This window comes from Pedobacter sp. SAFR-022 (genome assembly GCF_051965375.1).
Lineage (GTDB): Bacteria > Bacteroidota > Bacteroidia > Sphingobacteriales > Sphingobacteriaceae > Pedobacter.
In genome coordinates, this window is record NZ_JBQCME010000004.1 from 172166 (window position 1) to 229836 (window position 57671).

At 43.9% G+C, this 57671-nt stretch carries 51 protein-coding genes and 2 pseudogenes (2 of these 53 running past the window's edge); 27 read left to right on the forward strand and 26 right to left on the reverse strand.

All coding sequences use genetic code 11. The annotated features are described in order from the left end of the window. On the forward strand, positions 1-4 hold the end of the coding sequence (locus tag ACTHQF_RS11355) for a glycosyltransferase (RefSeq protein ID WP_440430336.1). 1118 nt of this gene lie to the left of the window's left edge; the window shows 4 of its 1122 coding nt (coding positions 1119-1122); its start codon lies off the left edge, out of view; its stop codon occupies positions 2-4. Beyond that, positions 1-627 carry the 3' portion of a 16S rRNA (guanine(527)-N(7))-methyltransferase RsmG gene (gene rsmG / locus ACTHQF_RS11360; protein WP_440430337.1) on the forward strand. It extends 6 nt beyond the left edge of the window, so only the last 627 of its 633 coding nucleotides appear in the window; the start codon falls outside the window, past its left edge; its stop codon occupies positions 625-627. The genes ACTHQF_RS11355 and rsmG overlap by 10 nt, the downstream gene beginning before the upstream one ends. Before the next feature lie 83 nt (positions 628-710). Continuing rightward, on the forward strand, positions 711-1802 hold the full coding sequence (gene dprA / locus ACTHQF_RS11365) for a DNA-processing protein DprA (RefSeq protein WP_440430338.1): 1092 nt from the start codon (positions 711-713) through the stop codon (positions 1800-1802). A 19-nt stretch (positions 1803-1821) separates the two neighbouring features. Further along, positions 1822-2808, forward strand: a pseudogene (locus ACTHQF_RS11370) (PLP-dependent cysteine synthase family protein); the annotation flags it as partial. 106 nt (positions 2809-2914) lie between these two features. Here ACTHQF_RS11370 and murA read toward each other — a convergent pair. From murA to ACTHQF_RS11410, 8 genes are all read right to left on the reverse strand, one after another. Further along, on the reverse strand, positions 2915-4240 hold the full coding sequence (gene murA / locus ACTHQF_RS11375; protein WP_440430339.1) for a UDP-N-acetylglucosamine 1-carboxyvinyltransferase: 1326 nt from the start codon (positions 4238-4240) through the stop codon (positions 2915-2917). A gap of 29 nt (positions 4241-4269) precedes the next feature. Continuing rightward, positions 4270-4953: a DUF4290 domain-containing protein gene (locus ACTHQF_RS11380; RefSeq protein ID WP_440430340.1), complete on the reverse strand. Its 684-nt coding sequence runs from the start codon at positions 4951-4953 to the stop codon at positions 4270-4272. 68 nt (positions 4954-5021) lie between these two features. Then, a complete protein-coding gene (locus tag ACTHQF_RS11385) occupies positions 5022-7331 on the reverse strand; it encodes an ATP-dependent helicase (protein ID WP_440430341.1) in 2310 nt (769 codons plus the stop codon). Positions 7332-7547: 216 nt separating this feature from the next. Further along, complete coding sequence (locus ACTHQF_RS11390) at positions 7548-8996, reverse strand: TlpA family protein disulfide reductase (protein ID WP_440430342.1); 1449 nt, start codon at positions 8994-8996, stop codon at positions 7548-7550. A gap of 119 nt (positions 8997-9115) precedes the next feature. Beyond that, positions 9116-9835, reverse strand: a complete 720-nt coding sequence (locus ACTHQF_RS11395) for a hypothetical protein (protein ID WP_440430343.1) — start codon at positions 9833-9835, stop codon at positions 9116-9118. Positions 9836-9997: 162 nt separating this feature from the next. Next, positions 9998-10507, reverse strand: coding sequence for a MepB family protein (locus tag ACTHQF_RS11400; protein ID WP_440430344.1), 510 nt, complete (start codon positions 10505-10507; stop codon positions 9998-10000). Between the two features lie 127 nt (positions 10508-10634). After that, the gene (locus tag ACTHQF_RS11405) at positions 10635-11660 is read right to left on the reverse strand and encodes a glycosyl hydrolase (RefSeq protein WP_440430345.1); all 1026 of its coding nucleotides are present in this window, start codon (positions 11658-11660) and stop codon (positions 10635-10637) included. Positions 11661-11719: 59 nt separating this feature from the next. Beyond that, positions 11720-12454, reverse strand: coding sequence for an SIMPL domain-containing protein (locus ACTHQF_RS11410; protein ID WP_440430346.1), 735 nt, complete (start codon positions 12452-12454; stop codon positions 11720-11722). Positions 12455-12656: 202 nt separating this feature from the next. Here ACTHQF_RS11410 and ACTHQF_RS11415 point away from each other — a divergent pair, with 202 nt between their 5' ends. Beyond that, positions 12657-14093, forward strand: coding sequence for a S41 family peptidase (locus ACTHQF_RS11415; protein WP_440430347.1), 1437 nt, complete (start codon positions 12657-12659; stop codon positions 14091-14093). Here the strand turns inward: ACTHQF_RS11415 and ACTHQF_RS11420 are convergent. Next, the gene (locus ACTHQF_RS11420; protein WP_440430348.1) at positions 14077-15207 is read right to left on the reverse strand and encodes an MBL fold metallo-hydrolase; all 1131 of its coding nucleotides are present in this window, start codon (positions 15205-15207) and stop codon (positions 14077-14079) included. The two genes, ACTHQF_RS11415 and ACTHQF_RS11420, sit on opposite strands and share 17 nt — an antisense overlap. 182 nt (positions 15208-15389) lie before the next feature. Here ACTHQF_RS11420 and ACTHQF_RS11425 point away from each other — a divergent pair, with 182 nt between their 5' ends. Next, entirely contained in the window at positions 15390-15752 is a 363-nt protein-coding gene (locus ACTHQF_RS11425; protein WP_440430349.1) for a MerR family transcriptional regulator, read from the forward strand. On the opposite strand, the gene ACTHQF_RS11430 is transcribed toward ACTHQF_RS11425, so the two are convergent. From ACTHQF_RS11430 to ACTHQF_RS11445, 4 genes are all read right to left on the reverse strand, one after another. Then, a complete protein-coding gene (locus ACTHQF_RS11430; RefSeq protein ID WP_440430350.1) occupies positions 15749-16051 on the reverse strand; it encodes an SDR family NAD(P)-dependent oxidoreductase in 303 nt (100 codons plus the stop codon). The genes ACTHQF_RS11425 and ACTHQF_RS11430 overlap by 4 nt on opposite strands. 134 nt (positions 16052-16185) lie before the next feature. Beyond that, a complete protein-coding gene (locus tag ACTHQF_RS11435) occupies positions 16186-16986 on the reverse strand; it encodes a hypothetical protein (RefSeq protein WP_440430351.1) in 801 nt (266 codons plus the stop codon). Between the two features lie 21 nt (positions 16987-17007). Next, positions 17008-17796, reverse strand: coding sequence for a hypothetical protein (locus tag ACTHQF_RS11440; RefSeq protein ID WP_440430352.1), 789 nt, complete (start codon positions 17794-17796; stop codon positions 17008-17010). A gap of 205 nt (positions 17797-18001) precedes the next feature. Further along, a complete protein-coding gene (locus ACTHQF_RS11445; protein WP_440430353.1) occupies positions 18002-19606 on the reverse strand; it encodes a hypothetical protein in 1605 nt (534 codons plus the stop codon). Positions 19607-19919: 313 nt separating this feature from the next. Here ACTHQF_RS11445 and ACTHQF_RS11450 point away from each other — a divergent pair, with 313 nt between their 5' ends. From ACTHQF_RS11450 to ACTHQF_RS11480, 7 genes are all read left to right on the forward strand, one after another. Further along, positions 19920-21290 (forward strand): dipeptidase, encoded by a 1371-nt coding sequence (locus ACTHQF_RS11450; RefSeq protein WP_440430354.1) that lies wholly within the window; start codon positions 19920-19922, stop codon positions 21288-21290. Between the two features lie 281 nt (positions 21291-21571). After that, a complete protein-coding gene (gene ligD / locus ACTHQF_RS11455) occupies positions 21572-24346 on the forward strand; it encodes a DNA ligase D (protein ID WP_440430355.1) in 2775 nt (924 codons plus the stop codon). Positions 24347-24474: 128 nt separating this feature from the next. Further along, positions 24475-25062, forward strand: a complete 588-nt coding sequence (locus ACTHQF_RS11460) for a hypothetical protein (protein WP_440430356.1) — start codon at positions 24475-24477, stop codon at positions 25060-25062. Positions 25063-25106: 44 nt separating this feature from the next. Continuing rightward, the gene (locus tag ACTHQF_RS11465; RefSeq protein WP_440430357.1) at positions 25107-25682 is read left to right on the forward strand and encodes a biliverdin-producing heme oxygenase; all 576 of its coding nucleotides are present in this window, start codon (positions 25107-25109) and stop codon (positions 25680-25682) included. 16 nt (positions 25683-25698) lie between these two features. Then, complete coding sequence (locus ACTHQF_RS11470; protein WP_440430358.1) at positions 25699-27924, forward strand: ATP-binding protein; 2226 nt, start codon at positions 25699-25701, stop codon at positions 27922-27924. Between the two features lie 24 nt (positions 27925-27948). Beyond that, on the forward strand, positions 27949-28605 hold the full coding sequence (locus ACTHQF_RS11475) for an HAD family hydrolase (protein ID WP_440430359.1): 657 nt from the start codon (positions 27949-27951) through the stop codon (positions 28603-28605). Between the two features lie 48 nt (positions 28606-28653). Further along, entirely contained in the window at positions 28654-28965 is a 312-nt protein-coding gene (locus ACTHQF_RS11480; protein WP_440430360.1) for a hypothetical protein, read from the forward strand. 6 nt (positions 28966-28971) lie between these two features. Here ACTHQF_RS11480 and ACTHQF_RS11485 read toward each other — a convergent pair whose 3' ends face one another. After that, positions 28972-30219 carry a cation:proton antiporter gene (locus ACTHQF_RS11485; RefSeq protein WP_440430361.1) on the reverse strand — a complete coding sequence of 416 codons (1248 nt, stop codon included), beginning with the start codon at positions 30217-30219 and terminating at the stop codon, positions 28972-28974. Positions 30220-30288: 69 nt separating this feature from the next. Between ACTHQF_RS11485 and ACTHQF_RS11490 the strand changes: the two genes are divergently transcribed. Further along, on the forward strand, positions 30289-31221 hold the full coding sequence (locus ACTHQF_RS11490; protein ID WP_440430362.1) for a glycoside hydrolase family 25 protein: 933 nt from the start codon (positions 30289-30291) through the stop codon (positions 31219-31221). Here the strand turns inward: ACTHQF_RS11490 and ACTHQF_RS11495 are convergent. Next, on the reverse strand, positions 31214-32323 hold the full coding sequence (locus tag ACTHQF_RS11495; protein ID WP_440430363.1) for a mandelate racemase/muconate lactonizing enzyme family protein: 1110 nt from the start codon (positions 32321-32323) through the stop codon (positions 31214-31216). The genes ACTHQF_RS11490 and ACTHQF_RS11495 overlap by 8 nt on opposite strands. 49 nt (positions 32324-32372) lie before the next feature. On the opposite strand from ACTHQF_RS11495, the gene ACTHQF_RS11500 reads away from it, so the two are divergent. Continuing rightward, positions 32373-34385 carry a thioredoxin domain-containing protein gene (locus tag ACTHQF_RS11500; RefSeq protein ID WP_440430364.1) on the forward strand — a complete coding sequence of 671 codons (2013 nt, stop codon included), beginning with the start codon at positions 32373-32375 and terminating at the stop codon, positions 34383-34385. 11 nt (positions 34386-34396) lie between these two features. After that, the gene (locus ACTHQF_RS11505; RefSeq protein WP_440430365.1) at positions 34397-34897 is read left to right on the forward strand and encodes an FKBP-type peptidyl-prolyl cis-trans isomerase; all 501 of its coding nucleotides are present in this window, start codon (positions 34397-34399) and stop codon (positions 34895-34897) included. Positions 34898-35022: 125 nt separating this feature from the next. On the opposite strand, the gene ACTHQF_RS11510 is transcribed toward ACTHQF_RS11505, so the two are convergent. Then, complete coding sequence (locus ACTHQF_RS11510) at positions 35023-36645, reverse strand: ABC-F family ATP-binding cassette domain-containing protein (protein ID WP_440430366.1); 1623 nt, start codon at positions 36643-36645, stop codon at positions 35023-35025. 127 nt (positions 36646-36772) lie between these two features. Between ACTHQF_RS11510 and ACTHQF_RS11515 the strand changes: the two genes are divergently transcribed. After that, positions 36773-37351, forward strand: a complete 579-nt coding sequence (locus ACTHQF_RS11515; RefSeq protein WP_440430367.1) for a nitroreductase family protein — start codon at positions 36773-36775, stop codon at positions 37349-37351. A 1-nt stretch (position 37352) separates the two neighbouring features. Next, the gene (locus ACTHQF_RS11520; protein WP_440430368.1) at positions 37353-37805 is read left to right on the forward strand and encodes a 3-oxoacyl-ACP synthase; all 453 of its coding nucleotides are present in this window, start codon (positions 37353-37355) and stop codon (positions 37803-37805) included. A 189-nt stretch (positions 37806-37994) separates the two neighbouring features. Here the strand turns inward: ACTHQF_RS11520 and ACTHQF_RS11525 are convergent, their stop codons facing one another. Then, complete coding sequence (locus ACTHQF_RS11525) at positions 37995-38882, reverse strand: polysaccharide deacetylase family protein (RefSeq protein ID WP_440430369.1); 888 nt, start codon at positions 38880-38882, stop codon at positions 37995-37997. Positions 38883-39187: 305 nt separating this feature from the next. On the opposite strand from ACTHQF_RS11525, the gene ACTHQF_RS11530 reads away from it, so the two are divergent. Next, positions 39188-41698, forward strand: coding sequence for a DPP IV N-terminal domain-containing protein (locus ACTHQF_RS11530; RefSeq protein ID WP_440430370.1), 2511 nt, complete (start codon positions 39188-39190; stop codon positions 41696-41698). A gap of 101 nt (positions 41699-41799) precedes the next feature. Here ACTHQF_RS11530 and ACTHQF_RS11535 read toward each other — a convergent pair whose 3' ends face one another. The 3 genes from ACTHQF_RS11535 to clpB form a co-directional block, all read right to left on the reverse strand. Continuing rightward, entirely contained in the window at positions 41800-42408 is a 609-nt protein-coding gene (locus tag ACTHQF_RS11535) for an outer membrane beta-barrel protein (protein ID WP_440430371.1), read from the reverse strand. A 307-nt stretch (positions 42409-42715) separates the two neighbouring features. Continuing rightward, positions 42716-43096: a DoxX family membrane protein gene (locus tag ACTHQF_RS11540; RefSeq protein ID WP_440430372.1), complete on the reverse strand. Its 381-nt coding sequence runs from the start codon at positions 43094-43096 to the stop codon at positions 42716-42718. A 221-nt stretch (positions 43097-43317) separates the two neighbouring features. Further along, the gene (gene clpB / locus ACTHQF_RS11545; protein ID WP_440430373.1) at positions 43318-45927 is read right to left on the reverse strand and encodes an ATP-dependent chaperone ClpB; all 2610 of its coding nucleotides are present in this window, start codon (positions 45925-45927) and stop codon (positions 43318-43320) included. A gap of 259 nt (positions 45928-46186) precedes the next feature. Between clpB and ACTHQF_RS11550 the strand changes: the two genes are divergently transcribed. Next, positions 46187-46798 carry a hypothetical protein gene (locus tag ACTHQF_RS11550; protein WP_440430374.1) on the forward strand — a complete coding sequence of 204 codons (612 nt, stop codon included), beginning with the start codon at positions 46187-46189 and terminating at the stop codon, positions 46796-46798. A 99-nt stretch (positions 46799-46897) separates the two neighbouring features. Here ACTHQF_RS11550 and ACTHQF_RS11555 read toward each other — a convergent pair whose 3' ends face one another. Further along, positions 46898-47296, reverse strand: coding sequence for an SRPBCC family protein (locus ACTHQF_RS11555; protein ID WP_440430375.1), 399 nt, complete (start codon positions 47294-47296; stop codon positions 46898-46900). A gap of 24 nt (positions 47297-47320) precedes the next feature. Further along, positions 47321-47962 (reverse strand): orotate phosphoribosyltransferase, encoded by a 642-nt coding sequence (pyrE, locus tag ACTHQF_RS11560; RefSeq protein WP_440430376.1) that lies wholly within the window; start codon positions 47960-47962, stop codon positions 47321-47323. A gap of 55 nt (positions 47963-48017) precedes the next feature. On the opposite strand from pyrE, the gene ACTHQF_RS11565 reads away from it, so the two are divergent. Further along, positions 48018-48572 (forward strand): NUDIX hydrolase, encoded by a 555-nt coding sequence (locus ACTHQF_RS11565; RefSeq protein ID WP_440430377.1) that lies wholly within the window; start codon positions 48018-48020, stop codon positions 48570-48572. A gap of 19 nt (positions 48573-48591) precedes the next feature. Here the strand turns inward: ACTHQF_RS11565 and coaD are convergent, their stop codons facing one another. Genes coaD through ACTHQF_RS11580 form a run of 3 tightly spaced genes read right to left on the reverse strand, consistent with a single transcriptional unit; the run spans position 48592 to position 50427 of the window. Then, positions 48592-49053 carry a pantetheine-phosphate adenylyltransferase gene (coaD, locus tag ACTHQF_RS11570; protein WP_440430597.1) on the reverse strand — a complete coding sequence of 154 codons (462 nt, stop codon included), beginning with the start codon at positions 49051-49053 and terminating at the stop codon, positions 48592-48594. A gap of 1 nt (position 49054) precedes the next feature. Then, a complete protein-coding gene (locus ACTHQF_RS11575) occupies positions 49055-49600 on the reverse strand; it encodes an RsmD family RNA methyltransferase (protein ID WP_440430378.1) in 546 nt (181 codons plus the stop codon). Beyond that, positions 49591-50427, reverse strand: a complete 837-nt coding sequence (locus ACTHQF_RS11580) for a DUF3822 family protein (RefSeq protein WP_440430379.1) — start codon at positions 50425-50427, stop codon at positions 49591-49593. The genes ACTHQF_RS11575 and ACTHQF_RS11580 overlap by 10 nt, the downstream gene beginning before the upstream one ends. Positions 50428-50479: 52 nt before the next feature. Between ACTHQF_RS11580 and ACTHQF_RS11585 the strand changes: the two genes are divergently transcribed. After that, positions 50480-51937 carry an ATP-dependent DNA helicase gene (locus ACTHQF_RS11585; RefSeq protein WP_440430380.1) on the forward strand — a complete coding sequence of 486 codons (1458 nt, stop codon included), beginning with the start codon at positions 50480-50482 and terminating at the stop codon, positions 51935-51937. 20 nt (positions 51938-51957) lie between these two features. Here ACTHQF_RS11585 and ACTHQF_RS11590 read toward each other — a convergent pair whose 3' ends face one another. Continuing rightward, on the reverse strand, positions 51958-52578 hold the full coding sequence (locus ACTHQF_RS11590; protein ID WP_440430381.1) for a DUF6266 family protein: 621 nt from the start codon (positions 52576-52578) through the stop codon (positions 51958-51960). A 215-nt stretch (positions 52579-52793) separates the two neighbouring features. Here ACTHQF_RS11590 and ACTHQF_RS11595 point away from each other — a divergent pair, with 215 nt between their 5' ends. The 5 genes and pseudogenes from ACTHQF_RS11595 to ACTHQF_RS11615 all read left to right on the forward strand — a co-directional run bounded on the left by ACTHQF_RS11595 (position 52794) and on the right by ACTHQF_RS11615 (position 57620). Beyond that, the gene (locus ACTHQF_RS11595) at positions 52794-54581 is read left to right on the forward strand and encodes an Ig-like domain-containing protein (protein WP_440430382.1); all 1788 of its coding nucleotides are present in this window, start codon (positions 52794-52796) and stop codon (positions 54579-54581) included. A 182-nt stretch (positions 54582-54763) separates the two neighbouring features. Beyond that, positions 54764-55039 carry a type I restriction-modification system subunit M N-terminal domain-containing protein gene (locus ACTHQF_RS11600; protein WP_440430383.1) on the forward strand — a complete coding sequence of 92 codons (276 nt, stop codon included), beginning with the start codon at positions 54764-54766 and terminating at the stop codon, positions 55037-55039. Positions 55040-55046: 7 nt separating this feature from the next. Then, entirely contained in the window at positions 55047-56069 is a 1023-nt protein-coding gene (locus ACTHQF_RS11605) for a virulence RhuM family protein (RefSeq protein WP_440430384.1), read from the forward strand. Positions 56070-56197: 128 nt separating this feature from the next. Next, positions 56198-56809: a type I restriction enzyme subunit R domain-containing protein gene (locus tag ACTHQF_RS11610; protein ID WP_440430385.1), complete on the forward strand. Its 612-nt coding sequence runs from the start codon at positions 56198-56200 to the stop codon at positions 56807-56809. Further along, a pseudogene (locus ACTHQF_RS11615) lies at positions 56694-57620 on the forward strand (DUF3387 domain-containing protein). Before ACTHQF_RS11610 ends, ACTHQF_RS11615 begins: the two are co-directional and overlap by 116 nt. Positions 57621-57671 lie beyond the last annotated feature (51 nt).

Consider the following 57671-nt stretch of genomic DNA (forward strand, 5'->3'; position numbering starts at 1 on the left):
ATAAAATCAGAGCTCATACAGCAACACTTTAAGAACCTTACCGAAAAGCAGATTCAGCAGTTCGATCAATTGTTTGAACTTTACAGCTTTTGGAACGCACAGATAAATGTGATTTCAAGAAAGGACATTGAGGCGCTTTATGAACGACATATCCTGCACTCGCTGGGTATAGCGAAGTTTATTTCTTTTAAACCGGGCGAGAAAGTACTTGATGTTGGCACTGGCGGGGGCTTCCCAGGCATTCCATTGGCGATCATGTTCCCGGAAACACAGTTTCATCTGGTCGATTCTATTGGTAAAAAAATCAAAGTTGTAACTGAGGTCGCTGCAGCGCTGGGCTTAACAAACGTTAAAGCCTCACATTCCCGTGCAGAACAGATTGAAGGGAAGTTTGATTTTGTAGTTTCCCGGGCGGTAACGAGGCTTGTTGACTTCTATCCATGGATTAAAGGTAAATTCAACAAAGAGTCTAAGAACGCGGTTCCAAATGGCATTTTGTACCTGAAAGGTGGTGATCTAAAGGAGGAAATTGAAGAATCCAGGCTTAAAGCAGAACTCTATCCCCTTTCGACGTATTTCGATTCGCCGTTTTTCGAAACGAAGTATGTTGTCTATATACCTCAGTAAACTTTAATCTTCTAAATAGGCTTATTTCTTTCGAGATAATTAAACGCACAACAGTGAATTGACTTAGGTCGTTAATTTACGTTATGAGTTTAATTTCAAAAATTGCGCTAACGCTCATCAAGGGTGTTGGGCATGTGACTGCCAAGAACCTGTTGGCCAACTTTGGTAATGCAGCTGCTGTTTTCAAGGCTTCAAAATCTGCATTGATGCAGGTTCCCGGTGTGGGTGAGGCTATAGCCTCCCAAATCCTGGATACCGATGCGCTGAAAGAAGCTGCGCGGCAGTTGCAGTTTTTAGAGAAGCATAAAATTGAGGTCCTCTTTTTCAAAGATGAAAATTATCCACGGCGCCTTAGGGATTGTCCTGATGCACCAATTCTCCTCTACTATAAGGGTAATGCAGACCTCAATCATCCAAGGATTGTAAGCGTGGTGGGTACCAGGAGAGCCACCGCTTACGGCAAAATGTTATGCCGGCAACTTGCTGAAACCCTGAAGCCCTACGATGTGCTGGTGGTGAGTGGACTAGCTTACGGGATTGACGTTGAGGCGCATAAAGAAAGCCTGGCTAACGATATTCCGACTATTGGGGTCCTAGGCCATGGCTTAGACCGCATATATCCACACCTGCATAAAACCATAGCACAGAACATGCTTCGAAACGGGGGACTGCTCACCGAGTTTCCACTAAACACCGTGCCCGACCGGGAGAATTTTCCTAAGCGTAATCGCATCATTGCCGGAATTGCTGACGTTACTGTGGTTGTAGAGGCTACAGCTAAGGGCGGTGCGCTGATCACTGCAGACATCGCAGGATCCTATAACAGAGATGTTTTTGCTTTTCCCGGGCGCAGTACCGATGAATATTCACAGGGTTGTAATTTTCTGATCAAGACGAACAGGGCCGGTTTACTGAACCATGCCCGCGATCTGGTGTACTATTTAGGTTGGGATGACAAACACGGAAAGTCTTCCGAAAAGCAGCTTAAACTACCAGTAGGCCTCTCTCTGGAGGAGTTGAGTATCGTTCAGGTATTGAGGGATGCGCCGGCAATGGTTGACGAAATTGCTATAAAAACCTCCCTGCAGCAAAGCAAACTGGCTATACATTTGTTAAGTTTAGAGATGCAGGGGGTGTTGACTTCCTTACCTGGAAATGTTTATAGATTGAATTAATTACCGTATTTTTGTTGCTATGTGGTACAACAACATCCTAGAAACCATTGGAAACACGCCTCTGGTAAAATTAAATAATGTCACGAAGGGCATTGAAGCGACTGTTTTAGCCAAAATTGAGAGCAATAATCCCGGCAACTCCATCAAAGACCGTATGGCCTTAAAGATGATTGAGGATGCGGAGAAAAGTGGCGCTTTAAAGCCAGGTGGAACGATCATCGAAGGTACTTCTGGCAATACAGGAATGGGGCTTGCCATGGCAGCCATCATCAAAGGATACAAATGTATCTTCACCTCAACAGATAAACAATCCAAGGAGAAGTTCGATGCTTTACGTGCTTTTGGCGCTGAGGTGATTGTGTGTCCTACGGATGTTGATCCTGAAGATCCACGTTCATATTATTCCGTGTCTTCCAGACTGGAGCGTGAAGTTCCGAACTCCTGGAAACCGAACCAGTATGATAACCTTTCCAATACCCAGGCCCATTACGAGCAAACCGGTCCTGAGATCTGGGAGCAAACAGAAGGGAAAATCACACACCTGGTTGTAGGTGTTGGAACAGGTGGTACCATCTCTGGTGCCGGTAAATTTCTTAAAGAGAAGAACCCCGACATCAAAATCTGGGGTATTGATACTTACGGTTCCGTATTCAAAAAATACAAAGAGACCGGTGAATTTGACAAGAACGAGATCTATCCGTACATCACAGAAGGTATCGGCGAGGATTTCTTACCTCAGAACGTTAACTTCGACGTGATTGACGGATTTGAAAAAGTAACCGATAAAGATGCTGCGGTAATGACCAGAGAGATCGCCTTGAAAGAAGGTATTTTCGCTGGGAACTCCGCAGGTGCCGCAGTAGCAGGACTTTTACAGCTTAAAGATCACTTTAAACCAGAGGATGTGGTTGTTGTTATCTTTGTTGACCATGGCAGCAGATACATGGGTAAAATGTTTAATAAAGAATGGATGATGGAGCGTGGCTTCATTGAAAACGAAACCATTAACGAAATTGTCAAGTAGACTTTCAGCGAAATAAGATAAGTTCAAGATATAAAAGAAAAGCCCCGATCTAAATGATCGGGGCTTTTCTTTTATAGGTGGTTATCAACTAGTGACCAGGGCCATTTGCGTCAACACGTTTGATTTGTGCACCTAAGGCGCGTAAACGGATGTCAATATCCTGGTAGCCACGTTCTATTTGTTCAATGTTATAGATCGTTGAGGTGCCCTCTGCAGACAAAGCTGCAATTAACAGGGAAACACCTGCTCGGATATCCGGAGAAGTCATGCTGATACCTCTTAAGCGGTATGCTTTGTCGATACCAATTACACTTGCGCGGTGTGGATCACAAAGGATGATCTGTGCACCCATTTCAATCAGCTTATCCACAAAGAACAGGCGACTTTCAAACATTTTCTGATGAATCAGTACAGAACCTTTGGCCTGTGTAGCCACAACCAATACAATACTCAGCAAGTCTGGGGTAAATCCAGGCCATGGAGAATCGGCGATGGTTAACATCGAGCCATCAATAAACGACTCAATGACATAGTGATCCTGCGAAGGAATGTAGATATCATCACCTTTAACTTCGAACTTAATACCCAGCTTTCTGAAAACATCAGGGATGATTCCCAGTTCTGAATAGCAAACATCTTTAATGGTGATCTCAGAACCAGTCATTGCAGCAAGACCGATGAAAGAACCGATCTCAATCATATCCGGAAGCATACGGTGTTCTGTACCGCCAAGTTTTTCAACGCCTTCAATGGTTAGCAAGTTTGAGCCGATCCCGGAGATCTTTGCACCCATACGGTTCAGCATCTTACATAGTTGCTGTAAGTAAGGCTCACAGGCAGCATTGTAAATAGTGGTTGTACCTTTAGCAAGTACAGCTGTCATCACGATATTTGCAGTACCAGTTACCGAGGCCTCGTCCAACAAGATATAGGTTCCCTGTAAGTTGGTTGCATCAACATTAAAGAATTCGTTTTTGCTGTCGTACACGAATTTAGCGCCCAGCTTTTCAAAACCAAGGAAGTGGGTATCTAAGCGGCGTCTGCCGATCTTGTCGCCACCTGGTTTTGGAATTGCAGCACGACCAAAGCGCCCTAAAAGGGGACCTACAATCATGATGGAACCTCTTAAACTGCCACCTTTTCTTTTAAAGGTATCAGAGGTAAAGAATTCCAGGTTAATGTTTGCTGCCTGGAAAGTGTAGGTGTCTTTAGAAAGACGTTCTACTTCAACACCAAGATCGCCAAGCAGTTCAATCAGCTTGTTTACGTCCTGTATGTCGGGAATATTACTAATGGTAATTTTCTGATCGGTAAGCAGCACAGCAGAAAGGATCTGCAGCGCCTCGTTTTTAGCGCCCTGCGGCTGGATCTCACCCTTCAGTTTCTTACCACCGATAATTTCAAATGCATTCATGTGTTGTGTGTTATTTTTTACGGTAAGTTTTAGAATCTAGCCTTAGGATTGTTGTTGTTACGCTGCTGCGGGCGATTATTGTTATTCTGTTTACCTTTATTATTATTGTTGTTATTACTTCTGCCGCGATTATTGTTTGCCGGTCTGTTATTCACAACCGGCTTAAATTCTACCTTGTTCAGGTTGAAGTTCTCGTCCAGTTTGAGCTCGCCACCGGACAGTTCACGTAGGTTTTTTAAGATGGTTTCATCCGCTACGCTGTCTTTATTCCATTGTACGTAGGCCATTTTCATGAAGTTGGCAATACCCTGAACCATGCTCAGTCTGCGCTCCGGATCCTCAACTGCTTTGGTCTTCTCTATCAGATCCTCAACAGTTTTACCGTAGTGTTTGTAGGTGATCTTCTTTTGTGGATAACCGATGTGTTTAGGTCTTACCTGTGCCTGCTCTATGGTTGGCTTAGGGTAGGGGCTATCCACATCAATTTTATAACCGGAAATGATGTGCAGGTGATCCCATAGTTTATGTTTAAAATCCGCAACATCACGAAGATGTGGATTTAGGAACCCCATCAGGTCAATCACGGCCTGTGCATATTTATTGCGCTCCTCCCTGTCTGGCAGCTCGCAAATGTACTTTACCATGTTCTGTACATTCCGCCCGTACTCTGCAAGGATTAATTCGCTTCTGGTGGTGTTATAATCGAAATTCATTGTATGTGTTTATGAGCCTTAGAGGAGCATTATCGTGGCTCTTTTTATAATTCAGTAAAGATATATTGTTATTTGACAATCCGCAATTTAGCAAACTTAAGTAACAGTTGTTTATTGCCCAGTCCCTGGAAAAATACCGTTGCTTTAACGTCGGGAAGATTACCTTCCAGGTTAACGATTTTTCCGAATCCAAACTTTTCATGCTCAACTTCCATTCCATTTTGGAAAGCACTTGCTGGATCTGGCGCAAAACCAGGTGTCGGCACGTGTGCTTTCGGTAGGAGTGAAGTCGTTTTTGGACGCTGTGCAGGCGTCGCGCTGTTTGCGGTGTTTGCACTTGCAGGCTTCGGCTTGCTGAAAGAGTCCCTTTGTTGCGACCAGCTTCTGCGTTCGCTGGAGAAGCTGTCGTCACCGAGTACGCTTTGAGATGCTTTTGCAACTTCCAGCTCCAAATATTTCGCATTGATCTCATTGATGAAACGACTCGGCTCACAAGTGGTCAAATTACCCCAACGGTAACGCGAAGTTGCGTAGGTTAGTGTAAGTTTTTTCTCAGCACGGGTGATGGCTACATAAAACAAACGACGCTCTTCTTCCAGATCACTCCTCGAATTCAGGGACATTTGTGAGGGGAACAGGTTTTCTTCCAAACCTACCACAAACACATTTTTGAACTCCAGACCTTTTGCAGAGTGTATCGTCATCAACGACACTGTATCTTTTGCTTTATCATCTTGACGGTCGTCGTTGGTCAGCAAAGCCACATCCTGCATGAATGTAGCCAGGCTTCGGTCTTCAATGTCTTCGCGTTCTGCGAATTCCTTGATACCATTCAAAAGTTCCGAGATGTTCTCGTAACGGCTGCGGCCTTCGATACTATCATCGGTATGAAGCTCTTTCAGAATCCCGGAGTGCTGCGCGATGTACAACGCGGTTTCATAAGCATCTAGCTTTTTCGCTTCTGCCATAAAACTTTTGATCAGCATGGCAAAGTCGTTCAGCTGACTGGCGATCCGGCCGGGAATATATTTTTGCGGATCACAAACCACATCCCACATGGTGATATCATGCTGGTCTGCAGCAACAATGATCTTGTCTACTGTGGTGTCACCAAGTCCTCTTTTCGGATAGTTGATTACACGTTTGATCGCCTCTTCATCACCTGGGTTAAAGGTCAGGCGGAAATAGGCGATCAAATCCTTGATCTCTTTACGCTGGTAGAAACTTAGTCCACCGTAAATTTTATAGGGTACATTTAGCTTTCTAAGCGCCTCCTCCATAGCTCTTGATTGAGCGTTGGTACGGTAAAGGATTGCGAAATCTTTATAGTCGTAGCCCTTAGAAGTGCGTTCCTGCACAATAGCTTCAGCTACAAGCTTACCTTCCTCATTGTCGGTGAAGGCACGCTGCACCTTTATACGGTCGCCACTCTCATTGTCAGAGAAAACGTTTTTCTTAAGCTGGTTCTTATTGTTTGCGATGATGCTGTTCGCGACTTCTACGATATTCTGTGTAGAGCGATAGTTCTGTTCCAGTTTGTAAACGTTCAAATCCGGATAATCCTTTTCAAAATTCAGGATGTTCTGAATGTTAGCACCCCGGAAACCATAGATACTTTGCGCATCATCACCAACCACGCATATGTTAAGGTATGCTGCGGCAAGTTTTTTTACAATGGTATATTGTGAAAAGTTAGTATCCTGATACTCGTCTACCATCAGGTATTTAAACTTCTGCTGATATTTATTCAGCACATCAATGTGATTTTTCAATAGCACATTGGTTTTAAAAAGCAGGTCGTCAAAGTCCATTGCACCAGCTTTAAAACAGCGTTTGGTGTAAGTTTCATAGATGGTACCGATCAGTGGACGTTTATTCGAGCTATCTTCAGCCTGTATCTCTGCACTTTGCTGATACTCCACATGGGAGATCAGGTTGTTTTTCGCTGCAGAAATACGGTTATAAACGAAATTTGCATTGTATAACTTATCATCCAGCTGCATCTCCCGCAGAATGGATCGGATCAAACTTTTGCTGTCGTCCGTATCATAGATAGTAAAGTTTGAAGGGTAGCCAATCTTCTCCGCTTCGACCCTTAAGATCTTGGCAAAGACGGAGTGGAAGGTACCCATCCAGATGTTTTTGGCTTCTGAACCGATCACCTTGGTAATACGTTCCCGCATTTCTTTGGCGGCCTTGTTGGTAAAGGTTAACACCAATATATTGAAAGGGTCCACACCTTTTTCGATAAGATGTGCTACCCGGTAAGTAATCACCCTGGTTTTACCCGATCCTGCTCCAGCAACAATCATTGCCGGGCCCTCGGTATTCTCTACTGCTGCACGCTGCTGTGGGTTTAATCCTGCTAAGTAATCCAAATGAAAAAAATTAATGCGCGAAGTTATAAATTGAGGAGGTAATTTATAGACGCTGTTTAAAACAAATCTGTTAATGACAGCCTGCTGATCCAGCTAAGGGTAAGCGGGAAGGAAAGCGATTCTGAATGGCTGAGCACAAATATACCAAAAAGTTTAGCTTTGCTTAAATACAATTGTCATTACTAACCTCAGCAGAGATTATCCTGAAAGACAGAATTAAGGTTTGTCGATTTCATCTTTTATCAGTTGTTCAATCGACTGATCTCCAGGACCGGGTGCATTTAAGTCAAGTACTTTACCGTTCTTATCAATCAGAATGTATTTGGGAATAGCTGATGCAACATAAGATTTAGCCAGTGATCCGGTCGTATCATGGAGTTGCAACCAATCAGGTTTGTCTTCAGAAAGCGCTGTTCTCCAATCCTTTTCGGCGTCAAACACTGCTATACCCATAAATGCAACTTGATCGTTGCCTTTAAATTTTCCTCTTAGCTTTTTAAAATTTGGCATTTCAGCGCGACATGGTGCGCACCAACTCGCCCAAAGATCGATATAGATGACTTTCCCTTTAAGATTGGCCAAATGATAAATCTTACCCTGTTCATCCGGAAGGCTAAAAAGGGGAGCAGCTTGACCGACCTGTAACTGCATCAGCTGCGATTCTCTTTCGGAATAGCTTGCGGCAATATCTTGTTTTACAGTATTGCTGGTAATTGCATCAAATAAGGGCTCTGCGTCTTTCTTCGCAGTATTGAGCGCTTCAATAGTGTTAGATCCGCTGATGGGCCGGGTGACGGCGTAACGCAGCACAGCTTGTCGTACTTTACCTGTGAAAACCTGGTTTACAAGTTGTAAAGCGTGATCCTTTTTTTGTACCGTAACAAAATCCTCAAGTTCCATTAGTTTCTTATGGTATTGATAATAAAGCGGAAGTACCGCATTGACATAATCTTCAGCAATCAGATAATCATCGTTAGATATTCCTTTTGCAAATAATGGCGGAATGTTGTTGTGGACCAGATCCTTCATTTGCTCTCTGCTGAAACCACTATTCATTGAAAACTCGAGCATCATGATTAGGAACATGCTTTGGTTATCAATCTGACTCATTTTTTTGAAGACGCTAAAATAGGGGTCTCTTGTTTGTGGCAGATCGAACACCTTGTGATATATGGAATCATTTAACCTTTTCTCTTCCTTGATATAGGGAACTACTTCTTCAGGCTTCCGTTCATACCAGGATCTTTTGTCAACCTGTGCCACAAAAGCTGCATCCCTTAGCACTCGATATTGGTTGCTTTCTTCTCCAATACCAGTAATTTTCTTACTTGCAAGCAAAGTCATATGGTTTGTAGCGTCGGCTGTAATTTGCAGGTTATATCCTGGAGCTACATAGATTCTGCTAATTTGCGTCCTGTTTTGTCGAATGTCGGTACGCTGAGGTCTTGTAATTTTATAAGTCTTGAGGTAAAACGCTCCATGCTCATCTAAATGGAGTGTATCATGCACCTTTTTATCATTTTCATCGTAAAAGTAGATCTGCAGGAACTTCTCGGGTGAATGACTGAGTTTACCCTGCAAAATTAAAGGTTGCCTGTTTTTCTGCTGAGCAGAAGCCGCACTCATGCAACAAACAATAAGCAGGGATATATAAAATCGTTGCATATCAGTTGGTTAGGTGTATAAATATAATTAATATCCTGACCGAATGATAGTGTTTAAAATAAAACCTGCTGGAGTATCGTGCGCCGGTGGCTGAAAGTGATTGAGAATAGGCTTCAGGCTTATTTCACCCGGCTCCATACTTCGTAAATTGGATCGCCCTTTGAACTTCGGCCACTATGATGCCATTCCCCGTTTTCCAGCTTCCCTTCAAAGCTGAGCGATGCACCTACACGTAAGCTGTCACGTGAGAAAAACTCAATAGTTTCCGTGTATTTTCCATTGCTGAAGGTGTAGGTACCACCTCCGGTTCCTGAGAATTCTTTTTTTTCAGGATCTATCGCCGCCCACTGAAAACGGGTACCGCTAAGAATTTTATAGGTCTGCCGTGAGCCAGTTTGATGAATGGGCATAAGTTTACCATCCTGCATACGCGAAGTAATTCGCCACACGCCGGCCAGGGGTGCAGAACTATCATCTAATCGCTGCCAGATTTGTTTTTCCCCGTTGATGGGCAGGCTCAGGGTATTGTTTGCAATGGCGTACTTTGCACTGAACTGCTTTCCAACTTCATCATTATTCAAGGAGTTAAAAGAAATCTTACATTCCAATACATCTGCTTTGTGCGTGTATGTACCACCGCGACTGTAAATAAATCGCTTTTCGTCCTTGTTGTAAGCAGTATGGAAGAAAAATCCGTCCTGAAAAATCAATACTTCTTCTTTGCCTGCTTCTTTGATTTGCCATGCACCGGTTATTGCAGCGCTATTTGTTTGCGCAATTGCACTATTCATCACTGTGAGTGCCAAAAGAAACACCACCAGTATACATTTGCCTTTCATACGCGATTTCGTTAGATACTTAAAGATAGTAATTCCATTTACTTTTATTCCAAATCGTTTTGAATCAGCAACTACATTCTGGAGTAGGTCCATCACAGCCCAAGCAATCAATATTGTTCAGATTTAAGACTTGTGGCTACGCTGGATCTTCGTCTTGCGAGATCATTCCTGGGAATATAGCGCCAGAAATATCTTCTGCAACTTATCTTCTGTTTTTTTCTCCTTGTTTATTTCAATGAAATATTCCGTTTGCCATTTTTTCGTCTTGATGCCCTGGCTGCTAGTAGGGACATCCCATTCGGGATAAACTCTGAATCCTCGTTTACCTGCTCTGACACATGATGTAAGTATTCCCATGCGGGCTAATATTTCTTTTGGAAAAACAAAAAAACCGGAATGATGAGCATACTCCGTAAGAATGATATAAAACTCGAAATCATCATCCAAATCATATGGCACAGTTTTGCCTTTGGCATCCCTCTTCCACAAAGTCACAAATTGTCCTGATTTCTTAGGAGTTAGCTTGGCTTTTCTAAATTTTATGTGTTTACTTCCTAATAGAAAATTGCACCCAAAATACTCATTGCATTCTTGATCCTTTGTTGCCTTAGTAATTCCAAATCCATAGGCTCTAAGTATCAAGGACTCAATTTTAACGATTTCTTCGACCATGTGTATTTATCAGTTTACATTTGCAGCGAGACATGCTGTTCTTAGTTCAAGATATAAGAAACTTCGTTTATATAGAAAGAACATGGTAATGATAACCTCAGCAGTCATCCATTCGTAAGTTGCATGCTTAGTTCTTTAAATCGGGTAGCCAAAAATCAAAGGGCTGATCACGGTCGCAGATTAAGGTACCATCTTTATAGACCAATTCTGCCACCTGAATAGAGGATCTTCGTAGTCCGTAAGGGATATTGCCCCTGCTATCTTCTGGCGCCTCACCATGTGATTTTCGTTCTGGATGGGTAAAATAGAAGATATAGGCTTTATCTCCTACGGTGATTACGTCTCCATGGGCGCCCGTTGGTCCATCCTCTCTTCTCTTAGAGGCTTTATCAAGTATCATCCCTTGCCTCGACCAGCTTTTTGCATCCTCAGAGCGGTGGACACGCATTCCATGCCATTCGTCGGTTAAGATCCAGTAGTGCCCAGCAAAGTTGAATGCTTTAGGGCCTTCATGTTCCGGCTTACCAATAGCAGGTTTGGTTTCGAAAGTCCAGTTAAACAAATCCTCGCTTTCACCGGTCATGGTCACGCTACTTGCTCCTTTATACCAGATCCGCCACTTTTTGTCTGGCATCTGCAGCAGTGTCGCATCGATGATATTACTTGTCGGCGTTTTCAGGTAATTCAGGAATTTCCAATCCCAAAGGTTCTTACTGGTATAATGAGCCAGCTGAGCGCCTCCGGCCCAATTGGTATAGGTGCCTTGAATATACACCACAAACATGTGGTATGTTCCGTTATCGTAAACGATGTCTGGTGCCCAGAAGGTGTTTCTGCCTTTTTCGAAATTAAGATCCAGCGCTCCCCTGTAAGCCCAGGTCTGCCCATTATCCTTTGACGATGCGATACCAATGTCATTACCATAGCAGTAAGAAACACCGGGTGTCTCTACGTTTGCCCGTCGCTGCGTATACAACATCCACCAGCTTTTCTCTTCTCTATTCCACACCATAACGGGATCTGCAGCACCATCGTAGATCGGATCTCTAAATAATGGGGCTTTAGCTTCGTGGACCTTCGTACTGTTTTGCGCATTTAACAACGTGCACTGAAGCAGAAAAAGAGCAAATAGAAGAACATGTTTTACTTTCATGGTAACAGATAGCCATTGTACTACAATGATACAGCTTATAGATGCAGCCAGGCTGATTTTTAGTTTGCCTTAAACTCCATCTTTATGGTGATTGATCCTGTTTTATATTTATTGGAGGTATTGAATGCTCCTCCGTAACTATAGGCTTCATTGCTGTTTTTTCCCGTGATTTGGAAAACACCCATGGTGGCTTTTTTCAATTCACCTAATGAGCTGCCTGCATTCTGTGCAATCGTTTCAGCGCGTGCACGTGCATCGGCACTCGCCTTACCCAGCAGTTCCATCTTTAGCTGGTTCAGTTTAGTGTTATAAAACATCGGTGCAGAAGAATTGAATTCGATGCCGCTTTGTATGAGCTCCGCAACTTCACGGGAAATTTTATCCACTTTCTCAACCTCACCGGATTCAATGGTAACCGACTGAGTTAAATTGTATCCTGTAAACTCCTGAGACATATATTGTCCGTTTGCGTTGGTTTGTTGACTAAACTCTTTATTGATCATTACTGACGAAAAGACCATGTTGGCTGGAGTAATTCCTTTCTTCAGCAGGTAACTGCGGATGTCGTTTTCATCTGCTTTCAATGTACTGTAGGCTTCTTTCAAATCAAAGGATTTCCTGGAATAGGAGCCGTTCCATACAATCAGATCACTATCAAAATCCTTTTCCGCCAAGCCCGTGACTACAATCGTTTCCATTGTTTTAGACCGGTATTTGTAAGCATTGCCGATCAGGGCAGAAGCAATGATTGCACAAAGGCCAATGATGGCAGCGGTAATGATTGTTGATCTCATAGGAGTAGTTTACGGTCTTAAGATACAAATTTCTAATAATCAGCTGTAGTTTATTCGGCATGAAACGTCTGCTAATGCTGTTAAATATATGTAGCATGATAACGGTGTCTCGTCGTCGCTGCGTTTCAATTTCTTGCACATAACCTATTGACTTTGAATGATATTTGTCTATATTGAATCTACCGGCGACAATATAATTCCAATGAGAAAACTAGCTATTTTAAGGTTTTACTTGATTGTTTGTCTATTGATGTTCTCTCAACAAGTAGAAGCCCGCGAGCAGTGCAACTGCCTTGCAAATCTGGATACCACAATTAAAAAGACAGAACTAAACTACGTTGGATATCCGGACATGATTGCCAGAAAGCTACTTCCGGATTATAAGAAGATGGTTAAAAAGTTAAGGACGAATGCAGCAGCGTTATCTGATCCTCAAAAGTGTTTTCAGATTCTTAAAGAGTATGTGATCTTCTTTAATGATAAACACTTTGACATTGAATACGCCGTCTCCGATAGTACTACCTTCAAATACAACCGAGTAAATGAAAAGGCATTTATTTCCGCTTATTCGGAAAAGAAAAGAGATGCCATTGAAGGCATCTGGATCAATCCCGACTCCTCGATGAAACTAGCAGTCTACAAAGTAGATCCGGAAACATACCAGGCCGTGATTCTCGAAAGCAGGGATGCTAAGCTTAAGCCTGGTCTCGTTTATTACACCTTTAAGAAGGCCAAAGATGGATTCACTTTCGACCGGTACGATTGGATGACGCCTGATTTCCCGGTCAGACTGCGTGCTGCGCTTCTCTACGTATGGAATTTTGAGGTATGGGGAAAGGTATATCCGGCAAAGATGACCACTGACGAACGCAACACATTATCAACCTGGGGGAATTACAATTTCGGACTTGATTGCCGGAAGCTAGATGAAGACCATATTCTTTTGACCATCGGATCATTCAATCGTGATGATAAGATCAAAGAAATTATCCAGAAGAATGATTCGCTGATCAGGGCTACAAAAAACCTCATTGTAGATTTAAGAGGTAACGGCGGAGGTAATTCAGGATGGAGTTATCTTCTTCCATATTTTTATACGCAGCCCATAAAACAGGGCAAATCTTATCTACGTCTATCCCCGGAGAATATTAAGTCAAACCTCCCGGGTATCAAGGCTATGTACGAAAACACGCCTCAGGATCCACGTTGGAAACGCTCTTATACTCCTGAAATCCTGGCTGAATATCGAAAAGCATATCAACAAATTCCACAGTCAGGCGCCCAATTCTATGCGCTTCCCACATTGACCTTATATGCAGATTCCATTCTAAAAACTCCGGAAAAGGTCGCATTAGTGTTTGATGACCTGGGCGGAAGCTCCACGGAATATTTCTTTTATATCTCGAAGCAAAGCAGTAAGGTAAAACGCTATGGTGAACGCACCTTGGGTATGATGGATTATATGGGGGTATCAGAACAAACAATGTTGCCCTTCAAAGATTACTATTTGCAGATTCCAGACCGAAAAGCAACGTGGACTGACACCATGCCTACGAATAAAACAGGTTTCGTACCTGAATATGACCTTAAGCATTTACCGCGAGAGCGGTGGATAGAACATATCAAAAGAGATCTTTGACATCCTGCCACCATGCTTTGAAGACTTGGTTGGGTTCATCAAGGTAAACGATTTCTCCAATCATAGGTGTTACTAATGGGACACGATATTTATCCCGATTAATTTTGCTTAATTGGATGAGGGGTTCGTCCCATGGGTGAAAAGCCAAGGCGAATTTTGCCGAATGTACAGGGAATAGCCGTTTAGCTTTTAGGTCCTGCGTGGCAATCAACACTTCTTCGGGTAATAGATGTATCTCATGCCAGGCTTTATTGTATTGCCCGTTTTCAAGTATGGCCAAATCGAAGCCGCCGAATTTTTCTCCTAGTTCTTTGAAGTGGCTGTCGTAACCACTATCACCGCCCAGGTAGATCTTAAACGAAGCTGTCTGTAAGATAAATGATAACCACAGCGTATTGTTACTTGTTATCCCACGTCCAGAAAAGTGCCGGGCAGTAGCTGTATGCAAGGTAATATCATCGTCAATCAACACCTTTTCGTCCCAGTCTTTTTCAATGATCTTGGAATTTTCATATTTCCAATGGCGAAAGTGAGCGCCGACGCCCAGACCACAAACGACATTTTTGACTTTTGGCTTTAACTGCACAATAGTTTTATAATCCAGATGGTCATAATGATCGTGACTGATCAGTAAATAGTCAATTTCTGGCAGATCAGCTGCTGAATAAATATCTGTTCCGGTAAAAGATTTTGTTGAATTCGGAATAGGAGAGGCATTGCCGCTAAAAACAGGATCAATTAGAAACCGTTTGCCGTTTAGCTGGATAAAATAGGATGAATGTCCAAACCAAACCAAGACATTTTCGGTAATCGCTAATTTTTTCAGATCGTTTTTTATTGAAGGAATAGAATCTGTTGGCCGTGTTCTCGGAAACTTCTTGAAAATAAAATCGTAGGTAACGCTCAAGATAGAATATCCTTTTGTTACCAATGGCGTAAAATGTCTGTTCTGAAATTTCCCATCTCTGTAATTCGGAGATTTTTTGATCAAATCCAGTTGCTTTTGATCTGGTTCTTTCCCAAATTTCGGATGTTGCATATATATTAAAGTTGCCCCAAGTACCAGCAGTACCAGACAAATCAGGCTCAGTATCATTCTTTTTATGAATTTCATTGTTTTAGGAAGATAGTCAGCTTACTTCAGTGGCAAAGATTCATAGCTGCATCTTTACCAATCATGTTTATCATTTTCGGCGGATTTATCTTGAGTTGTAAACATACATTGTACATTTGCGACCTACAACTGTAGAGTATACTTTATACTTCAATTATATTTTTCCACAATGCATCAGAAATATGTTAATTAATGAATTATCCAAGCGAACCGGTGTCTCCATTCACACCTTACGCTATTACGAAAATTACGGATTGATAAGCGGAAGCTCAGATGAAACTGTTGTATCCAACAATTACAAACAATATGATGAGATTCTCGTCGAAAAAGTAGAATGGATTGTGCAGGCCAAGAAGGCCGGTTTCACCCTAGCGGAGATCAAGAAATCATTGAATGAATGGTTTAGCGGAAAGCTGGAGGCAGATCGAAAGATTGAAATTGTGCAAGACAAGATCAAAGAGGTGGATTCCAGGATCAGGGAATTGAAACAAGTCAAGAAGTTTTTAGTTGATTGTTTGAAAGATGTGGAGAATGGAGATTGTTAGGTTGAAAGGGTTGAAAACTCACCACCCGAACCGATGCCGGCATTATTGACCAGTATAGTTACATTCAGCCTGCGGTTCTGCGTTTCTGCAAAGATTTTTTGAGCCATATCAACTTTCGATAGGTCTGCAGCGATGAAGTCTGCATTGATCCCAAAATCTTTTTCAAGTTTTATGCACTGTTCTCTAAGTTTTTGCGCGTTGGGGGCAACCAGTAACAAGTTATGCTTTCTTTCTGCCAGCTGGTTTACAATGGCTTCTCCAATTCCCCCAGAGGCACCGGTAATTAAAATTACGTCCATAGTGTTCGTTTTAACTTATGGCACAAAGCTGGCTATTACAATTCCCTTTGTAGTATGCTGAAGTCGGGAAATTGTATTCAGAAGTCAGTTTGATTATGGTGATGCTGGTGGCTTTTCCATATCCTAAATCAAAATCACGGCGCTAATCTGTAGCGGATGTTAGCCATTGCAATGCCTTTGTGCGTAATATTCAGGTCTTCAATGGGGCTATGGTCATACAGAATTGTAATAACGCTAAAAGGCATCTCAGCCTGTATATTAAATAATTGGGCACCAGATGGTGTTTTAACAGGGAACGTGATGTCGCCTCTTGAGGCATCCCGCAAGAAGTTTCCAGCTGCAATTCTAAATGTAAATTCCTTATCCTGCCGGTTAGGTGCAAGTTCAAATCCGAATTCCAGGCATGGTTTAGACAATACGATCATGAAGGTTTCTCTGAACTCAGACATAAACAAGACTTCTGGATGTTCATTCTCAACATTAGGCAAGGTGTTCCAATGGGCGGTCCAACCACTTGGTGATGGCGTTGTTGGTTTCAATCTCCTGATATGAATTTTCTTTCCGTTTCCATCCCCGCTGAAAAAGGCAATGTTCAGCTCGTTCGTATTTATCTGGTGGTAAGTTTTCCCTTCCTCCAGGTGTGCAAAACTTAGGAGCGATGTTCTTTCGATATAGAATTGATTTGGGCTACCATCCGAACCGGAGGAAGTTCCAGCAAGGGGCGGGTATGGAGGAAGCGGAATCTGTATCGGCTGTGCCGGTTCAATCCCTGGTTCTGGCGCCTCGCCGGGTACCTCAGGTACGGTAAGCGAAAATTGCGTAGAGACGGCGTTTATCTCGGCACGCTCTCCAATGTTGTTTTCAACTTTTGAACAACCCGAAGCAGCAAATAGGCAGGCTGCAGCAAGGAACCATCTACCAACGAAATTTTTCATAACCTCTTAAATAATGAACTTTTATTCAGCTAATTTATACCTGATGTTAGCCAGTGCCACGCCATCGTGCGTGATGCTTAGATCATCTCCTGCTTCACTGTAGCGCGAAATGGTGATCACAGAAAAAGGGGCAGTGGCTTGTACACTGTACAAGCGGGCTCCATTTGGAGTTCTAGTAAGCATTGCTGTACTACCTCTTGTTCTATCGTAATAATAATTTCCAACATAAAATCGAAAGCCGAAATTTTTATTCTGCCTGTTCGGTGCAAGTTCAAGCCCAAATTCCAGGCATGGTTTAGATAATATAATCATAAAGGCTTCTCTGAATTCAGCAACAAACAATACCTCCGGATACTTGCTTTGTGTCTGATTCATATCATTCCAAGGACAGGACCAACCATAAGGGGCTGGAGTTTTTGGCTTCAATCTCCTTACCTTTATCGCTTTTCCATCGCCATCTCCGCTGAAAAAGGCAATGTTTAAAGCCGGGGTATTCAACTGGTGATAAGTTTTTCCTTTCTCTAAAAAGCTAAAATTAAAAGGATTCGTCCGGTTCAAGTATTCAGCGTTTGGTACGTCAGCGTTATGCCACTCCGTGTCTCTGAATGGGGGGTCTGGCGGTATAGGGATGGAGAGTGGGTTGTTGGGTTCTACACCTGGTTCGGGCGTGTAGCCAGGTACATTCGGAACGGTAAGTGGATTGTCTGTGTCCAAACTGCTAGTCGCCACAGTTGCTACAGCACTCCAGCAAAGTGCAGCTATACTAAAACAAGCTGCAGCAAAGCAGCATTTACCGATAAAATTTTTCATGACTACATTTAGCTAAATCAAATTGACGGCGTAATAGAGATGAGCTTCTGAATGTTGTATTAACATTTACAATTCTGCTCAAAGCTTAAATTTCTACATAGAAAATGTGCGTATCAATGACTAGTTGTAGGTATTTTTTAGTGTCAGGCTGATTCTGAAAAATGGATTTTCAATGTGGTTTTTGTCCGACTGGTTTGCTAAACCTTTACTTGCAACGGGATAAAATCCCGGTTCTGTTTGGATTAAAAGCATTCCCCCCCGTTAGAAAATTGCCTGGCTTACTATTTTTTACTACTGGAACTAAAGCGCAAAAATCTGTCAACTTATAATTGTTAAATACCTGTACACTACCGGCGGCGAACGATAGTTTGTTTAAGCCGTTCAGCGAGGTTAAGTTCGCATTTAAAGCTATCGAAATGGAGAATCCATCACCATTAATCTGTTGGAGGTTATCAAGACCGCGCAGGTCTGTTAAATTGTCGTTGGCTATCAAATCAATCATTTCCGCGTTTTCCAGATGATTTAGACCATTTAAGCTTTGAAGTGCATTGAAATTTAATGTCAGCTTCTGTTGAATGATGTTCAAGCGCTCTAGTCCAGATAGATCGTGAAGAGATTCGTTATATTCAATCGAAAGATAATCCAGGCTCTCGATATTGCGGAAGGCCGATAAGTTTCGTAGTGCTGAATTTTTTACAATTTTTAAACCGGATAGGGTGGTTAATGAACTTAGGCCATCAAAATCTTCTAACTTTTCGTTGTTTTCCGATACAAGTGCTTCCAGTTTCTGGATCTTTCCTAAGCCTTTTAGACTTTTTAGAGCGGGATTGTCAGAAAGAATAACCTGTCTGGTAATTTCTGATAAATTTTCCAGACCCGAAAGGTCGGTCATTCTTGCATTACCCTTTATAATCAGGGATCCATCAAGCAGGAAAAATTTTTCAAGCCCTGAAAGATTTGTTAAGCTCGCACAATTCTGAATACTTAAGCTCCCAAAATGGTTGTATGTCAAACCCCTCAATCCTTTAAGATCTTTAAGCTTGGGGTTGTCCGCAATCGTTAATCCTCCTTCAGTTTTATATAGATGATGAATTCCCTCGAAGCTGGTCAGCGCCGCGTTGTTTATAAAACTAACTCCATGGAAAAAGCCGGCAGCATCTGTTATTTCCAGGCTATCCAGGCCGCTAAAGTTTTCAAGTGCCGTTGTGCCATTTACATTAAGCCCATAGGCAATTGACGTTAGCTTTGATAGTGGTTCCAAACTTTTTACGGTACCCGAAATGTTAAGGCCGCCATCTATATCCGTAAATCCCTGTTCCCCGAAGTTGACTACTTCCTGCTGCGTTGTAAGTGAAACATTTCCTTTATGTACCTTCCGATCCCTTGATCTGAAGTTCAATGTTTTTCCATATCCAGGCCCGGATTCATTAATCGCGTAAGCTCTGTAATAAAAAACCTTATTGCCTGGAACATCAGTGACAATCAAAGAGTATAGACCAGATTTTTGAACTGGAACTACCAACTTGTTTAGGTTTCTTTCCAGTGTTGGGTCAGGAAGCGTGTCTACTACAAAGCCGAACTCTGATAGTGCCGAGCCCGCAGTGTCCAAAATGTTTGCACTAAACCGCACAGAATAATAGGTAATGTTCGTGGCTTCTAATGTAGAAACCTTAGGCCGATTGCGTTGCTCAGTTGTTTCTTCTGCCCTAGGCTTCTCCGGTTGAATTTGATCCTTTTTACAGCCAATGAATACGAGTAATATTGCGATTAAACGAAATAGTGAGGATTGAACAATGGAGCGAGTTTTCATAATTTGCCGTAAATGTAACTTTTTACTGCAAGTTATAAACGAGTTGAGCTCAATCTGCTAAGAGTCTGATGTAGCGGTTTGTGTATTGTACATACGTCACATCTGTATCAGGCAAGCCGCTCGCTCAGCAATCAAGTAATGCCATTGATGTGCTAAAGTATTTTTATACTTTAGCACCCTCGGATACGAGTACATTTGCAGATCCTGTTATCGCCTAATTTCCAATTGTAAATTGCTATTAGCGAGGTAATAATATCTGTGGAAATGTAAACACGTATGCTTAGAGCATTATAAAAAATCAATATTCATTGTTATGCAAGAGATCAAAAAATATGTAGAAGAAAATAAAGAGCGCTTCCTGGAAGAGCTTTTTAAGTTACTTCGTTTCCCATCGGTGAGTGCGGATCCTAAATACAAAGCTGATGTATTAAAAACGGCAGACTATGTTGCACAGAAGCTTAAAGAAGCGGGTGCCGATCAGGTAGAAGTTTGCCAGACCGCAGGGTATCCCATCGTTTACGGCGAAAAGATCGTTGATGCTTCGCTGCCAACGGTTTTGATCTACGGCCATTATGATGTGCAGCCTGCAGATCCGTTGGAATTGTGGCATACGCCACCATTCGAGCCTACCGTTCGTGACGGCAAGATCTATGCACGTGGTGCCTGCGATGATAAAGGCCAATTCTACATGCACGTAAAGGCTTTTGAGCTGATGATGCAAACCAACACCTTAGCCTGTAACGTAAAGTTCATGATTGAAGGTGAGGAGGAAGTAGGTTCAAACAACCTGTCCATCTTCGTAAAGGAAAATGCGGAGCGCTTAAAAGCAGATGTAGTCCTGATCTCGGATACTTCTATGATCAGCATGGAGAACCCATCCATTGAAACCGGTCTTCGAGGATTGGCATATATGGAGGTGGAAGTTGTTGGGCCGAACCGCGATTTGCACTCTGGGGTTTACGGTGGTGCAGTAGCAAATCCGGCAACCATCCTATGTAAGATGATCGCTTCGTTGCACGATGAGAACAATCACATTACCATTCCTGAATTCTACAACAGCGTCTTAGAACTATCTGATGAGGAGAAAAAAGCATTGAACAGCGCACCTTTTGATCTTGAAGAATACAAGCAAGACCTGAACATCAAAGCAGAATGGGGCGAAAAAGGTTACTCTACACTAGAGCGTACAGGAACAAGACCAACGCTTGAAGTGAACGGTATCTGGAGTGGTTACACCGGCGAGGGTGCTAAAACCGTATTGCCATCAAAAGCAAATGCTAAGATCTCCATGCGTCTGGTGCCAAACCAGAGTTCCAAAGAGATTGCTGCAATCTTTACTAAACATTTCGAAAGTATTGCCCCGGACTACGTAACCGTTAAAGTTACGGAACACCACGGCGGAGAGCCAGTGGTTACCCCAACCGACAGTGTAGCATACCGCGCAGCAGAACAGGCGATTGTCGATTCATTCGGTAAAAAACCGATCCCAACAAGGGGTGGGGGTAGTATCCCTATCGTTGCTTTGTTTGAAGAAGAATTAGGTATTAAATCCGTGCTATTCGGTTTTGGCCTGGACAGCGATGCGCTACACTCGCCAAATGAGAAATACGACGTGTACAACTATTATAAAGGCATTGAAACCTTGCCTTTGTTCCACAAATACTTCGCAGAACTAAGCAAGTAAGTTCCAAATCCCAGGCATGAGCCTGGTCAACAGTTAAAAAAGGAGCCCGATCATATTGCTATGATACGGGCTCCTTTTTTATTTAGGCCAGCCCTTAACCTGATGGTACAATTAAGCACACTTCAACCAGACCTTACGCACACCTCGCCCACACCTCACCCACGCAAGCCGTGTGTAAGCTCTGTTTCAGGTATGCCTTAGGTCAGCTGAAGCCTCCTCGGCGAGATAGCTACAAACCTTTCCAGCACCCGCTTTGTTATAATCGTACCAAATACACGATTATGAGCCTGGAAAAATATGTAGAGAAACGCGACTTCAGCAAAACCGCTGAACCGAAATCAGGAAAAAGCAAGGACAAGGATAAACTTACCTTCGTTATTCAAAAACATGACGCTTCCAGGCTACATTATGACTTCCGTCTGGAGATGGAGGGCGTATTAAAAAGCTGGGCTGTACCCAAAGGTCCTTCTACAGATCCAAAAAATAAACGTCTCGCGATGATGGTTGAGGATCATCCTTTCGATTATAAAAACTTCGAAGGCATTATTCCGAAAGGGGAGTATGGCGGCGGAACCGTGATCGTTTGGGATGAAGGTACCTACGAACCAATCGAGGAGATCAAAGGCAAAAAAGCGCAGGAAAAACATCTGTTAAAACAGCTTCATGAAGGATCTCTAAAGATCAAACTCCATGGCAAGAAGCTTCAGGGTGAATTTGCACTCGTGAAAACCAATGGCATGGGGGAAAATGGCTGGCTCCTGATCAAACATAAAGATGAATTTGCTTCGGCAAAGGATATTACCAAGGAAGACAAGTCTGTGCTTTCGGGCAAGACCATTGAAATCATGGAAAAAACCAGTGAAAAGGTCTGGAAGGCCGGAAAGAAGCAGGATGTGGAGAAACCTGCAAAAGCTACAAAAACCACTAAAGCAAAAGCGGCTGCATCCGGGAAGCCTGCAAAAAAGAAGACGGCAATTCCTGAGCCTGCAGCAGCAATCGGAAATGAACCGGAGGAAAAAGCCCAGAATAGCATAAACATTGCCGACCTGCTGAAATCAGCACCTAAAGCGAAGATGCCGACGAACATGAAACCTATGCTTGCCACGCTTGTGGATGAACCTTTTGATGATCCGGATTGGCAGTATGAGGTGAAATGGGATGGCTATCGTGCCTTGGCCTACATCAACAAAGGAAACGTCGACCTGATGTCCAGAAACAAAAAGTCCTTTAATGATAAGTTCTACCCGATACATGATATCCTGAGCAATGCTACGATAAATGCCGTGCTTGATGGCGAGATCCTGGTGCTCGATGAAAAAGGCCGTTCAAACTTTGGTCAGCTACAGAATTGGCGCAGCGAGGCCGATGGGGATCTGGTGTACTATGTATTTGATTTGCTCTGGTACGAGGGAAAAAACCTCATGGATATGCCTCTATACCAGCGGCAGGCGATCTTAAAGGATATTCTTCCAACAGATGATGACCGCCTTCGGATGGGCCCGGTCTTCAACGCGGATGGTATTGAGTTTTTTCATGCTGCGGAGAAGATGGAGCTTGAAGGCATCATCGCCAAAAAGAAAGACAGTACCTATGCTGTGGATTCGCGATCTAAGCAATGGCTCAAAGTTAAGGTGCATAAGCGTCAGGAAGTTGTAATTGCCGGTTATACGAAGAATGAGGATACCTCCAAGCTATTCAGCTCGCTGTTGCTTGGGGTTTATGAACAAGGGCGGTTGCAGTATGTGGGTAAGGTTGGTACCGGTTTTTCTGATAAGCTGCAGAAGGAAATGATGGCTGCCTTTAAGCCCTTGATTACTGATGAAAGTCCATTTGAAGCCATTCCTGATGTGAATAAAGGATCCAGGTTCCGTCCAAATCCGCCGAAGGCGAAAGCCACCTGGCTAAAACCTGAGCTCGTATGTGAAGTGGCTTTTAGTGAGGTAACCACAGATGGCGTTTTCCGTCATCCTTCCTTCCAGGGCATGCGGATCGATAAGAAAGCGAAAGATGTTACCCGGGAAACTGCGGTTGCTACAGAAGAGGTTGTGGAGGAAGCGCAGAAAACAATAGCTAAGAAGGATAAACATGTGGAAGCCATAAAACCGCCTGCAACGAAGGAGCGCAAGACGCTATTGAACCCTAAGGATGAAACACAGGTGCGCAAGGTGTGTGGACATGACCTAAAATTCAGCAATTTGAGTAAAGTTTACTGGCCCGAGGACAAGGTAACCAAACGGGATATGTTTAATTTCTACTACCAGATCGCCGAATATATCCTCCCTTATCTGAAAGACCGGCCCTTGTCACTGAACCGCTTTCCCGGCGGCATTCATGGCCCCAGCTTTTACCAGAAAGATGTGAAGAACAAAGCACCAGAGTGGGCAAAAACTTTCCCTTACCGGACCAGCGATGGCGAAGACAAAGAATACCTGGTCGGGGATGATGAAGCTACACTACTTTGGATGGCCTCTCTGGGCTGTATAGAAATGAATCCATGGTTCAGCAGGGTACAGTCGCCTGACAACCCTGACTATTGTGTCATCGATCTGGACCCTGACAAAAACACCTTCGATCAGGTCATTGAGGCTGCACTGATTGTAAAAAAGTTGTTGGATGCCATCGATGTTCCATCATTTTGCAAGACCTCCGGCTCCACCGGAATCCACATTTACATCCCGATGGGGGCGAAATACACCTATGAGCAGACACAGCTTTTTGCAAGGATACTGGTAAACCGGGTTCATGAAGAGATACCGGAGTACACCAGTCTAGAGCGAATGATCTCAAACCGCAAAGGAAAGATGTATCTGGATTTCTTACAGAACCGTCCGGGAGCAACCATTGCGGGCCCGTATTCTTTAAGGCCAAAAGTTGGTGCAACGGTCTCAATGCCATTGCATTGGGAGGAGTTGAAGCCTGGCTTGAAGATGAGCGATTTTACGATCTTTAATGCTTTGGACAGGCTGAAGGTTGAAGGTGATCTGTTTAAAGGTGCTTTAGGCGAAGGGATTGATCTGGAGAAAGCGATTATGAAGGCGAAGTCCGTTTTTGGTTAGGCAGATCTGGATGATTTGCTTACCGCCTGCCACGCATATCTGAATGGAGCGGCAAAGGGATTGGAACGATTTATGTATGGTAACTCTGCCAGGTAGCCAAAAGTTTAAGCGCCTGCATCTTTGTATTGGTGAAACCAGAATCTGCACTTTTAACTCTTATAGATCTTGATCCCCGTGCCTGCTTTATCTTAAATCTGGATAGCCGGGAGATGGCGTATGCTAATCCTGCATTTTACAGTTACTTTCAGCTGAAACCGGAAGGTCTGCAAACCGAACGTTTGCAGAAAATGATTAATAAAGAAGACCGTTCGCGGGTAGAGAAAACGATCTGTGCTCTTGAAACGGGAAAACTGCAGCAGCTGGAATTTGGATTTAAACTACCAGACAAAACCATGCATGTGGTACAATTGACGCTTACGATGGATCAGCAAGCTTCTTCACGCCTGGTAATTGGTTATCTGAAAGACATCACCCTGGAGCGTAACCGGGAGGCTGCGGAAAAAGAAACAAAGGAAGCCAGGGAGCTACGGCGCCGTACCTTGCGCCATGATCTGGCCGGAACGCTGGGTTTTATACCTACATTTACACACCTGCTGCTGAAGAAATCGGAAAGCCTTGAGGATCCGCAAATCCCAGTGTTGCTTTCATCCATCGAAAGTATCAGCAAGGAAACACTCGCAAAAGTTAAAGAATACATGAGTGAAGAAACCAGTTAAAAGGATTTCTTACATTTGTATTTTACATTCAATACAGTACCACGTTGATTACAATTAATCTTTTAGAGCAGCTGAAGTCTGAGACGCTGTCGAACCACCAGCAATTGGAGAAGCATCTGATTGTTAAATTAAAAGGGATGAAAAGTCCCGACGATTACATTAACATTTTACAGATCTTTTATGCTTATTTCGCTGCGTTGGAAGACCAGATCAACCAATTTATTGGCCTTGATCAGTTACCGGACTACGCTGAACGTCGAAAAACGGAAAGCATCAAAAACGACATACTGGCTTTGAACGGGGTTGTTCCTGAAAAAGCTACGGCTGTTGATCTTCCGGAAATCGGAAGCATGCTGCAAGCTTTTGGCGCGCTGTATGTCATAGAAGGATCTACACTGGGTGGGCAGGTAATCAGTAAAATGATCTCCAAACAGCTCGCTTTAGATGATGATGCGGGAATATCTTTTTTCAAGAGTTATGGTGAGCAAACCATGGCGATGTGGGAAAAGTTTAAAGCCGTGCTTGAGCATCATGCAGCCAGTCAAAAGGCGGCAGATGAAATCACCGAAGCCGCCAATGAAACATTTGGTAAATTCAGGCTTTGGATGGAAAAAAAATGATCTCTAAATTTAAAAGATGTTTGTACCAACCTTAGAAAATTGCAGCCGTGAACCCATTCACATTCCTGGAAAAGTTCAGGATCACGGGTTCCTGATCGCCATTGATGGAACATTCCGAATCACTTACTGCAGTGAAAATGTAGTGAACTTCTTTGGCATCCCTGCAACTGCACTGTTGAACCAGCCTGCAGGCGTGTTGGATAGTTACCTGAGAAGAACGGAACCGCCAAACTTTATCATTCAACTGATCAAACTGGCGCAAAGCGATAAAGGCTTCGAGCCTTTCAATCCATACCCATTAACCATTGGTGGATTACCTTTTAACCTGATCATTTCCAGGTCTGAGCAATTCTACCTGCTGGAGTTTGAACCGGAAATCTCGGATCTAAAGGCGGAGCTGCAACGTATTGTTGGTCGATCCCTTTCGGAGATGTTGTCAGATATACAGCCTTCCAGCATATTGAATAAATCGGTAAGCAAGATTAAGGAGGTTATTGGCTACGACCGCGTGATGATCTATAAGTTCCATGCGGATGGACACGGTGAAGTGGTAGCAGAGGTGAAGAACGACAACCTGGAACCTTTTCTAGGTTTGCATTACCCTGCTACGGACATCCCTAAACAGGCGCGGGAACTATACAAGAAGAACCTGACCAGGTTAATTAGCAATGTATATACTACACCATCGGCCATTGTGACCATGCTGGAGATGGACAAGGCACCGCTAGATCTTACCAACTCTGCCTTGCGCGCGGTATCGCCGATTCATATTCAGTACTTGAAGAACATGGGGGTTGCTTCCAGTTTTAGCATCTCGCTGGTTCATGAAGATGAATTGTGGGGCCTGATCGCTTGTCACAACTATACGCCAAGGTTTATCAACTATAAAGAACGTGATGCAGCAAAGCTGATCGGGCAGGTATTGTCGTCTGCATTAAGTTTCCGGATTCTGGAACAGGACGAGCAGAATGCAGCGCGATTTAAGGTTGCTACGGATGTATTGACCCGGCAGCTGATCCGTGAGAACAATATTCTAGACGCACTGTTCAAATATGAATGTACCTTGCTGGATGCGGTCGACGCTACTGGTGTGGCTATGTTTTTCGATAATGAACTCCACACTAAGGGCAACGTTCCAGAGCTTGCTTTTTTAAATAATCTGATAGACTGGCTTGATGAAAACATGGAGCCTGATATCTATGCCACACAGAAGCTTTCGGAGATTTATCCAGATGCCATTCAATACAAGGAGATCGGTAGTGGCATGCTTGCCTGCCGACTGTCCAGAGAACTCGGTGAGTACATGATCTGGTTTCGTCCGGAGGTGATCACTACCGTTAACTGGGCCGGAAATCCTGACAAAGCGGTTGAGTTTACTGGAAATGATCTTATGGATATCTCTCCGCGTAAATCTTTCGAAATCTGGTCGGATGAGGTGCATTTAACGGCAGTTCCCTGGTTAAATGAAGAACTACAGTCTGCATTACAGCTGAAGGAGGAGATCCGATTTGCGATTAGCAGGAAAGCTACGGAACTACGGGTGCTGAATGAGAAGCTTAAGGAAGCATATGATGAGCTGGATGCATTCAGTTACACCATTTCTCATGATCTAAAAAATCCACTATCTTCTATAAAGAGTTATTCGCAGATCTTGCTGCGGAACTTCACGCTGGAACCCAAAGCACAACACATGGTTTCGCGCATACTTACTGGCGCCGAAAAGATGCAATCCATGATACAGGATGTGCTAAGTTACTCCAAAGCAGGGCAGGGGCAGTCTGAATATAAGCTGGTGAATATGGAAAACCTGCTCAATGAGCTGAAGCAGGAACTCTTGATCTCTTATAACGACACAGATGTAGAGATCAACATCAACGGTGTGGAGGATATTTATGGCGAAGAAACGATGGTAATGCAAGTCTTTTCAAACCTGATCGGCAATGCCGTAAAATATTCTAAACAGGCGAGCAATCCGGTAGTGAACATCAATGCCAAAGACTATGGCAATGAAGTGGAATATGCCATTCAGGATAACGGGATTGGCATAGATCCCGCTGAACAGGACAAGATCTTTGAACTGTTTACGCGTGCAAACGATGTGAGTGCGTTTGAAGGTACGGGTGTTGGCCTGTCGATTGTGAAGAAGATCATGGCCAAACATCAAGGGAAGGTTTGGGTAGACAGCGAGATCAATAAAGGCTCAACGTTTTTTGTTCGTTTTAAAAAACCGGAGCTGGCCTAGTTTGTTTTTCGGTAAACAAACTGAATGAACGATCTTGCGATAATTTACGACCTCGACGAAACAATCCTTCCTGCAAGTGCCGTCCCTGACGAAACTTTTGATACGTTATTTGATGCAATACGTAAAGCAAATGAGGCTACACTGGCCGATGATAAACTGGAAGAGGCCCTAAAAGCCATGCGTCGTTTATCGGTAGATGTGGTTGCTGAGCGATACGGATTTACGGCAGCAATGAATGAAGCAGCGAAACATGCGCTGCTTCATACCAAATACAATTTTGAATTAAGCACCTACGACGATTTTCATGTAATCAAAACCATCCCTGGTAAGCGGTACCTGGTGACTACGGGTGTGCCCAATTTGCAGCAGGCTAAAGTAGATACACTTTTCAAGGAAGGTGACTTCGATGGTGTCTTTGTGGATGACATTTACCAGGAAAGCCGCATCGGTAAAATCGGGTTATTTAAACAAATTTCTGAGCAAACAGGGATTAAGCCAGCGCAGATCTGGATTGTTGGCGACAATCCAGAGGCAGAAATAAAAGCCGGTAATGCATTGAATATGAATACGGTGCACATTGCCCGGGCTGGTGTGGAGCCATCTAATTTAGCAAAATACCAGATAAAAGACTTTTATGAGTTAAAAGCCCTGATCGAAAAAGCGCAACAAAAAGGCACATAGATTGTTATATTCCTGGTTTTTACTAATATTTGTAGTAACCCGTAGCTTATGACAGTCACTGTAGTTCCAATCATTGAACCAGAACCAAAACCTGGCGCTCCGCTAGCCAAGATGATGCAGGAGCGGCTGCACCGCATTGCTGAGGAACTGCAGGATGTTCATCTCAAACATATGGAAACGGTGGAGCCTATTTTTGAAGATCTGGTTATTTATGTCAGCTATAATAGCAAATACAGCGTTCGCTGGCGTATTGTAAATGATGTTCCGGCCAATGCAGAAGCATTGACTGCCGAGGTATGTGCCAAGTTGGGTTACATCAAATGGAAAACCGCCACAATAAACCTCTTCCATAGCCGCTGAGCCAGGCTATTCCGGAACCTGCTCTACGGGCAGGGTTGTTTTTAAATGTTTCATGATTGGTGTAGAGCTGATGCCGTGTACGATAATGGATAGCAGTATGGTGAAGGCCACTACAGCCCATAGTTCATCCTGGTGTTCAAAGGTTGCCTCATGAAAGGCGAATGCCAGGTAGAAAATGGATCCCATACCACGAATGCCAAAGAAGCTTATGGCAAGCTTTTCTTTAATATGAATATCTCGCTTGTAGAGCCCGATTAGGCCCGTGAGCGGGCGTACAATGAATACAAAGCCAACGGCAAACAGCGCCATTTTCCAGGTTAGTGCATCCAAAATCCCGCTTACTAAACTCCCACCGAATAGTATCAACAGCACCGCAATCAGGAGCCGCTCAATCTGGTCTGTAAAGGAGTGGAGTTCGGAATGGAACTCATGACCCTTTTCATAATGGCGCAGGTTTACTGCGCAGATGAATACGGCGAAGAAGCCATAGCCATGCAGGAGTTCGGTTACACCATATACAAGAAAGGTTAAGGAAAGTGCCAGAAAGCCGTCAGTGGTTTTCAGGAACTTATATTTTGCGGATAGATCGAAGAGTAAGTAGCCCACACCCCGGCCGAAGGCCCAGCCTATAGCAATACCAGCGAATACTTTATATAACACATCGTATCCGGCCCAGGTAAGCCATTCACCAGTTGTCGAAAGCTGGTTCATGGTCAGGAATATGGCCATCCAAACAAATGGAAAGGCCATACCATCGTTCAAACCAGCTTCGGCAGTGAGTGCGAATTTCGTTTCTGATTTCCGCTTTTCATTGGGCGGCCCCACCTGCACATCGGAAGCGAGTACCGGATCTGTTGGTGCAAGTACGGCCCCAAGAAGCACTGCGGAGGCGATACTTAAACCAAGAAGGCTATAGCCGATCCAGGTAGCTGCAGCCATTCCAAGAATCATTGCTATGGTGATAAGCCGCAGGGGAGAGGCCCAGTTCTTCCAGGAAAATGGGCGGTCCAGCTTGATGCCAGTACCCATTAAGGAAATAATTACAACAGTCTCTGCAAAATGCATGGTTAGCGTACCATGGTGTCCCGGATCAGCAGGAGGCAAATGGTCAGGAACGATCTTGTAGAGTAACATCCCAAACAACATATAAACGATGGCGTAGGAGATGCCACGGTCTTTTGTTAAAGCAGGTATCCAGACCATGCCCATTGCGGCAAGTCCGAGCAGTGCTAGTTCCAATGTATATGGGTTCATAAACAGGCGGTTGTATATACATTACGTTATATGCCGCAGAAAGTTTCTGGCTTTTCGTAATTTTACACCGTGCCGCCAGTAAAAAGACCTGATCAAAACTCTGCTGTTGAGGAAATTCCTAATCCACTCCGTGCTGGCGGCGGACCTGTAAAGCGTAAAGCAGCGGTTTCAAAAAAACCGGTTTCTCGGAAGCGAAAACCTAAAAAGAAACCTGTGCCGGCATATGTCAAGTTCGGCATCGCGGCAGCTTTATTGGTGTTGCTTTCGCCCTTCTACTATGGCTATATTCTTAAGGGCTTCAGTTCAACCTGGCGCTGGGTGTTGGATATTGGTGAAGATCCAAATTATAGAACCTATAACAGCTTCGAAATTAAGATTCCCGTAGCTTACAATATTCATGGTATTGATGTATCGTATTACCAGGGTAAGATCGACTGGCAAAAAGTTCGTGCCATGAAAGAGGATGGAGTGCAGGTGAGTTTTGCGATCATAAAGGCTACGGAAGGGTTGGCAAGCGTTGACCCCTATTTCCAACGCAACTGGCGCGAGGCTGCAAAGGTGGGTATTGTTTGTGGCGCATATCATTTCTTCCGGCCCTCCAAGTCGGGTAAACAGCAGGCGAGATTATTTTTGCAAACGGTAAACTTTGAAGCGGGCGATTTGCCACCAGTGGTTGATGTAGAGCACCTGAGTGGCGCTACACCTGCGGAAATGCGCAAGGAGTTAAAGGCCTTTATAGATCATGTAGAAGGCAAAACGAAGGTAAAGCCGATCATTTACTCTGGCCTTACCTACTATAATGATTACCTGAAGGGTTATTTTGATGAATATCCGTTATGGATTGCACACTATTATAAATCGCAGCTGAATATCGATGCGAGTGCAAACTGGTTCTTCTGGCAGCACTCCGATAAAGCACGGATTACCGGTATCAACCATGTTGTGGACTTTAATGCTTTTCGTGGCGACAGTGTCGCATTTCAGCAATTATTGATTAAGTAGTCGCATCTACCGTCCATTTTTCGCATCGCTCCAGGAAAGCTGGATCAGCGTCTGCGCCAATGCCGATGGTGTCGGGAACCGTCAGGTGATAGCCTTCAAAGGTCAATCCACCAATTACGGGATCTATTAAGTGGCCCAGCAGGCAGGTATCCAGGTCATAGAAGACCACATTCGGACTGGCGAGCGCAAAGTGTAGCTTGGCACTTAGGGCAATTCTGCTCTCCAGCATGGCACCAATCATACATTTCATACCACTTTGAAGGGATACCTCATGGATTTTCTGCGCTTCCAGGATGCCACCAGATTTGGAGAACTTGATGTTGATGTAACTGCAGGATTGACTATTCACCAGCTTTCTGGCATCATGATGATTGTAGCAGCTTTCATCGGCCATGATCTTTACCGGGGAGTTTAGATGAAGCTCGGGCAGGCGGTCGTCGTACCAGGTACGCATAGGCTGCTCGCAGAATTCGATATCATACTGCGCCATTTGGCCAAGCGCAAGCAATGCCTCGTCGAATGTCCAGCCTTGATTGGCATCCAGGCGAATATTCATCTCAGGTCCTACAGCTGCACGGATCTGCTTTACACGTTCAATATCTTCCATGTAGTTTTTGCCCAGCTTCACCTTCAGAAAATTACAGCCTTGATTTCTGATCTTCAGCGCTGCTTCTGCCATCTTCTCAGGCGTGTTGATGCCGATGGTCATGTCTGTCTCCACGGTTTTATGATGACCGCCAAGGAACTTGTATAAAGGCAGCTTAGCGTGTTTTGCAGCGATGTCGAAAAGCGCCATGTCGAAGGCACTTTTGATTGTGCTGTTGTGTGCAGCAGCGGCAAGCAGGTCGTCCATGCGATCTGGGATTTCCAGCGGGTCTTTTCCGATCAGCTGTTTGGCGAACAGCCTGGCCATGATGATGCAGGTATCCTGTGTTTCACCGACGATCATTGGAAAGGCGGAACATTCACCAATGCCAATGATGCCGGCATCGGTATGGATCTTCAAGAGTGTATTTTGCGCGAAATGCATGGTGCCGGTTGCAATAACAAAGGGCTCCATGGGGATGCTGAAGCGGTAGATGTCAATCGAAGTAATCTTCATTCTATAGGTCTTTCCGTAAAAGTAGCAATTATCTCGTTACCTTTATTTCATGAAAGCGGAACCAAATAAACTGATCCATGCCTCATCACCATACCTGTTGCAGCATGCCCATAATCCGGTAGACTGGTACGAATGGGGGCCGGAAGCGCTTGAAAAAGCGAAGCTGGAGAACAAGCTGCTGTTGGTAAGCATCGGCTATTCGGCTTGCCACTGGTGCCATGTGATGGAGCGGGAAAGCTTTGAACTGGAAGAGGTGGCCGAGGTGATGAATAAACACTATGTGTGTATAAAGGTGGATCGGGAGGAGCGGCCGGACATTGACCAGATCTACATGCTGGCGATACAGCTGATGACTGGCAGTGGGGGATGGCCGCTGAACTGCATCTGCCTGCCTGACCAGCGGCCCATTTACGGGGGCACCTATTTCAGGAAGAACGATTGGATGAACATTCTGGAAAACGTTGCGGCGCTCTGGGCGAATGAACCGGCGAAAGCACTACAATACGCTGATCGCCTTACGGAAGGGATCGCCGCCGCGGAAAGGATTGTGCCGAATGTGTTTCCGGAACCCTTTGACGTGACACAGCTGCAGGCGATCGTAAATCCCTGGATGGAGCGATTTGACCTGGAGGAGGGGGGGCATCAGGCTGCACCGAAGTTCCCGCTTCCAAACAATTGGTTGTTCATGTTAAGGTTCAGTCAACTTAGCGGGCATCAGCAAACACTTCAGGCAGCCTTGCTGACCCTTGACAAGATGGCTTATGGAGGCATTTATGATCAGCTTGGTGGTGGCTTTGCGAGGTACTCGGTAGATGAATACTGGCATGTGCCGCATTTTGAGAAGATGTTGTACGACAATGGGCAGCTGCTAAGCCTGTACGCTGAAGCATATCAGCTGACTAAAGCTTCAAAATACCGAGCCATTATAACGGAAACGGCAGACTGGCTTGCCCGCGAGATGAGCTCGCCGGAAGGACTATTCTATTCGGCTCTGGATGCGGACAGTGAAGGCGTAGAGGGTAAGTTCTACGTGTGGGATAAGGAGGAGATCGAAGGTGTTCTTGGTCCTGACGCCGCTTTAATCAATAGCTATTACCAGGTAAGTTCTGAAGGTAACTGGGAGGAGGAACAAACCAATATTTTGATAAAGAAACTGGATGATGCTCTGTTTGCAGCTGAACACGGACTTACGCTAGAGCAATGGCAGGTTGTCCTGCAGCGCAGTAAGGAAAAGCTGCTGGAGCAAAGATCGCGGAGGGTAAGACCCGGCTTGGATGATAAATGTCTGACTTCCTGGAACGCTATGACGATTAAGGGACTTGCTGAAGCTTCGGTGGCTTGCGGCGAAGCCGGGTGGTTGGAGATGGCAACTACTTCGGCGCGTTTTATACTGGCCAATATGAGAACGCAGGAGGGCGGTTTGTATCGTAATTACAAGAACGGTAAGGCAAGCATTGACGCCTTCCTGGATGATTATGCATTTTTAATAGATGCTTTGATCAGCTTATATCAGGCGGACTTTGCAGAGTCCTGGTTATATGAAGCAAAAGGCCTTACAGATTATGTGATCAAACATTTTACTGATCCTGCAGGGCCGATGTTCTTTTACACGCCGAATTCCGCGGAGACGCTCATTGCAAGGAAACATGAACTGATGGATAATGTTATTCCTGCTTCAAACTCGGTGATGGCGCAGAACCTCCAGCGTTTAGGCTTGTACTTTGATCAGGATAACTATTCGGAGAAGGCAGAGGCAATGTTACTTGCGATACTGCCACAGATCAAAACTTATGGTTCTGCCTATTCCAACTGGGCTATTCAACTGCTGAATGCGGTTTATGGCATCACAGAAGTGGCAATTACTGGTGCGGATCAGTCCGCTGTGCTAAAAGCGCTCAGTTCCATATACTTGCCGAACAAAATAATCTTAGCAGGAACAAATACAACGCTTCCATTGTTAAGAAATAAAGAAAGCATAGAAACAAAAATCTATATTTGCCGCAATAAAGCATGTCAGCTGCCTGTAAGTACAGTTGAAGAAGCACTAAAATTTATTAACTAAAAAAGATTGTAATGACTATTAAACCTAACACCGTAGTTTCATTAACGTACGAACTGCATACCACAAATGCAGAAGGTCAACAAGTTTTTGTAGAGAAAGCTGATGAGCAAAATGCTTTGGTTTTTATGTACGGAACTGGCATGATGTTGCCAAAATTTGAAGAGCATTTAGCTGGTTTGAACGCCGGTGATGATTATAGCTTTGAGCTTACAGCTGAAGATGGCTATGGTGCTATCGATCCAGGTGCTTTCGCTGATTTGCCTAAAGAAATGTTTAAAGAAGTTGATCTTCCTGCAGTTGGTGATATCATTCCACTTCAGGATAATGAAGGTAATCACTTCAGAGCTGGTGTAACCGGTGTTCATGAAGATTCCATTTCAGTAGATCTAAACCACCCTATGGCTGGTAAAAACCTGATCTTCTCTGGTAAAATCCTTACCGTTCGTGAAGCAACTCAGGAAGAGCTGGCGCATGGACACGCACACGGAGCTGACGGCCACTCAGGTCACTAATAATAGCAATGCTGTTTTAAGCTTGATGCTTTAAACGGGTTGGTATAAAAAAGAAAGGCTGTTCCTCATCGGAGCAGCCTTTCTTTTTTGGGGTGAATGCCCGGAATGATCGGGCATTCCTGTTTTTATTTATACATCTCTGCTCTTAATGCTTGAACATCAGGGCTGTTGATGTAGTCGTCATAACTCATCATCTTGTCTATCGTGCCTTTTGGAGTGATCTCAATGATCCTTGTCGCTACAGATTCCGTTAATGCATGATCTCGTGAAGTAAACAGGATCGTGCCTTTGAAGTCTTTCATACCGTTGTTCAATGCCGTGATGGACTCTAGGTCAAGGTGGTTGGTTGGCTCATCGAAAAGCAACAGATTGGCATGTTTAAGCATCATCTGCGAGAACATACAACGCATCTTTTCACCTCCTGATAATACTTTAACATTCTTCAACACCTCTTCTCCGGAGAATAACATCCTGCCGAGGAAGCTTCTTACAAACTGCTCATCCTGATCCGTGTTTGAATATTCACGAAGCCAGTCAACCAGGTTCATGTCCTTGCCTTCGAAGTATTGCGAGTTGTCGTTAGGGATATCAGCTACGCTGATTGTGATACCGAACTTGAAATCTCCGGTGAAGTCTTTTTCTCTGCCGGTTAATACGTTGTAGAATGCAGCTGTCGCAAGGCTATTCTGTGAAAGAATGGCAATTTTATCACCTTTATTTACCATGAAGTTGATGTTCTTGAACATCACTTCTCCATTGGCACTATGTGAAAGGTTCTCTACCTGAAGGATCTGATCACCTGCTTCACGGCCAAGGTTGTTGAACAGAATTGCCGGGTATTTACGACTTGAAGCTTTAATCTCGGAGATGTCGATCTTATCAAGTGCTTTCTTACGGGAAGTTGCTTGTTTGGACTTCGAAGCATTCGCACTGAATCGTTGAATAAACTCCTGAAGTTCCTTCACTTTCTCTTCCAACTTCTTGTTTTGGTCGCTACGTTGTTTTAAAGCCAGCTGGCTAGACTCATACCAGAAGGTATAGTTACCAGAGTAAATACTCATTTTACTGAAGTCGATATCTACAATGTGCGTACACACGGCATCCAGAAAGTGCCTATCGTGGGAAACCACCAATACGATGTTCTCGTAGTCTGCAAGGAAGTTCTCCAACCAAGCGATGGTCTCGATGTCAAGGTCGTTGGTAGGCTCATCCAGCAATAGAATATCCGGGTTACCAAATAGCGCCTGCGCAAGAAGCACACGTACCTTTTGGTTACCATCAAGTTCTTTAAGCAATTTATAGTGGTCTTCTTCTTTTATACCGAGGTTGCTCAGCATGGTCGCTGCATTGCTCTCCATGTTCCAGCCGTCCATCTCCGCGAAGCGGTTCTCCAGTTCACCAGCACGTTCGCCGTCTTTATCGCTAAAGTCTTCTTTAAGATAAATGGCATCTTTTTCTTTCATGATGGCATACAGTTCAGTATGTCCCATCATCACGGTTTCTATTACGGAATATTCGTCAAACTCATAGTGATTCTGCTTCAGTACAGCCATTCTTTCACCAGGCGTGATGGCGATGCTGCCGGAAGTTTGTGTGACTTCACCAGAAAGGATCTTTAGAAATGTTGATTTACCTGCGCCGTTGGCACCAATCACACCGTAGCAGTTGCCTTGGGTGAATTTTAAGTTTACGTCTTCAAAAAGGGTACGTTTACCGTAACGCAGGGATAAATTGGATACTGATATCATATATAGAAAATATCCGCAAAGGTAGGCATAATTTATAAAACGGCTAAAGAGCTGATAGTATTCTTTTTACGCTTGCAAGGAAGGGAATTCCAGCATAACTGGAAATTGGTTAGCTTTGCTGCTTGTTATGGAAAAAGAGTTAGAAGTATTACAAAGCATCATTAAGAGAAGAAGAAGTGTTTTTCCGGTAAGTTTCACCCAGGAGGAGATTTCAGTTGAATCCATAGAAACCATTCTGGAAAGTGCAAATTACGCACCTACACATAAGTTAACGCAACCCTGGAGGTTCTCTGTTTTCCGCAAAGAGGGCAAGACAAGACTAGGTGAGGAGCTTGCTAGAGCATACAAAGAACATACACCAGCGGAATTATTCCTGCAAAAGAAATATGACTCCTTTGGCCTTAAATTCCAGCAGTCGAGTTGTGTGATCGTGTTGAAGGCTCAATTACACCCAGCGCTGCTGCCGGAATGGGAGGAAGTTGCTGCACTGGCTTGTGCAGTTCAGAACATGGCGCTTACTGCTGAAGCAATGAATATTGGGGCTTACTGGAGCTCGCCCGGTCCAGTCGCTAACATGCCTGAGTTCCTGGAACTGCAAGATGATGAGAAAGTGTACGGCGTATTCTACATGGGATACCACAATGCCCCTGCTGCGGAAGCTAAAAGAACGCCAATGGCACAGAAGGTTAAATGGATAGAAGCATAGTATGGAAGCATTGAAAGCAGCCTTATATGATGCCTGTTCGCGTTTCATTGAGGGACGGATTGAAACCGCAGAAACTGCCCTTGCGCAAGCTCAAGAGGCGAGCAATGATGATACCAAAAGTAGTGCTGGCGACAAGTTTGAAACCACCAGGGAGATGATGCAGCAGGATATTTTCAGAAACAAGAAACTGCTGGCAGATGCACAGCAGAATTTGGGTCTATTGAAAAGTCTTGCCGATGTTCCCGTCTCGGAAGTTGTGAAAAATGGGAGCTTAGTGGAAACGAATCAGGGCTTGTTTTACCTTTCGATCAGTGCAGGACAGCTTAGTGTTTCGGGTAAGACAGCTTTTGCGATTTCAGCGGCTTCGCCGGTGGGTCAGTTGATGCTCGGTAAGCGCGTGGGGGAAGTATTTACGTTTAACCAGAAAGCGTATACCATAGTGAATGTGCTTTAGAACACATTGCCGTTGTTTATCACCATAGCTTCTTTATAAATTACAGGAACCACAACGTTCTTGATTCACAGGAGCTACAATGTTTTTTTACTTGATGAAACGCGACATTCGTGTGATCTTATATCCTCGAGACTTAACCAATGTTGTGTGACGTAGCTAGTAACTCCTGAAACTTCCAGTGCAAAGGGGCTAGAAGCTTCTCTGGATACTATTATTCAAACGCTTGGCATCCCAGTATCCACTCGCAATAATCCTTCTAATGGTGAACAAGGGGTCCGTTGGATCTCTTTTTTCCGCCAGCACATAAGCTGATTTGAAGCCGCGCTTCTTAAGCTCTGGAAAAGCCTCTGGGTTCCATAAACCGAATGGGTAGGCGAAGTGCTCCACTTTCTTGCCGGTTATGGACTCCAGCGTTTTTGTTGGTTTCTCTATCTGGGTAACCCAGTCTTCTCCTTTATACTTTTTCACGTTCTGGTGGTCCCAGGTGTGTGAGCCGATCACATGCCCAGCTTCAGATAGTTGTTTCACCTGATCTCTGCTCATATATTTAGGACGTCCAAGGGAAACCGTCATGATGAAATAAACAGCTTTGAAGCCGTGCTTCTTCATCTCTGGAGCGGCGATGGCATATTGATTCTCTTCCGTATCATCAAAGGTAAGCATGATCGGTTTTTCCGGCAGGGGTGTGCCCAAGTTGAGATATGCATAGTATTCATCCGGCAGAATGGTCTGGTAGCCACTATCGGCGAGCATCTTTAAGTGTGCTTTGAAGGTTTCCACCGGCACGATATAGTCCTTTGCAGATTTTGAATCTGTGGCTTTCCAATCTCGGATCTGGTGGTAGCATAAGACCGGAACCTGTTTACGTGAGAGTATTGTATTTGCGTCTGCGATTTTGATTTCGTCTATGTTCGCTGGAGCCGCCATTCTAGCGTTGGAGTCTGCGAGTGCGCTGGCGCCTGCAAGGGCGGTGCTGTCGGTAGTGTCCTCAGTTGCTGTTCTATTCTGAGCTGCGGAGAAACAGCCTGATATTGCCATCATTGCCGCGGCAACAAAGGGTATAAACATTCTATTCATTAGTCGTATAGGTAGATTAGATTCTCGTATTATTTCTCAAATGTATAAAAATGCGAGAACTTGATGGCGTGTTTGATCCATTGCATACCGTTTTATTACTCGTGTACGATTTATCTGAGTCTGCTTAATGATCAAAAGACCTTGTATTATCATCTTTGTTAATTGAAGTACTAACTGCAATGTCAATGTATGTTGCTGATAGACTTTAAATTAGCTCAGGTATTCAGTTGGATATCCTTTTTATTACATCATTTCTCATCTGGCATTTTCCAAATTGCAGTACTTTAGAAATTTAATCTCAACTAATGAAAAAAAGCTACCTATTTTCCCTGGTGGCATGTCTGCTTTCTGGATATGCCCTTGCCCAAACCAGAACTTCAACTGCACTTGATCAGGCTTCCGAATCATCAAAAGCAAACTACCAGCTAGCCGCGCGCTTTTCACCCAACAAGCTGAAGAAAATGGTCTACTCGACCTCCGTTGATCCCCATTGGTTAAAGCTCAGCAACCGTTTCTGGTACATGTTTGAAACCCCCATTGGAAAGTCCTGGATCATGGTTGATCCTGCAAAGCGCAGTAAAAAGCAGATCTTTAATAACGCCGAACTGGCCGCGGAGATCACCCGCATTGTGCGGGATCCTTTCGATGCGGAACATCTCCCTATCGAGAACCTGAAGTTTGCGAAAGACGAGAAGAGCTTGAGCTTCGAAATTAAAAGTTCGATAGAGGAGCTTAAGCCGGATCGCAAGGACAAGAAAGCTGCAGATTCCATGCAGAAGAAGATCTTCTATTTTAATTATGACATCGCAACATCCAGGTTAACTGAAGTTCCGAATTACACCAAACCAAAAGCTAAGCCGGAATGGGGTTCTGTTGCGCCAGATTCTTCGGCTGTGATCTTCACCCGCAACTATAACCTATATTGGATGGATAAGGCCAATTACCTGAAAGCGGTTAAGAATGAGGAGGACAGCACCATCGTAGAACAACAGCTAACCAAGGGTGGCGTGAAGTTCTACGCCTACGGCGATGATGGTGACGGGGAAAACAACGAAGAGGTGCTTAAGAAAGATAAAAAGAGACGTCGTGCTTACGTGCTCTGGTCACCAGACGCGCGCTACTTTGTAATGAACCGTCAGGATAGCAGAAAAGTGAAAGATCTTTGGGTGCTTAACAACACCGCTGCTGGTCGTCCGACCTTGGAAACCTACAAGTACCAGATGCCCGGTGAAAAAGAGGCTCCGGTAGATGAGATTTTGCTGTTCAATTTCGCTGCGAAGAGCTACAAGAAGCTGGATGTCGCGGCTTTCAAGGACCAAAGCGTATCACTATGGCAAGCACCATCGCTGGTCAAAGACCGCGACAACGAGTTCCGCCCGTCAATCTGGTTGGGTAATAACTCGAAGATTTACTTTTCACGTACCAGCAGAGATTTAAAACGTGTAGATATTTGCACCATAGATATCAACACAGAGAAAGTAAGTCCCCTGATCGATGAGCGTTTCAACACCTACGTAGAGATCAACAGACCAAGGTTGGTTAAAGATGGTCAGGAGATCATCCATTGGTCCGAAAGGGACGGCTGGGCGCACTTCTATCTTTTTGATGGTAGTGGCAAGCTTAAGAACCAGATTACCAAAGGTGCATTCCACTGTGAGAGCATCGTGAACATCGATGAGAAAAACCGCGTATTATATTTTACGGCGAATGGGCGGGAGGCAGGTGAGGATCCTTATTACCAGCATCTGTACCGTATTAACTTCGACGGTAGCGGTATGAAGCTTTTGAATCCCGGTAACTTTGATCATGCCGTGAGCATGAATGATGAAGGGAAGTACTTTGTAAACAACTTCTCCAGGGTCAATACCGCGCCAAAGGCGATGGTGATGGACAACAAAGGCAACCCCGTGATGAACCTTGAAACCACGGATCTTTCATTACTGATGGCATCAGGTTACAAGTTTCCTGAACCTTTCAAAGTGAAAGCAGATGATGGCGTAACCGACATTTACGGGGTGATGTATAAGCCTTTTGATTTCGATCCTAATAAGAAGTACCCGATCATCGAGTACGTTTACCCAGGTCCTCAAACGGAAGCGGTAAACAAAGCCTTCACCAAGAGCATGGATAATACCGACCGACTAGCACAGCTGGGTTACATCGTTGTCTCTGTTGGTAATCGCGGTGGGAACCCTGCGCGCTCTAAATGGTACCATACCTTTGGCTACGGCAACTTGAGAGATTATGGCCTGGCGGATAAGAAAGCTGCGGTAGAGCAACTGGCTGCCCGCCACACCTTCATTGATGGAAGCAGGGTGGGCATCACTGGCCACTCTGGCGGAGGCTTCATGTCTACCGCGGCAATGCTGGTTTACCCGGAATTCTTTAAAGCCGCAGTGTCTAAGGCTGGAAACCATGACAACAGTATCTACAATCGCTGGTGGAGTGAAAAACACCATGGGGTGAAGGAAGTGGTCGACGCGAAAGGCGATACAACCTTTACCTACAGCATAGATAAGAACCCGGAACTTGCAGGCAACCTAAAGGGGCATTTGATGATCATGACCGGGGACATCGACAATAACGTTCACCCAGCAAATACCATCAGGCTCGCAAATGAGCTGATGAAAGCCGGTAAACGCTTCGAGTTTGTGATCCTCCCAGGCCAGCGCCACAGCTTTGGTGACCTGACCGAATATGCATTCTGGAAACTTGCAGATCACTTTAATAAGTACCTGATCGGGGATTTCGAGAATCCCGACAAAGTAGACATGGTAGAGATAGATCGCGAGAAGCCACGAAACGGAAAGAAGTAGTAAGCAAAACAAAAAAGCATCCCCAGGGATGCTTTTTTGTTTTGCTGGCTTTAGTCACATGACAGACCATCAGCCAGCGGATTTATTGTGTGTTGTGTTTTTTAGAAGTGGAATTGAATACCCAATTTTGGAGCGAAAAAGTTAGTTCCAAAACTTACGTTGTCATAACCTGCGCCTTTAACATCATTGTCGTTAGCGTCTTGAACACGGTAGTTGGTGTAGCTTAAACCGTTCAATGCTAACTCGATACCGATTTTTTTACTTGGGAAAAATGCAAAACCTGGAGATAATGCTACACCGATCTGGGTAGAGTTACCAAGTTTAGCACCTTCATCACCTTGTGCATCAACCGCATGTGCTGAACCGAATTGCATTGGAACTGCAAGTTGTCCAAAGAATTTGAACTGATCAGAGATGTTAGTGTAGTAGCGACCAAATGGGCTTACCACAAACGCTTCGCTTTTAGTAGTACCAACATTTTTATCGTAGCTGTAACCAATACCAGTACCTACTGCAATATTATCTGCAACAAAGTAACCTACACTTGGAACAATCTCAAAGCTGGTATTTGCTTTAGCGTTAGCGGCATCACTTTTCTGGCTATCAAATGCAAGGTTACCACCTAACATAATCTTTCCTTTTTCTGTTTGTGCTTGAGTACTAAAACCTAAAGCAGCTACTGCAAAAATTGATAATAATAACTTTTTCATTTTCTTAAATTTTAATGTTCAACGTGGTCATTCTTATTTTTATATACTGACCAACGATGTCATATAGTCAATAGGCATGCCAAAGGGAACCCCATTCTAAACGGTAATTAAGCAGGTTTTTTATAACTTCTTAATTGATAAATAAATACGAAAACTGCGTTAGACCTTTATTATTTCTAGATGACACAAGCCAGGAGTATTGTAAAATCAGGGTCATGGAAAGACTTGTACGCTTTGACTATTTTTGAACAAATGTCAGATATTTTAGTGTCAATTCTGGCAAGAAAGACTGCCAGGTCGTCTGGGTTCAGGCCTTAAACATCGGCAGATACTTTTCCCGGTTCTCGTAAATCACCCAAAGGTTGATTGCAAAAAACACCAGTGCGATCGGTAATCCAGAGGTATCCGTTAGGGTATTGGTCAGCATGATCCCGATCATCACCGGAAAGATCACAAGTGCCCCCAGAGCACGAGTTTTTGAAAAGATGAAGAGTAATCCACCAAGTACCTCGGCAAAGCCAACCAAAGGCATCAGCCATCCAATTTGAGTAAATGCTTGAAAGGCCTTAAGCAGGTTTTCGGGAAGGTTCTCGGGTGGAGGCATGTAATTGAAGAACTTGTTTAATCCTGCGTTGATGAACATCAGGCCAAACAGCAGGCTAAGTACGAAGGTGATTTTTCGTTTCATATCGGGATCTATTAAGCCTCCTCTTTTGTCATCAATCCTCTATTTATTACTCATCCCATGGACAGTTTTATTTCTTCAAGGAGGTACACAAATATAAAAGAAACATCAAGTCTTACAAGATGTAACTTATTTAATATCAGCGTCTAAAAATAGAAATCGCCCACATGATTCTATGTGGGCGATTCAAATCATTCAAAGCTTTATTGGCCTGGATATCCGGACTAACCAACAGCCTCAGGTTTCATGTTCAAAAACACGAACTTATGATCGAACATGTCCAGTTTGATCTTACTGTCTTTATCAACCTTACCGGCCAGGATCTCTTTGGAAAGTTCATTTAGAATACGCTTCTGAATAACCCTTTTCAAAGGACGGGCACCAAATTGCGGATCATAGCCCAATTCTGCCAGCCAATCCAGCGCTTCTTCAGACGCTTCAATCTCTACACCCATATCTTTGAGCGTATCCTGTACGTGTCTGAATTGCAGACTAACGATATCCCTGATCTCGTCGCGGTTAAGCGGTGTAAACATGATCAGTTCATCAATACGGTTCAGGAACTCGGGTCTGATGGTTTGTTTCAGTAGCTCAAACACCTCGTTTTTGGTCTTGGCGATCAGCATGTCCCTGTTTTCATCGATCAAGTCCCTGAAGTTTTCCTGAATCAGGTGTGAACCAATGTTTGAAGTCATAATGATGATCGTATTCTTAAAGTTCACCACACGACCCTTGTTGTCGGTTAGACGACCATCGTCAAGTACCTGCAGCAGGATGTTGAACACATCTGGGTGTGCCTTTTCAATCTCATCTAGCAGCACTACAGAGTAGGGCTTCCTGCGCACAGCTTCCGTAAGTTGGCCACCTTCATCGTAACCTACGTATCCTGGAGGCGCTCCAATCAATCTGGATACGGCATGACGTTCCTGATACTCACTCATGTCGATCCTGGTCATGGCGTTTTCATCATTGAACAGGAATTCTGCAAGTGCCTTTGCGAGCTCAGTTTTACCAACACCGGTCGTTCCAAGGAATATAAAGGAACCAATCGGCTTACGCTTGTCCTGTAATCCTGCACGTGATCGGCGGATCGCATCAGAGATGGCCTCAATGGCTTCATCCTGACCCGCCACACGTTTATGCAACTCTTCTTCCAGATGTAATAACTTCGCACGTTCACTGGCTATGAGTTTAGTTACCGGAATGCCGGTCCAACGGGCTACCACACCGGCAATATCGTCGGCGGTAACCTCTTCTTTAAGCATACGGCTTTCCGCCTGCTGACTCTCCAACTCGGCTTTCACTTGTGCGGCTTTATCCTGTGCCTCTTTGATCTTTCCATAGCGGATCTCGGCAACACGACCGTAATCACCAGCACGTTCTGCCTGTGCAGCTTCCAGTTTATAGTTCTCGATCTGTTCAGATAAACTGTTCACCAGTTCCACCTGATCCTTTTCAGCTTGCCATTTGGCTTTCAGCGCATCGCGTTCAGCAGCTAGATTAGCGATCTCTTCGCCTAAGGAAGCGACCTTTTTATCATCATTCTCACGTTTGATGGCTTCCCGCTCAATTTCCAGTTGCATGATCCTGCGGTCAAGCTCATCCACATTTTCCGGAACGCTGTCCATTTCCAGGCGTAGCTTAGATGCCGCCTCGTCCATCAGGTCAATCGCTTTATCCGGTAAGAACCTGTCGGAAATGTAACGCTGCGACAGCTCTACAGCCGCGATAATCGCCTCATCTTTAATACGCACCTTGTGGTGGGTTTCATATCGTTCTTTTAATCCACGTAAAATGGAGATCGCATCCTGGGTATCCGGCTCATCCACGTTTACCTTTTGGAAACGTCTTTCAAGCGCTTTATCCTTCTCAAAGTATTTCTGATACTCGTCCAGGGTAGTTGCACCAATGGCGCGTAACTCACCACGGGCCAGGGCAGGCTTAAGGATGTTTGCAGCATCCATGGCGCCTTCACCACCACCGGCACCAACAAGCGTATGGATCTCATCAATGAACATGATGATGTCGCCTTCACTTTGCTGTACCTCTTTCACCACGGCCTTCAAACGTTCCTCAAATTCACCCTTGTATTTGGCACCAGCAATCAGTGCACCCATATCAAGGGAGTAAACGGTTTTAGTTTTCAGGTTTTCCGGTACATCACCTTTGATGATACGGAAAGCAATACCTTCGGCGATGGCGGTTTTACCAACACCAGGCTCACCGATCAGGATTGGATTGTTCTTGGTTCTTCGCGAAAGAATCTGGATTACCCGTCTAATTTCCTCATCACGACCAATTACAGGATCCAGTTTACCAGACTCTGCATACTCGTTCAGGTTGCGTGCATATTTATTTAAGGCATTGTAAGTTGCTTCGGCGTTTTGGTCGGTAACCCGGTTATCACCGCGGAGCGAAACAATTGCCGTCTTAAGATCTTTCTCGTTTACACCCATATCCTTTAAGAGTTTGGATGTATTGTCATTCGCAGCCAGAATGCCAAGCAGGATATGCTCGACGGAAACGAACTCATCCTTAAATTCCTTAAGATAGGATTGTGCTTTTTGCAAAGCGGTATTAGCCCCGGAAGAAAGGTAGATGTTGCTACCACTTACTTTCGGGTATTTATTGATCTGGGCATCCAGATACTGGTTAAGTACATTTAAATTCACGTTCAGCTTCTTCAATACATAAGAAACCACGTTCTCATCAACATTTAGCAGACCTTTAAGTAGGTGTGCGGTCTCAATAGCCTGTTGCTGATTGCCTTCGGTTATTGCTGAAGCCTGTTGAACTGCTTCCTGGGCTTTGATTGTAAAATTGTTGAAGTTCATACCTGCTTTGGAACAAAACAGATGCCACTGGTCATATAGCTTAAGACTCTGAAAAACTGTCTTGTAAAAATTAGTTAAACAGACTAAATGGCTGTTAGTTAAAGTGTTTAACTGTAAAAATGACCGATGGACTGCGTAAACCCATTGTACTAAGAATAGCTAAGGGTCATGGCCCGAAACGTTAAAATATGTTAACCAGCAAAGAGCCAAGCTTTTAAACGGTATTTTGGTGTAATCAATGTTTAGCCCGCAACAAGCTATGTCGAAAATATTTGTGCTCATGCTGATCCTGTTTTCCAATGGCCTTTTTGCACAGCAGGTGGCGAAACAGGATAGTGCATTAAAACAGCCTCGGAATGCGGGTTCTGATAGTCTGATCAACCTTTGGCGGATGAATTCGATGATGTTGGATGAGGTTAATATTAAGGGCATGAAGAATTATAAGGCTGATTCCTTAAACAGAAGGAGAGAATATGCGTCCATTTTCGCTTACAAGGGACCAAACGTCATGGACGCATTCATCAAGAAAAGGTCTGAAAGCTCCAGACAATACTCCGCTTTCCAGAATTCTACTTCATCCATTGCGAGTATCAATGTGCTGCAGGTATTTGGAATGCTGACAAAAAACAAGTCCTCCGCGTCTAAATTGAAAAAGGCATTATTAAAAGAAGAAGAATCGAGATTTCTGGACGAACGATTCTCCAGAGAGAAGATCATTGCGGTGACTTCCTTAGAAGGCGACTCACTTGATAATTTTATCTCTGAATATAAGCCTTCGGCCGCTAGGGCTACAGAGATGAATGAATATGAGATGCTGATGTACATTAAAACATCTTATGCGGAGTTTCGAAAAGCGCAGCGAAAAGAATAGCCGGTCCTGTATGCGATTGCTGAGATATGGAAACCTAAACGCTATCCAATAAGAAAAGCCCCCGCAATGCGGAGGCTTCCATAACTCGTGTATACCAGCTTAGCCTAAAATTTCAGCAAGCTTGCTGGTCTGATGATCAGCTAACTTCTGCAGCGGCCCTGAAGCCAACATCTTCATCATCATATTCAAATCTGCAGAGATTGTATGTTTAGCAGTAGTTCCGCCATTTGCATTTGGTGCAACATTCCACTTCAGCTCCACGTCAAAAGGCGCTTTCTCCGTTGGAATCGCAGTAAGCTCCTGATTTTCAATGCGGGTATTGATTTTTATCGCCAGCTTCGCCATATTCTGAATGGTAAAACTTGCTTCATCTTCAGTTGACGACCAGTTATAGATGTTTTCCGGCATCAGCTGTTGATGATTATTCAGGTTCGAAAGAAAAGCATAAACTTCCGCTACCGGCTTGTTTAGCTCTGTTGTGCTCTCTATAATGGTCATATATCGTATTTGGTTAATTTATTCCTATTTGCCCCATTCAGCAGGGTTTTCCCGCCATTTCCTTAGCAGTTCAATATCGCTGGATGCGATGAAGCTGTGTTCGGATGCATATTCGATTAATGCATTATAGTTCGACAGCGAAGAATAACGGCATTTTGCGGCTGCAAAGTTCTCATCCGCTACATCAAAGCCATAGGTAAAGATAGAAACGAGACCGGCAACAGATAAGCCTGCATCTCTTAGCGCGGCTACTGCAGCTAAGCTGCTTTTTCCGGTAGAGATTAAGTCTTCTACAAGCACAGCACGTTGGCCTTCGACAATTTCACCCTCAATTAAACTTCCGGTACCATGTTCTTTAGCCTTTGCCCGAACATAGGCAAATGGCAATCCAAGTTCCTGTGCAACCAAGGCACCCTGAGGGATACCAGCAGTTGCAACGCCAACAATCAGGTCAACAGATCCGTACTCTTCCTGAACCAACTGCGTAAGCTTTTGTCTGATGTAGGTTCTTATTGAAGGGTGGGAAAGCGTAACTCTGTTATCGCAATAAATAGGGGATTTCCAACCCGATGCCCAAGTAAATGGATTATTAGGTTGTAACTTTATTGCTTTAATTTGTAAAAGAAATTCAGCTACCTTTAATTCAATATCACTTTTATTAAACATGGTTCAAAATTACAGAATTTATATCAACGATAACAGTTTGTTTATATCAGACACAATGCCCAATGAAGTTAATAGCTTGCAACTTATTGATGCTGAACAGTTTGATTTCAAAACATTTTATAAAAATCTTAGTAAAGGATCAGCAGCACATTATGTAATACTTACCGATGCTCCGAAAGAAGTTTTTAAAAGTGTTAAAGAATCCTGTCAGTTGATCAAGGCTGCGGGCGGTCTGGTTAAGAACGCAGATAAAGCCTATTTGTTTATTTTTAGAAATAAACGATGGGATTTACCAAAGGGCAAAGTTGAAAAAGGTGAAAAAATGAAGGAAGCTGCGCTTCGTGAAGTGGAAGAGGAATGCGGTGTTAAAATTTTCAAGAACAAAGAAAAAATCTGCCGTACCTACCACGTTTACGAGATGAACAATAAGGTGGTATTGAAGAAGACCAACTGGTACAGCATGACCGTTAAAGGTTCGCCCAAGCTTGTACCACAGAAGGAGGAAGGTATTACAAAAGCGGAATGGCTTAAATGTGATGAGCTTGCTCCCGTGTTGAAGAACACTTATCCGTTGATTCTTGATGTACTAAAGTCAGGAGATCTACTCTAATTGGGAGATCCACGCGCATTTACAAATATGGTATAGCTTCTTTCGGCAGAAAGGAGCTAACATCTCCGCCATTACGCAGAATATCACGTACTATCGTCGAGCTGATCGCCGAGTATTCAGGTTTACTTAAAACAAAGATCGTTTCCACCTCGGGCATCATCGTCTGATTGATCTGAGCGATCGCTCTCTCATACTCAAAATCCGCAACAGACCTGATTCCACGCACCATATACGTCGCGTTGATCTTCTTACAGAAATCAACCGTAAGTCCTTCGTAGGTCTGAATCTCTATGTTGGCATCATCAGCAAACACTGCACGAACAATCTCCTCCCGTTTATCTGCAGCCAAAAAGCCTTGTTTAGAACTGTTAAGCCCAATTCCGACTATAATTTTATCGAATAAAGGCAGTGAACGCTTTAAAATATCTACGTGTGCAATGGTGATCGGGTCAAAAGAACCGGGGAATAAAGCAATTTTCATATTATTCATCTGCTGGGTTTTCGAAGAAACTGAATGAGGAGTTACCATATCTGCGGGTTTCCGTAAAGCCCGGAAGGAAGTTCAGCTTTAAAAACGATGGGTGTTCAATGACAAGCAGTCCATTGTCGGTTAGCAGTCCGTTGCTAAGCACCTTCTGTGCAATCTCCGGTATATTCGGAAGGTCATAGGGTGGATCGGCAAAGATGATATGGTAACTCTTTTTGTGTTGATCTAGGAATTTAAAAACATCGCCTTTAATCGTATGGATCTCAGGGAGCTCATATTTTTTGATCACTGATTCCAACCAGTACACGCAACCGGAGTGTTTGTCTACCGCAGTTACGCTTCTGATTCCTCTGGAAGCAAATTCAATACTTATGTTCCCTGTGCCGGAAAACAGGTCGAGCACATCACAGCTGTCGAAGTCGTACGTATTGTATAGTATATTGAACAAGGCCTCTTTGGCCATGTCGGTTGTAGGTCTAACGGGTAAACTTGCTGGCGCACTTAAGCGGATCCCTTTAAGTTTTCCTCCAATTATTCGCATAGATTGAGTGCTAGTAGGCTGGTATAATAATGCGGAGGCATATCCTCCAGAATGGAATTGTGTAAAGTGCTTTCAGCCGGTCTACATAGATCCACGCGCGGAAAGTACTTCATCAGGATATTATGTTGCTCGTCACCCTCATTCAGAATGCCACTTGCAAGCACCTTGGTATCTGTTGTGCTAATTTGCAGCTGCTTCAATAGTAGCAGCAGATAATAGTGGAACTCCTCCGGATTTTCAATCTGAAACACATTCTGGAAGATCATCTTTCCACCACGCAGCAGCATAGCATGGAATGATCCTGCCGTGAAGTCAAGATAGAACTGCTGCTGCTCCGCAGCCTGGTTGATGGCGAGCAAGGATGCTGTTTGTTCAAAGGAGCGTGCCTCACGCCAGTGTGTTTTAATCGCCGATTCCACCGCGTTTGGCAGTAGAAAAAGGCTTTTGAAATCCTGACCAGAATAGCTTGCGGTGTACACACGATCGGAATAATGCTCCAGGTCGCTGAAATATTTGAAATAAGGTTCTACGACCTCAGGGTTGTAAATTGCTTCAGGTACTGCGATGGTATTGGTGGTATATGAGCCAATCTTTACACGATTAAACAGTAAACTTAAATAAGGATCGGAGAGAATGGTAGAAGACAAATTGTGCGCTGTGGGTTGAAAATCCTGGCAGTCATACACCACTTCAATTTTCTGCTCGGTAGTGTTCAGGATGGCATAAGAAAAGCTGTCGGCCGTAATTTTCAACAACAAATTACAATTTAAAGCTGCTACCGGATCAAAGCCCGGGTCTTCCAATAAGATGCTGTTTTTGTTATTCATCTTAGCAAAATTAATCCTTTTTTCTATAACCACAGCATTGCATATTTGTAAAATGGATAAAGCCCAACTCATTGCCCAATCCTATCAATTTACGCCTACCGCCGAACAGCTGGAATTTTGTAGAAAGATGGCGCAGTTTCTCTCGCAACCGCTCGATGGCCAATGCTTTATCCTTAGAGGGTATGCAGGTACCGGAAAAACGACTTCCGTAGCAGCATTGGTGAAGGCTTTACCTAAATTTCGCCTGCGTGCTGCTTTACTAGCACCAACAGGTCGCGCAGCGAAGGTCATGACCAGCTATTCCGGGCGAACCGCACTAACCATTCACAAGCGTATCTACCGGAAAAAATCGGCCGTATCCACGGACATGAACTTTCAGCTGGCGCCAAATCTTGCCGAACATACCGTTTTCATCGTCGATGAAGCTTCCATGATCGCAGATGAATGGAACAGCCAGACAGGCTCTTCTTTTCTGAAGGATCTCATGGATTACGTGTACAATCAAAAGAATTGTGCCGTCATCTTTGTGGGTGATACGGCGCAGCTTCCGCCGGTGGGCAGCATGGAGAGTCCGGCTTTGAACCCTGCTTACGTCGCAGGAACATTCCATAAGAAAGTGATCGAAGTAGAACTTCGGGAGGTTGTCCGGCAGGAGAAGAGTTCCGGGATTCTGGCCAATGCCACCATGCTGCGGGAAATGATCCATCAGTACGAGAATGAGGAGCCAGAAGAAATGGAGGACGAGCTGCCGATCCCTAAATTCTACACCAGTGGGTACAAGGATATTTTTCGCATGACTGGCCTGAAGCTGGTGGAAGGACTGGAGTATGCCTATGGCAAGTTCGACATGGAAAATACACTGGTCGTGTGCCGATCCAACAAGTCTGCCAATGTTTACAATCAGCAGATCCGCGCAAGGATCTTGTACAGAGAGGAAGAGCTTACCGGCGGCGACCAGATCATGGTGGTACGGAACAACTATTTCTGGCTGCCGGATAATGAAGCAACCTCTTTTATCGCCAATGGCGATATGGCAAGGATCACCAGAGTACGCAACCAGGAGGACCGTTATGGCTTCCGCTTCTCGGAAGTGCAGCTGGAGTTTTTAGACTATCCCGATGCTGGCGCAATTACCTGTAAGGTAATGCTCAACACCTTAACCTCTGAAACGCCCAATTTATCATACGAGGACCTTAGAAAACTCTTCGAAGAAATCAGTCTGGATTATGCCCACATTACCAACAAAAAGGAGCGTCTATTGGCGATCAAGGAAGACCCATATTATAATGCCTTGCAGATCAAGTTCGCCTATGCCGTTACCTGCCACAAAGCACAGGGTGGTCAATGGGATGCGGTGTTTGTAGACCAGGGGTATTTAACCGAAGAGATGATAGACCTCGACTTTTTACGCTGGCTCTATACCGCAATTACGCGGGCCAAACGACAGCTGTTCCTGGTGAACTTCGCACAGACACTGTTCCTTTCGGCTGCCCCTGAGGAAGAGTACTAACAGGTGGTGTTTACAAAGGCTCAACAATCAATGGCGCCAAGGTATAAGCTGGTGCTTTGCTTTGACCGGTCTGCTGCCACAAATGCTGCATATATATGAATCGTTTTTCCAACGAATTCAGAATAGGTGTCCATCAGCTGCGTGCCCATGCTTCTAAACGCACCGTGTACTTCGTACAAGGCTGTGCGACTCTGCGGATGATAAGCGAGTAGCATCAGTTGATCTTTATCGCTGCTGCCAGGGATATATTCGGTAGACCAGATTACCTGCAGTTTATCTTCCAGCAGTGCCACCTCCAGTGTTTCAGGTAGGGGTAGGTCACCATGGCTTACTTTAACCAGATCTGGTACAACTTCGCCCTGAATCATTGCGTTTTTGAGGTTGTATGATTTCGCTGCATTGAAACCTACGGTAGTTGCTGAATAGCCAGCGAATCCCGTCCGTAAAAAGACCAGCAAAGGCTGGAGCCATGCATGTGCAGTGGCGAACTTGCTTCTGTTTTTGGCTTCAATTTCGGTGGTCTGGCTGCTGCGTGGCTTGCCTTTACTCCTCATGTAAGGAATGCCTTTCCATACACATCCAACTACTGTTCCGACCTTCCCAACGAAGATGCCATTAATACCTTGTATATACTTTGCCATAAGAGAGGTTAATTGTTTCTTTAAAAATAAGCTATTCTGGTTAATAATACTAATGTAAATGATAATTGTTCAACAGCTGAAAAACACTTTATACACGTGTTGCGTGGGCGAGGTGTGGGGCAGGTGTGAATAAGGTGTGGGAAGGGTGTGCCTGAATTATACACATCTTGCTTTAAGAATCGGGAACTTATAATGTTATTTCCCATCTTCACCGCATGAAAAAATACATTTTAATGCTCTCAATTCTTTTTGTTGTGTTCTCCTGCAAAAAGGATCCTTCAGAGCCAAAGCCAGATTTATCTCTGAAGTCCATTTCTTTATCCGACAGTAATTTAGAATTACTGCTAGGATCGTCGCACACCCTGAAAGCGACATTGAACCCCACCAACGCTGTTTCTGCCACTTTGATTTGGTCGTCTTCTAAGGAAGATATTATCAAGGTAGATAAAGCGGGTAAGCTAGAAGCAATTGGCGTTGGGGAATCCGTAGTCACAGTAAGGAATTCAGATGGTACCGTCAGTGCAAGTTGTAAGGTGGTAGTTAAACCTATTTCGGCTACTCAGATGTTATTGGACAAATCAGCGTTAACCTTAATCATCGGTTCAAAAGACAAGTTAAATGTTCGTTTTGTGCCAGAAAATACTACAAACCAGGAAGTCTTATGGACTAGCTCCAATCCACTTGTGGTGAAGGTGGATGCACAGGGAAATATTGAAGGCGTGGCTGTTGGGGAGGCAGTTGTCACTGCGAAAACAATAGCGGGCGACCCTAGTGCAGAATGTAAGATTGTTGTTAGCCTGCCAGCGATTACCGGCCTTGATATTGATAAGAAAGACGTCCAAGTTCTTGTAGGCGAAGATGTCCAGTACAAAGCAGTTACCACTCCGCCAAATGCCCAACCGGAAGAGCTGGTTTGGTCGAGCTCTGACAACAATATAGCGACCATTTCATCATCAGGTCTGGCTACGACGCTTAAGCCAGGAAAAACAATTATTAAAGTAACCAGTAAATCAGGACATGTGACGGCAACAACAGCGTTGACAGTTCTTCCAGTTAAAGTTCAATCTATTTTGCTGGGCAATGAAGTGCTAAATCTTAACAAAGGTGTTAAGTTCAAACTTAACTATACTGTCTTGCCGGCTGAAGCTACCGATAAAACAGTGAAATTCGAGCTATCGAATAATAACGTTGCTACTGTAGATCAAACAGGAACGCTAACCACGATATCCGAAGGAGAAACTATGCTCACCGTATCGTCGAATGATGGTGCCGCAACAAGTAAGCTATTGATAAAAGTTACCGCTGTGAAAGTTAAAGAGGTTACTTTAAGTAAAACAGCCATCAGTTTACTCTTAGGCCAATCAGAATTGGTTACTGCGAATATTCTCCCTGGAAATGCAGAAAATAAAAACATAATATGGGAAAGTTCCAATGAAGCGATAGCTATTGTAGATAAACAAGGGAAAATCACTTCTATAGCAATCGGAAAAGCAACAATCACAGCCAATGCAGCCGATGGCGGCGCGAAGGCATATTGCGAAGTGGAGGTATCAACGATAGATAATTTTGTCAAAATTGCGGCTAAGCCTAACTCACTGGTGAGCAGTAGTGCCAGCGGCAATTCTGCAAAACTTAGTGTCGGAATCTATAATCCTACTTCAGCTCCGATAAGGATAAAGTTTGTCAAGCTGTTTGTAAATGATGTGCTGAGCAAAAATTACAGCGTGAATGATCCCGATTTGTCTTCAGGATCTTATCTCTACGACCTGGGTCCATTCTTTTTAGGTACTGGTGTATTGGATATGTCTACTTTGATGTTGGGATGGACTATTAGCTTTGAATATGAACTTGAGGGAGTGACGTACAAAAATACCGTGGCGGTAAAAAGAAACGTGATCGGCCAGGTCAATTACAATGATTTTTTCGATGATTCAAATCGATCAATGATGAATAAGTCTATGAAAAATACTATCAAAAAAGGTTCTTCTTTGAAGCTACAGTAAAATAAACCACTTAGTCCTTTGGATTGAATGTAAATCTTTCATATCAATCCAGAGGATTATGTTGATCTTCAAAGGCCTTCAGAGGGTGAAAAAACATAGAATGAAGGAAGAAAATGAAGAATGTCCTCGTCCCATTCCGCTCTTAAACCTTATTTACTTAGATTTACAGTTTAGAACTATAAATGGCAAAAACCGCTCAAAATAAACAAAAGTCAATCGAGGAATCCCTTTGGGATTCTGCAAACAAACTTCGTGGAACAGTAGAATCTTCAGAATACAAGCACGTTGTATTAAGCTTAATATTTCTAAAGTTCGCAAGCGATAAGTTTGAAGAACGCAGAAGAGAATTGGTGGCTGAAGGAAAAGAGAAGTACCTGGCGATGAAAGAATTCTACAACATGAAGAATATCTTCTTGACCGAAGTTGACGTTCATAAGAAGTTACCTCAGTTTATCTAGTTAACAAATGCAATCAGCAAATAGCGATATATTAATATACCAGAACCAGGATGGCAACATCAAAATAGATGTGCGTCTAGAAGATGAAACCGTATGGCTAAGCCAGGTGCAAATTGCCCAGCTATTTGACAAAGGTAGAAGCACCATTACAGAGCACATCAATAACGTCTTCGACGAAGGAGAGCTTGATGAGCAAGTGGTGTGTCGGGAATTCCGACATACCACTCCACACGGTGCAATAACAGGGAAAACGCAAGAGACCGTTGTTAAGCACTACAATCTTGATGTGATCATTTCTGTAGGTTATCGGGTGAAATCAAAGCAAGGCACCCAATTTCGAATATGGGCTACCGCAAGGTTGAAAGAATATATCATCAAGGGTTTCACTTTAAACGATGACCGGTTTAAAACCGGCGCTTCCATGAACTATTTCAACGAACTGCAAGAACGCATTCGTGAAATCCGGTTGTCAGAGCGGTTCTTTTATCAGAAAATCAAAGATATTTATACCACCAGCATTGATTATGATCCGAAGGACGAAAAAACGGTTTCGTTCTTTAAAATTATCCAGAATAAGCTACTTTGGGCAATAAGCGAGCAAACAGCCGCAGAACTGGTATATCGCAGGGTAGACGCATCACTGCCATTCCTGGGCATGCAATCTCTCGATAAAAAAAATCAGTCTATTACGAAAGGCGATGTGAGCATAGCCAAAAATTATCTGAAGGAAGATGAAATTAAGCTGCTGGGACTACTGGTAGAACAATACCTGGCCTTCGCTGAAACCATGGCACAACAACAAACACCAATGTACATGAAGGATTGGATTAATCGTTTAGACAGCATTTTGCAACTTAATGGCAGGGAATTGTTAACGCATGCGGGGGCAATTAGTCATGAGCGCGCACTTGAAAAATCCAGTGGGGAGTATGCCAAGTATCAACTACAGCAAAAGCAGATTGCAAAAGAGGCTAACCTTAAAGAGATCGAAAATGATATAAATGCTTTGAAGAAGCGCATTAAAAGATAATCCCCTACAATGTGCTTTTCAGCATAAACCATATTAACGCTCCATGAAGTTTACGGAATCCCAATTAGAACAAGCATTTATCCATTTACTACCGTCTTTCTGAAAAGGCGACCGTAAGGGGCAAGGCAATGCTTGTTTGCAGCAGCAGGCCCATCGCCTTTGAGCTTTATAAGAATATTATTGCTCTACGCCCCGAATGGAATGAATTCAGGATTGCCGCAGAGGGTGTAACCCTGACAGATAAGGAGCAGAGGGAGATTAAACCCATGGAACGCATCAAGATGGTGATGACAAGGGGGAAAGACGATGATCCGGAACTATATAATATGTTAGGAACCAAAGAGGACCGAAAGGAATTTGACCGCCAGTTTAAAAACGAGAAATCAAACTTTAAAATTGCCATTGTTGTCGACATGTGGCTAACAGGCTTTGACGTTCCCTTTCTTGATACCATGTATATCGATAAACCAATTCAGCGGCACAATCTGATTCAAACCATCTCACGTGTAAACAGAAAGTTTGAATCAAGGCAAAAGGGTCTGATCGTGGATTATATCGGGATTAAAAGACAGCTGAATTTAGCGATGGCACAATATGGTAATTTTGACGATCAGAAAATTGAAGATATCGTCAAAGTACTTTACGGGATCACCTGTAGAACAACTTACAACGCTCAACCTTTTAGCGGAATTCGTGCAGCTTACCCAGGAGCTGGAAAAGCGCTTTATGTATATTGTTAAGCGCTTGAAAGCTGCGTATGATATTTGTTCCGGTAGTGGTGCATTCGACGATGAGGACCGGGACAGAATTCATTATTACCTAGCCATCAGGGCCATTCTGTTTAAGCTTACTAAGGGCATCGCGCCAGACGCTGCACAAATGAATAATAAAGTTCGGCTGATGTTGCAAGAGGCGATCGAAAGCGACGGTGTGGAGGAGATATTCAAATTAGGAGATGCAAATGAAACTGAAGTGGACATTTTCTCTGATGATTACATGGCGAAGATTGATAAGATCAAGTTGCCGAATACCAAAATTAAGCTGCTTCAGAAACTCTTAGCGAAAGCCATCGAAGAAATTTAGAGGGTAAATAAAGTTACCGGTATTGACTTTTCTAAACGCCTGCAATTCATAGTTGACAAATATAATGAGCGCAAAGAAAATGATGTTCTGCGAAGTGAGGTGTTGGAAGATTCTACGGACGAAATCATTGATCTTTACTATGCGTTGAAGAAGGAAAAGGACTCGTTTAAGGATCTGGGGATTGACTTTGAAGAGAAAGCATTTTACGATATTTTGAAGGCTTTGGCCTTTAAATATGACTTTGTTTACCCCGACGAAAAGTTGATTCACCTTGCAAGACAAGTGAAAGATGTCGTAGATGACAAGGCAAAATACACCGACTGGAGCAAACGCGACGATATTAAAGCCGAGTTACAGGTCGATTTGATCATATTGCTTGCAGATAACGACTATCCGCCGATTGATCGAGAAGAAGTTTATAAAGAGATTTTTGAACAGGCAGAAAATTTCAAAAGATATAGCAAATGATCATTGGAAGCGGCCTAGGCAGTTGAGGATCGAGTTGTTTTATAATATGAG

Bases quoted from the DNA above. Each gene is read 5' to 3' on its own strand.
- ACTHQF_RS11505 (WP_440430365.1), top strand. From the start codon at position 34,397: ATGACTATTAAACCTAACACCGTAGTTTCATTAACGTACGAACTGCAT.
- ACTHQF_RS11555 (WP_440430375.1), bottom strand. From the start codon at position 47,296: ATGACCATTATAGAGAGCACAACAGAGCTAAACAAGCCGGTAGCGGAA.
- ACTHQF_RS11605 (WP_440430384.1), top strand. From the start codon at position 55,047: ATGCAATCAGCAAATAGCGATATATTAATATACCAGAACCAGGATGGC.
- ACTHQF_RS11575 (WP_440430378.1), bottom strand. From the start codon at position 49,600: ATGCGAATAATTGGAGGAAAACTTAAAGGGATCCGCTTAAGTGCGCCA.
- ACTHQF_RS11415 (WP_440430347.1), top strand. From the start codon at position 12,657: ATGAGAAAACTAGCTATTTTAAGGTTTTACTTGATTGTTTGTCTATTG.
- ACTHQF_RS11590 (WP_440430381.1), bottom strand. From the start codon at position 52,578: ATGGCAAAGTATATACAAGGTATTAATGGCATCTTCGTTGGGAAGGTC.
- ACTHQF_RS11565 (WP_440430377.1), top strand. From the start codon at position 48,018: ATGCCCAATGAAGTTAATAGCTTGCAACTTATTGATGCTGAACAGTTT.
- ACTHQF_RS11410 (WP_440430346.1), bottom strand. From the start codon at position 12,454: ATGAGATCAACAATCATTACCGCTGCCATCATTGGCCTTTGTGCAATC.
- ACTHQF_RS11600 (WP_440430383.1), top strand. From the start codon at position 54,764: ATGGCAAAAACCGCTCAAAATAAACAAAAGTCAATCGAGGAATCCCTT.
- ACTHQF_RS11395 (WP_440430343.1), bottom strand. From the start codon at position 9,835: ATGAAAGGCAAATGTATACTGGTGGTGTTTCTTTTGGCACTCACAGTG.
- ACTHQF_RS11440 (WP_440430352.1), bottom strand. From the start codon at position 17,796: ATGAAAAATTTTATCGGTAAATGCTGCTTTGCTGCAGCTTGTTTTAGT.
- ACTHQF_RS11585 (WP_440430380.1), top strand. From the start codon at position 50,480: ATGGATAAAGCCCAACTCATTGCCCAATCCTATCAATTTACGCCTACC.
- murA (WP_440430339.1), bottom strand. From the start codon at position 4,240: ATGAATGCATTTGAAATTATCGGTGGTAAGAAACTGAAGGGTGAGATC.
- ACTHQF_RS11400 (WP_440430344.1), bottom strand. From the start codon at position 10,507: ATGGTCGAAGAAATCGTTAAAATTGAGTCCTTGATACTTAGAGCCTAT.
- clpB (WP_440430373.1), bottom strand. From the start codon at position 45,927: ATGAACTTCAACAATTTTACAATCAAAGCCCAGGAAGCAGTTCAACAG.
- ACTHQF_RS11420 (WP_440430348.1), bottom strand. From the start codon at position 15,207: ATGAAATTCATAAAAAGAATGATACTGAGCCTGATTTGTCTGGTACTG.
- ACTHQF_RS11435 (WP_440430351.1), bottom strand. From the start codon at position 16,986: ATGAAAAATTTCGTTGGTAGATGGTTCCTTGCTGCAGCCTGCCTATTT.
- ACTHQF_RS11480 (WP_440430360.1), top strand. From the start codon at position 28,654: ATGACAGTCACTGTAGTTCCAATCATTGAACCAGAACCAAAACCTGGC.
- ACTHQF_RS11530 (WP_440430370.1), top strand. From the start codon at position 39,188: ATGAAAAAAAGCTACCTATTTTCCCTGGTGGCATGTCTGCTTTCTGGA.
- ACTHQF_RS11550 (WP_440430374.1), top strand. From the start codon at position 46,187: ATGTCGAAAATATTTGTGCTCATGCTGATCCTGTTTTCCAATGGCCTT.
- ACTHQF_RS11445 (WP_440430353.1), bottom strand. From the start codon at position 19,606: ATGAAAACTCGCTCCATTGTTCAATCCTCACTATTTCGTTTAATCGCA.
- ACTHQF_RS11390 (WP_440430342.1), bottom strand. From the start codon at position 8,996: ATGCAACGATTTTATATATCCCTGCTTATTGTTTGTTGCATGAGTGCG.
- ACTHQF_RS11535 (WP_440430371.1), bottom strand. From the start codon at position 42,408: ATGAAAAAGTTATTATTATCAATTTTTGCAGTAGCTGCTTTAGGTTTT.
- ligD (WP_440430355.1), top strand. From the start codon at position 21,572: ATGAGCCTGGAAAAATATGTAGAGAAACGCGACTTCAGCAAAACCGCT.
- ACTHQF_RS11540 (WP_440430372.1), bottom strand. From the start codon at position 43,096: ATGAAACGAAAAATCACCTTCGTACTTAGCCTGCTGTTTGGCCTGATG.
- ACTHQF_RS11430 (WP_440430350.1), bottom strand. From the start codon at position 16,051: ATGGACGTAATTTTAATTACCGGTGCCTCTGGGGGAATTGGAGAAGCC.
- ACTHQF_RS11475 (WP_440430359.1), top strand. From the start codon at position 27,949: ATGAACGATCTTGCGATAATTTACGACCTCGACGAAACAATCCTTCCT.
- dprA (WP_440430338.1), top strand. From the start codon at position 711: ATGAGTTTAATTTCAAAAATTGCGCTAACGCTCATCAAGGGTGTTGGG.
- ACTHQF_RS11485 (WP_440430361.1), bottom strand. From the start codon at position 30,219: ATGAACCCATATACATTGGAACTAGCACTGCTCGGACTTGCCGCAATG.
- ACTHQF_RS11610 (WP_440430385.1), top strand. From the start codon at position 56,198: ATGCTTGTTTGCAGCAGCAGGCCCATCGCCTTTGAGCTTTATAAGAAT.
- ACTHQF_RS11580 (WP_440430379.1), bottom strand. From the start codon at position 50,427: ATGAATAACAAAAACAGCATCTTATTGGAAGACCCGGGCTTTGATCCG.
- ACTHQF_RS11515 (WP_440430367.1), top strand. From the start codon at position 36,773: ATGGAAAAAGAGTTAGAAGTATTACAAAGCATCATTAAGAGAAGAAGA.
- ACTHQF_RS11425 (WP_440430349.1), top strand. From the start codon at position 15,390: ATGTTAATTAATGAATTATCCAAGCGAACCGGTGTCTCCATTCACACC.
- pyrE (WP_440430376.1), bottom strand. From the start codon at position 47,962: ATGTTTAATAAAAGTGATATTGAATTAAAGGTAGCTGAATTTCTTTTA.
- ACTHQF_RS11595 (WP_440430382.1), top strand. From the start codon at position 52,794: ATGAAAAAATACATTTTAATGCTCTCAATTCTTTTTGTTGTGTTCTCC.
- ACTHQF_RS11520 (WP_440430368.1), top strand. From the start codon at position 37,353: ATGGAAGCATTGAAAGCAGCCTTATATGATGCCTGTTCGCGTTTCATT.
- coaD (WP_440430597.1), bottom strand. From the start codon at position 49,053: ATGAAAATTGCTTTATTCCCCGGTTCTTTTGACCCGATCACCATTGCA.
- ACTHQF_RS11405 (WP_440430345.1), bottom strand. From the start codon at position 11,660: ATGAAAGTAAAACATGTTCTTCTATTTGCTCTTTTTCTGCTTCAGTGC.
- ACTHQF_RS11525 (WP_440430369.1), bottom strand. From the start codon at position 38,882: ATGAATAGAATGTTTATACCCTTTGTTGCCGCGGCAATGATGGCAATA.
- ACTHQF_RS11450 (WP_440430354.1), top strand. From the start codon at position 19,920: ATGCAAGAGATCAAAAAATATGTAGAAGAAAATAAAGAGCGCTTCCTG.
- ACTHQF_RS11380 (WP_440430340.1), bottom strand. From the start codon at position 4,953: ATGAATTTCGATTATAACACCACCAGAAGCGAATTAATCCTTGCAGAG.
- ACTHQF_RS11510 (WP_440430366.1), bottom strand. From the start codon at position 36,645: ATGATATCAGTATCCAATTTATCCCTGCGTTACGGTAAACGTACCCTT.
- ACTHQF_RS11470 (WP_440430358.1), top strand. From the start codon at position 25,699: ATGTTTGTACCAACCTTAGAAAATTGCAGCCGTGAACCCATTCACATT.
- ACTHQF_RS11495 (WP_440430363.1), bottom strand. From the start codon at position 32,323: ATGAAGATTACTTCGATTGACATCTACCGCTTCAGCATCCCCATGGAG.
- ACTHQF_RS11500 (WP_440430364.1), top strand. From the start codon at position 32,373: ATGAAAGCGGAACCAAATAAACTGATCCATGCCTCATCACCATACCTG.